At 73.6% G+C, this 57,671-nt stretch carries 45 protein-coding genes and 1 riboswitch (2 of these 46 running past the window's edge); of the genes, 15 read left to right on the top strand and 30 right to left on the bottom strand.

The genetic code is table 11. The features are described from left to right. Positions 1-14: riboswitch (cyclic di-AMP (ydaO/yuaA leader) on the top strand; it begins 128 nt to the left of the window's first position. A gap of 235 nt (positions 15-249) precedes the next feature. Then, complete coding sequence (locus ACIQG9_RS17270) at positions 250-1,098, top strand: C39 family peptidase (RefSeq protein WP_400403234.1); 849 nt, start codon at positions 250-252, stop codon at positions 1,096-1,098. A 74-nt stretch (positions 1,099-1,172) separates the two neighbouring features. On the opposite strand, the gene ACIQG9_RS17265 is transcribed toward ACIQG9_RS17270, so the two are convergent. The 5 genes from ACIQG9_RS17265 to ACIQG9_RS17245 all read right to left on the bottom strand — a co-directional run bounded on the left by ACIQG9_RS17265 (position 1,173) and on the right by ACIQG9_RS17245 (position 7,506). After that, a complete protein-coding gene (locus tag ACIQG9_RS17265; protein WP_400403122.1) occupies positions 1,173-2,180 on the bottom strand; it encodes a hypothetical protein in 1,008 nt (335 codons plus the stop codon). Between the two features lie 225 nt (positions 2,181-2,405). Next, positions 2,406-4,118 carry a CDP-glycerol glycerophosphotransferase family protein gene (locus ACIQG9_RS17260; protein WP_400403120.1) on the bottom strand — a complete coding sequence of 571 codons (1,713 nt, stop codon included), beginning with the start codon at positions 4,116-4,118 and terminating at the stop codon, positions 2,406-2,408. Positions 4,119-4,143: 25 nt separating this feature from the next. Further along, positions 4,144-5,655: a D-ribitol-5-phosphate cytidylyltransferase gene (locus ACIQG9_RS17255; RefSeq protein WP_400403118.1), complete on the bottom strand. Its 1,512-nt coding sequence runs from the start codon at positions 5,653-5,655 to the stop codon at positions 4,144-4,146. Between the two features lie 146 nt (positions 5,656-5,801). Next, positions 5,802-6,620, bottom strand: a complete 819-nt coding sequence (locus ACIQG9_RS17250; protein ID WP_400403116.1) for an ABC transporter ATP-binding protein — start codon at positions 6,618-6,620, stop codon at positions 5,802-5,804. Further along, positions 6,613-7,506, bottom strand: a complete 894-nt coding sequence (locus ACIQG9_RS17245) for an ABC transporter permease (RefSeq protein ID WP_400403113.1) — start codon at positions 7,504-7,506, stop codon at positions 6,613-6,615. Before ACIQG9_RS17245 ends, ACIQG9_RS17250 begins: the two co-directional genes overlap by 8 nt. Positions 7,507-7,684: 178 nt before the next feature. On the opposite strand from ACIQG9_RS17245, the gene ACIQG9_RS17240 reads away from it, so the two are divergent. The 3 genes from ACIQG9_RS17240 to ACIQG9_RS17230 all read left to right on the top strand — a co-directional run bounded on the left by ACIQG9_RS17240 (position 7,685) and on the right by ACIQG9_RS17230 (position 12,550). Next, complete coding sequence (locus ACIQG9_RS17240) at positions 7,685-8,323, top strand: TetR/AcrR family transcriptional regulator (protein ID WP_400403110.1); 639 nt, start codon at positions 7,685-7,687, stop codon at positions 8,321-8,323. Between the two features lie 179 nt (positions 8,324-8,502). Further along, entirely contained in the window at positions 8,503-10,575 is a 2,073-nt protein-coding gene (locus ACIQG9_RS17235) for a DUF6077 domain-containing protein (protein ID WP_400403107.1), read from the top strand. Between the two features lie 217 nt (positions 10,576-10,792). Further along, on the top strand, positions 10,793-12,550 hold the full coding sequence (locus ACIQG9_RS17230; RefSeq protein ID WP_400403105.1) for a CDP-glycerol glycerophosphotransferase family protein: 1,758 nt from the start codon (positions 10,793-10,795) through the stop codon (positions 12,548-12,550). A gap of 66 nt (positions 12,551-12,616) precedes the next feature. On the opposite strand, the gene ACIQG9_RS17225 is transcribed toward ACIQG9_RS17230, so the two are convergent. After that, positions 12,617-12,955: a DUF952 domain-containing protein gene (locus tag ACIQG9_RS17225; protein ID WP_400403103.1), complete on the bottom strand. Its 339-nt coding sequence runs from the start codon at positions 12,953-12,955 to the stop codon at positions 12,617-12,619. Between the two features lie 101 nt (positions 12,956-13,056). Here ACIQG9_RS17225 and ACIQG9_RS17220 point away from each other — a divergent pair, with 101 nt between their 5' ends. Next, the gene (locus ACIQG9_RS17220) at positions 13,057-13,713 is read left to right on the top strand and encodes a response regulator transcription factor (protein WP_400403101.1); all 657 of its coding nucleotides are present in this window, start codon (positions 13,057-13,059) and stop codon (positions 13,711-13,713) included. Between the two features lie 10 nt (positions 13,714-13,723). Continuing rightward, a complete protein-coding gene (locus ACIQG9_RS17215) occupies positions 13,724-15,229 on the top strand; it encodes an ATP-binding protein (RefSeq protein ID WP_400403099.1) in 1,506 nt (501 codons plus the stop codon). Between the two features lie 4 nt (positions 15,230-15,233). On the opposite strand, the gene ACIQG9_RS17210 is transcribed toward ACIQG9_RS17215, so the two are convergent. From ACIQG9_RS17210 to ACIQG9_RS17195, 4 genes are all read right to left on the bottom strand, one after another. Then, complete coding sequence (locus ACIQG9_RS17210) at positions 15,234-16,193, bottom strand: TAXI family TRAP transporter solute-binding subunit (protein ID WP_400403097.1); 960 nt, start codon at positions 16,191-16,193, stop codon at positions 15,234-15,236. 137 nt (positions 16,194-16,330) lie between these two features. Then, positions 16,331-17,008, bottom strand: a complete 678-nt coding sequence (locus tag ACIQG9_RS17205; RefSeq protein ID WP_400403095.1) for a hypothetical protein — start codon at positions 17,006-17,008, stop codon at positions 16,331-16,333. Between the two features lie 98 nt (positions 17,009-17,106). After that, positions 17,107-17,898 carry a peroxide stress protein YaaA gene (gene yaaA, locus ACIQG9_RS17200; RefSeq protein WP_400403094.1) on the bottom strand — a complete coding sequence of 264 codons (792 nt, stop codon included), beginning with the start codon at positions 17,896-17,898 and terminating at the stop codon, positions 17,107-17,109. 22 nt (positions 17,899-17,920) lie between these two features. Next, positions 17,921-19,528 (bottom strand): hypothetical protein, encoded by a 1,608-nt coding sequence (locus ACIQG9_RS17195; RefSeq protein WP_400403092.1) that lies wholly within the window; start codon positions 19,526-19,528, stop codon positions 17,921-17,923. 122 nt (positions 19,529-19,650) lie between these two features. Between ACIQG9_RS17195 and ACIQG9_RS17190 the strand changes: the two genes are divergently transcribed. Further along, positions 19,651-20,688 (top strand): App1 family protein, encoded by a 1,038-nt coding sequence (locus ACIQG9_RS17190; protein ID WP_400403090.1) that lies wholly within the window; start codon positions 19,651-19,653, stop codon positions 20,686-20,688. 21 nt (positions 20,689-20,709) lie between these two features. Here the strand turns inward: ACIQG9_RS17190 and glgB are convergent, their stop codons facing one another. The 3 genes from glgB to glgA all read right to left on the bottom strand — a co-directional run bounded on the left by glgB (position 20,710) and on the right by glgA (position 26,234). Further along, positions 20,710-22,812: a 1,4-alpha-glucan branching protein GlgB gene (glgB, locus tag ACIQG9_RS17185; protein ID WP_400403088.1), complete on the bottom strand. Its 2,103-nt coding sequence runs from the start codon at positions 22,810-22,812 to the stop codon at positions 20,710-20,712. Next, positions 22,800-24,893: a maltotransferase domain-containing protein gene (locus ACIQG9_RS17180; RefSeq protein ID WP_400403086.1), complete on the bottom strand. Its 2,094-nt coding sequence runs from the start codon at positions 24,891-24,893 to the stop codon at positions 22,800-22,802. The genes glgB and ACIQG9_RS17180 overlap by 13 nt, the downstream gene beginning before the upstream one ends. Positions 24,894-25,031: 138 nt before the next feature. Beyond that, positions 25,032-26,234, bottom strand: coding sequence for a glycogen synthase (gene glgA / locus ACIQG9_RS17175; RefSeq protein WP_400403084.1), 1,203 nt, complete (start codon positions 26,232-26,234; stop codon positions 25,032-25,034). A gap of 71 nt (positions 26,235-26,305) precedes the next feature. Between glgA and glgC the strand changes: the two genes are divergently transcribed. Together glgC and pgm are read left to right on the top strand one after the other, a co-directional pair. Next, the gene (gene glgC / locus ACIQG9_RS17170; protein ID WP_400403082.1) at positions 26,306-27,538 is read left to right on the top strand and encodes a glucose-1-phosphate adenylyltransferase; all 1,233 of its coding nucleotides are present in this window, start codon (positions 26,306-26,308) and stop codon (positions 27,536-27,538) included. Positions 27,539-27,602: 64 nt separating this feature from the next. Further along, positions 27,603-29,246 (top strand): phosphoglucomutase (alpha-D-glucose-1,6-bisphosphate-dependent), encoded by a 1,644-nt coding sequence (pgm, locus tag ACIQG9_RS17165; protein ID WP_400403080.1) that lies wholly within the window; start codon positions 27,603-27,605, stop codon positions 29,244-29,246. A 61-nt stretch (positions 29,247-29,307) separates the two neighbouring features. Here the strand turns inward: pgm and ACIQG9_RS17160 are convergent, their stop codons facing one another. Beyond that, positions 29,308-30,237 (bottom strand): NAD(+)/NADH kinase, encoded by a 930-nt coding sequence (locus ACIQG9_RS17160; RefSeq protein ID WP_400403078.1) that lies wholly within the window; start codon positions 30,235-30,237, stop codon positions 29,308-29,310. 89 nt (positions 30,238-30,326) lie between these two features. After that, the gene (locus ACIQG9_RS17155; protein ID WP_400403076.1) at positions 30,327-33,437 is read right to left on the bottom strand and encodes a M14 family zinc carboxypeptidase; all 3,111 of its coding nucleotides are present in this window, start codon (positions 33,435-33,437) and stop codon (positions 30,327-30,329) included. Between the two features lie 215 nt (positions 33,438-33,652). On the opposite strand from ACIQG9_RS17155, the gene ACIQG9_RS17150 reads away from it, so the two are divergent. After that, positions 33,653-35,020 (top strand): hypothetical protein, encoded by a 1,368-nt coding sequence (locus ACIQG9_RS17150; RefSeq protein WP_400403074.1) that lies wholly within the window; start codon positions 33,653-33,655, stop codon positions 35,018-35,020. Then, positions 35,017-36,288 (top strand): hypothetical protein, encoded by a 1,272-nt coding sequence (locus ACIQG9_RS17145; protein ID WP_400403071.1) that lies wholly within the window; start codon positions 35,017-35,019, stop codon positions 36,286-36,288. The genes ACIQG9_RS17150 and ACIQG9_RS17145 overlap by 4 nt, the downstream gene beginning before the upstream one ends. A 42-nt stretch (positions 36,289-36,330) precedes the next feature. Here ACIQG9_RS17145 and ACIQG9_RS17140 read toward each other — a convergent pair whose 3' ends face one another. The 3 genes from ACIQG9_RS17140 to gmd are packed head-to-tail and all read right to left on the bottom strand — an operon-like array spanning position 36,331 to position 39,682. Further along, on the bottom strand, positions 36,331-37,476 hold the full coding sequence (locus ACIQG9_RS17140; protein WP_400403068.1) for a DegT/DnrJ/EryC1/StrS family aminotransferase: 1,146 nt from the start codon (positions 37,474-37,476) through the stop codon (positions 36,331-36,333). After that, positions 37,473-38,672 (bottom strand): glycosyltransferase, encoded by a 1,200-nt coding sequence (locus ACIQG9_RS17135; protein ID WP_400403066.1) that lies wholly within the window; start codon positions 38,670-38,672, stop codon positions 37,473-37,475. The genes ACIQG9_RS17140 and ACIQG9_RS17135 overlap by 4 nt, the downstream gene beginning before the upstream one ends. Then, entirely contained in the window at positions 38,669-39,682 is a 1,014-nt protein-coding gene (gene gmd, locus ACIQG9_RS17130; RefSeq protein ID WP_400403063.1) for a GDP-mannose 4,6-dehydratase, read from the bottom strand. The genes ACIQG9_RS17135 and gmd overlap by 4 nt, the downstream gene beginning before the upstream one ends. Before the next feature lie 241 nt (positions 39,683-39,923). On the opposite strand from gmd, the gene ACIQG9_RS17125 reads away from it, so the two are divergent. Then, positions 39,924-41,156: a glycosyltransferase gene (locus ACIQG9_RS17125; RefSeq protein WP_400403061.1), complete on the top strand. Its 1,233-nt coding sequence runs from the start codon at positions 39,924-39,926 to the stop codon at positions 41,154-41,156. Between the two features lie 49 nt (positions 41,157-41,205). Here ACIQG9_RS17125 and ACIQG9_RS17120 read toward each other — a convergent pair whose 3' ends face one another. The 3 genes from ACIQG9_RS17120 to ACIQG9_RS17110 are packed head-to-tail and all read right to left on the bottom strand — an operon-like array spanning position 41,206 to position 44,452. Then, the gene (locus ACIQG9_RS17120; RefSeq protein ID WP_400403059.1) at positions 41,206-42,120 is read right to left on the bottom strand and encodes a dTDP-4-dehydrorhamnose reductase family protein; all 915 of its coding nucleotides are present in this window, start codon (positions 42,118-42,120) and stop codon (positions 41,206-41,208) included. Further along, entirely contained in the window at positions 42,117-43,421 is a 1,305-nt protein-coding gene (locus tag ACIQG9_RS17115) for a glycosyltransferase family 4 protein (protein WP_400403057.1), read from the bottom strand. Before ACIQG9_RS17115 ends, ACIQG9_RS17120 begins: the two co-directional genes overlap by 4 nt. After that, on the bottom strand, positions 43,418-44,452 hold the full coding sequence (locus ACIQG9_RS17110; protein ID WP_400403055.1) for an SDR family NAD(P)-dependent oxidoreductase: 1,035 nt from the start codon (positions 44,450-44,452) through the stop codon (positions 43,418-43,420). The genes ACIQG9_RS17115 and ACIQG9_RS17110 overlap by 4 nt, the downstream gene beginning before the upstream one ends. Before the next feature lie 268 nt (positions 44,453-44,720). Between ACIQG9_RS17110 and wecB the strand changes: the two genes are divergently transcribed. After that, complete coding sequence (gene wecB / locus ACIQG9_RS17105; RefSeq protein ID WP_400403052.1) at positions 44,721-45,845, top strand: non-hydrolyzing UDP-N-acetylglucosamine 2-epimerase; 1,125 nt, start codon at positions 44,721-44,723, stop codon at positions 45,843-45,845. A gap of 27 nt (positions 45,846-45,872) precedes the next feature. On the opposite strand, the gene ACIQG9_RS17100 is transcribed toward wecB, so the two are convergent. Genes ACIQG9_RS17100 through ACIQG9_RS17085 form a run of 4 tightly spaced genes read right to left on the bottom strand, consistent with a single transcriptional unit; the run spans position 45,873 to position 49,006 of the window. Continuing rightward, positions 45,873-46,544, bottom strand: a complete 672-nt coding sequence (locus tag ACIQG9_RS17100) for a NeuD/PglB/VioB family sugar acetyltransferase (RefSeq protein WP_400403050.1) — start codon at positions 46,542-46,544, stop codon at positions 45,873-45,875. Continuing rightward, entirely contained in the window at positions 46,541-47,179 is a 639-nt protein-coding gene (locus ACIQG9_RS17095) for an acetyltransferase (protein WP_400403048.1), read from the bottom strand. The genes ACIQG9_RS17100 and ACIQG9_RS17095 overlap by 4 nt, the downstream gene beginning before the upstream one ends. A gap of 1 nt (position 47,180) precedes the next feature. Continuing rightward, positions 47,181-47,870, bottom strand: a complete 690-nt coding sequence (locus ACIQG9_RS17090) for a sugar transferase (RefSeq protein ID WP_400403046.1) — start codon at positions 47,868-47,870, stop codon at positions 47,181-47,183. After that, positions 47,867-49,006: a DegT/DnrJ/EryC1/StrS family aminotransferase gene (locus tag ACIQG9_RS17085; protein WP_400403043.1), complete on the bottom strand. Its 1,140-nt coding sequence runs from the start codon at positions 49,004-49,006 to the stop codon at positions 47,867-47,869. Before ACIQG9_RS17085 ends, ACIQG9_RS17090 begins: the two co-directional genes overlap by 4 nt. A 221-nt stretch (positions 49,007-49,227) precedes the next feature. Between ACIQG9_RS17085 and ACIQG9_RS17080 the strand changes: the two genes are divergently transcribed. Then, positions 49,228-50,205 carry a DUF389 domain-containing protein gene (locus ACIQG9_RS17080; RefSeq protein WP_400403040.1) on the top strand — a complete coding sequence of 326 codons (978 nt, stop codon included), beginning with the start codon at positions 49,228-49,230 and terminating at the stop codon, positions 50,203-50,205. Here the strand turns inward: ACIQG9_RS17080 and ACIQG9_RS17075 are convergent. Continuing rightward, positions 50,192-50,614, bottom strand: a complete 423-nt coding sequence (locus ACIQG9_RS17075) for a hypothetical protein (RefSeq protein ID WP_400403037.1) — start codon at positions 50,612-50,614, stop codon at positions 50,192-50,194. The genes ACIQG9_RS17080 and ACIQG9_RS17075 overlap by 14 nt on opposite strands. 193 nt (positions 50,615-50,807) lie before the next feature. Next, positions 50,808-53,306, bottom strand: coding sequence for a Tex family protein (locus tag ACIQG9_RS17070; protein WP_400403034.1), 2,499 nt, complete (start codon positions 53,304-53,306; stop codon positions 50,808-50,810). Between the two features lie 140 nt (positions 53,307-53,446). On the opposite strand from ACIQG9_RS17070, the gene ACIQG9_RS17065 reads away from it, so the two are divergent. Next, positions 53,447-54,958 (top strand): deoxyguanosinetriphosphate triphosphohydrolase family protein, encoded by a 1,512-nt coding sequence (locus ACIQG9_RS17065; RefSeq protein ID WP_400403030.1) that lies wholly within the window; start codon positions 53,447-53,449, stop codon positions 54,956-54,958. Between the two features lie 80 nt (positions 54,959-55,038). On the opposite strand, the gene ACIQG9_RS17060 is transcribed toward ACIQG9_RS17065, so the two are convergent. The 3 genes from ACIQG9_RS17060 to ACIQG9_RS17050 all read right to left on the bottom strand — a co-directional run. Next, positions 55,039-56,124: an MBL fold metallo-hydrolase gene (locus tag ACIQG9_RS17060; protein ID WP_400403231.1), complete on the bottom strand. Its 1,086-nt coding sequence runs from the start codon at positions 56,122-56,124 to the stop codon at positions 55,039-55,041. Between the two features lie 167 nt (positions 56,125-56,291). Further along, complete coding sequence (locus ACIQG9_RS17055) at positions 56,292-57,311, bottom strand: serine hydrolase (protein WP_400403029.1); 1,020 nt, start codon at positions 57,309-57,311, stop codon at positions 56,292-56,294. 122 nt (positions 57,312-57,433) lie between these two features. After that, positions 57,434-57,671, bottom strand: the 3' portion of a protein-coding gene (locus ACIQG9_RS17050) for a succinate dehydrogenase/fumarate reductase iron-sulfur subunit (protein WP_400403026.1). The gene runs 524 nt beyond the window's last position; 238 of the gene's 762 nt are visible here — the last part of the coding sequence; its start codon lies beyond the right edge, outside the window; the stop codon is at positions 57,434-57,436.

Genomic DNA, 57,671 nt, shown 5'->3' with positions numbered 1-57,671 from the left:
CGTCGGAAGGAGTTCCATCCTCGTGCAGCACGATCCCACCCCCCGGTCGTTCCCCCACCTCGGTGCCGGGTGCCGACGCCGGACCGTCGCGTCCTGACGCGCTGATCCCGGCCAACCGCCCCGCCGCCCGGTCCTCGTCCGGGCGGTCACTCGCCGAGCGGGCCCGCTGAACACCCCGATCCGCGGATGGCGTACCGCCATCTGCTGGCCCGGCGTGCCCGCCCCGCCCCCGTCCCGTGGAGGAACACCGTGAAGCACCACCTGAAGCGGCAGCTACGACGCCTGACCACCGAGCGTCGGTACCAGTTCGTCGCCGGCTCGGCCGCGGCCCTCGTCCTGGCGACCGGTGTCGCCGCCCTGGTCGACGGCTCCGACGACCGCCCGGCCCGGCAGACCCCGACCGCGGTGGCCGAGGCGGCCCCCCGGCTCGACGACGTGGCCACCCGCGCCCAGGCCCGGCTCGCCGCCACCCCGCCGGCCAGCCCGTCGGCCAGCCCTTCCGTGAGCCCGTCGGCGAGCCCGTCGCCGAGCGCCAGCAAGGCCAAGGCCACGGCAAACCCGGACCTGACCCGCCAGGCGGCGCCGAAGCCGCCGTCGTCGAAGGTCCTCAGCTACGACTACCAGGCCCAGACCACCTACTACTACTGCGGCCCGGCGGCGGTGCGCAACGCGCTCAGCGCGGCCGGCATCGACCGCACCCAGGATGCCCTCGCCGCTCAGCTCGGCACCACCGAGATGGGCACCAACTCGGCCGAGGACACCACCCGGGTGCTCAACGCGGTGGTGAAGGGCGACCCGTACCGGACCCGGATGTTCGCCGGCATGCCGAGTTCCGCGCAGATCGACCGGCTCCAGGCCGACGTGGTCGCGGCGGTCACCGACAAGCGGGCCGTGGTCGCGAACGTGGCCGGTGACGCCACCGACGTCGACGGCGGCTGGCACTCCTTCCCCGGCGGCCACTACATCGCCGTCGTGGGCTACCGGAACGACGGGCGTACCGTCCGGATCGCCGACTCGGCCGACCCGTCGCTGCCGGGGTACTGGGTCAGCACGGTCGACCTGGCGAACTGGATCGCCACCCGGGGCTACTCCGCCTGATCCTGCTCCGTACGCCACGGGCGTCGGTCCCCCTCGGGGACCGACGCCCGTGGCGTCTACCGGCGCGATGCGTCTCAGTAGTCGATGAAGCCGTACAGGGCCAGGTGGTTCGACTTCGTCCCGCTCACCGTGTGGCCGACGGGCGAGGGCCGCACGCCACCCCGGACGAAGAGATAGTCGATCTTACTTGAACCGCTGGTCGCCGCGGTGCCGTAGCCGGTCATGCCGAAGCCGCTCAGCGTGCTCGACGCGATGCCGGTGCGGTTGGCGTCGATCCCCACGATCCGGATCGTCGATGCGTTCAGCAGGCTGGTGGCGTCCGCGCCGAGGTGGATGCCGGTGTTCGCGATTCCGGTGTCGCCGTCGCCCGCGCAGGCGTTCTGCCGGTTCTCCTGTGGCAGGTGCATGGTGGCGGCGAACACGGAGGTGCCGGTCTCCTTGACGGTGAACCTGGCCGCGATGGCGCTCGTCCGCTTCCACTTGTAGTAGTCGGTGGTGTCCGGGTCACTGTTCGGCGGCTTGTAGAGGGTGCACCCGGCGCCGTTGTTGTAGGCCGTGCCCGGCTTCAGCCAGCCGGCGCTCCAGTACTTGGAGATGTCGCCGACGGCGAGGCTGAGGGTCCTGGTGTTCCAGATGATCGCATTGGTCTGCTTCTTCTTGAGATCGCCGAGCGCCTGCGAACTGCACTTGTGGGTGCTGCCCCAGGGCTCCGGGTCACTCCAGGCCACGATCGCCCCGTAGCTGCCGGCCGGGTAGCCGAACTTGGCCGAGAGCTGGTCGGCGTACGCCTCGGCCTGGCCGGTGCCGCGCACCTGTTGCACGATCAGGATGTCGGGTGCCACCACGCCGGCGGTGCCGGTCGCGCCGTTGTCGTCCACCAGCATCGAGGTGAGGTGGTCCGGCCCGGAGATGCGGGTGCACGACCCGTCGGAGTTGTTGACCACGAGGTTCTCGATGTTGTTGTTGTAGACCCGCAGGACCCGGTCGGCCGCCGCGACGGTGGTCTCGCCCGCCTCGGTCGAACGGGCCGACGCGGGTGCCCCCAGCAGCGGGGTGAGTGCGACGATCAGGAAAGCTGCCATCGGTGCCGACCAGTGCCTCGAACGCAAGAAACCGCTCCCATCCTGGCTGGTGCGATGGGCTGCTCCACCCATCCAGGCATCGAACTCTAGCGTGATCATCGTCGGTCGGATGTCCCTGCGCGCCCGGTCACCGCCCCCGAACCGGGCCCGCGGGACGAGCCCGCATTCCGCAGGGCGGCCGGTGGCTCGACCCGTACCGCTGACCGGCCGGGGCGCGGTGGACGGTCAGCCGCGGGAGGGGACGGCCCCGTCCCACGCGGCGGTGCCGGCGGTACGCGGGGCCGGCGGGTTCCAGCCCGGCTCCAGCTCCCGCCGGGCGGCATCGAGGAAGCCGTCGGCGTACGAGTCGGCCGGGAAGTCGCCCAGGTAGCGGCGGCGGGTCTCCCACCGGGCCGCCGCCAGCGGGTCGGTGTCCAGCAGGCCGGCCAGCACGTCGTCCACGTTGGACATGTCCCGGCGCAGCACGTAGCCGGAGCCGGCCAGCGGGAACCGCGCGACGAAGTCGTCCCCGTCCACCCCCAGGTCGGTCACCGCGTACGGCTTGCCGGAGTAGAGGTAGTCGGAGATGACCCCGGAGACGTCGGAGACCAGCGCGTCGGAGCGGTTGACGCAGTCGGTGAGGCTCAGCTCGCGGCTGGCCGCCGCACCCCACACGTGCTGCCGGCCGGTGCGCGCCCGGTCCGCGGCCAGCAGCTCGGTGAGTCGGGCGAGCTGCCGGGCCGAGGTCGGGTTCTGGCCGGTGTACGGGTGGGCCCGCAGGATCACCGTGGCCCCCCGGTCGAGCAGGCGGCGCAGCAGCGTCTCGGCCACCGGCAGCGAGCAGTAGTTGGCGTCGGCGTGGTGCCCGGTCCAGGTCGGGGTGTAGAGCACCGTCGGGTGCGGCCGGCCGGTGACCGCCCCGGTGCGTACCTCGATGGCCTCGACCTGCGGGCGGCCCACCACGACGAACTTCTCGGCGGGGATCTCCACGCCGGCCCGGGCGTACCGCTCGATCGCGGCCGGACCGGCCACGAAGATCTTGTCGAAGATGGCCGAGACCGGGTTGGCGCTGGGCGCCTTGTCGCTGTCGCCGTGGTGCAACTGGACGTGGGTGAGCTGGGTGAACCGGATGCAGTGGCTGTTCTTCGCCCCGTGGTTGACGTAGAACGCCACCCGCAGGCTGGGCGCCAGCACCTCGTCCATCGCCTTGAGGGTGGGGCAGTAGACCACCGGGGCGCGGGTCGCGGCGGCGATCGTGGCCAGGAACTCCGGCTCGCGCAGCATGACCACGAACGGCCGGCCGAGCCGCTCCAGGTACGGCAGCCACATGGTGACCTGGTACTCGGAGCCCGGCGGGGCGGAGAAGTGGAGCAGGAACTCCGGCTGGTGCGCCCGCAGGGCCCGGGCCACCGGGCCGCCCCCGGCCGACGGACGGAACCGTCGCCGGGCCAGGTCCAGGCCGACCGCGCCGCAGGCGGCGGCCACCAGCAGGGCGGCGGCCAGCGCCACCACGGCGGGCAGGGCCAGCACGGCGGCCACCGCGACGACGGCGAGCAGCCCCAGCAGTACGCCGCCGAGCTGGGCGGCGAGCAGCGGGGTCCACGCCCGTACCGGCAGGTTCGCCGCCCGGATCTCCAGGTTGCCGGCGTCGCGCAGCGGCCCGACCAGCAGCACCAGGCCGAGCAGCACCAGCGCGGTCAGCGCCAGGGCCGGGTCGAACCCGGCGTCGAGCCGGCGGGCGTAGCCGACCAGGATGCCGGCGGCGAGCAGCACCGTCTCGGCGACGATGTCGGCACCGGGGCGGACCCGGCGCTCGGCGGCGGCGGCGACCAGCGCGGCCACCGCCAGGGCCAGGCCCCAGCCGGTGGCGCCGGTGAGCGCCACCACCAGGAAGGCGACCCCGGCCAGGCCGGTGGTCAGGCATCGTGCGATCAGTTTCCTGACCAGGTCACCACGCATGTCGCATCGTCTCCGCGAGGTGGGTTCAGCCGGCGTCGACGCCGCTGGGCAGCCGGTCCTGGTCGGCCGCCGTCGGCTGCGCCGGCACCGCGGCCGGCTCGCCCGGGGCCCGGCGTACGTCGATCACCTGGCCGGTGAGGTCGGAGATCAGCACGTCGAGCGAGGACTGGGCGACCGTCTCGGCGGCGAGCAGGGTGTGCTCCGGCTCCTCGCCGAACGCCTTGGTGCGCATCGGGGTGGCGGTGCGCTCCGGGTTGATGCAGTTGACCCGTACGCCGAACTCGGCCCACTCGTCGGAGAGCGCCTGGGTCAGGTTGACCAGCGCGGCCTTGGTGGAGGAGTAGAGGGCGTACTGGGCCCGCCCCCGGGTGTACGAGCTGGAGGTGTAGAGCAGCAACTGGCCCTTGGTCTGCTGGAGGTACGGCAGGGACTGCCGGGCGGCGATGACCGGCCCGACGAAGTTGACCTGGAGCACCCGGTCCATGGTCTCCTCGTCCATCTCGGCCAGCGCGCCCTTCTCCAGGATGCCGGCGGTGACCACCACGTGGTCGATCCGGCCGGTGGCCTCGAAGGCGGTCTTCAGCGCGGCCTCGACGTCGCCGACCTGCTCGACGTGGGTGCCGGTGCTGGAGCGGCTGAACGGGAAGACCTGGGCGCCGTAGCGGCGGGCCAGCTCGGCCAGGTCGTGGCCGATGCCGTAGCTGCCGCCGAAGATGACGATCGTCCGGCCGGCCAGCTCCTCGGTGTAGCTGCGGTGGTCGGTCAGCCGGGGGGCCTGGGCGGCGGCGAGCTGGAAGAGCTTGTCGGCCAGGTGCACGTCGACCGGGTGGGTGACCTTGATGTTCTCGTCCGAGCCGTCGATCACCTTGATCGGCGTGCCGGGCAGGTAGCGCAGGACCACGCCGCAGTCGTCGGTGGCGGCGAAGTTCGGGTCGCCCTCGGCCCGCCGGTACGCCTCGCGGATGGTGCCCGACCGGAACGCCTGCGGGGTCTGGCCACGGCGCAGGCGGGACCGGACCGGGATGTCGGTGATGCACTCGTCCTCGTCGACCTGGATGATCGTGTCGGCCGAGGGGATGGCCACGTCGACCGCCGAGTAGCTCCAGAGCGCGTTCACGCACTCGCGCACGATCCGGGCGCTGACCAGCGGGCGCACCGCGTCGTGGAAGAGGATGTTGACGTCGCCCTCGCCGACCGCGTCCAGGGCGATCCGGGTGGTGGCGTTGCGGGTGTCCCCGCCCTCGATCACCTTGCTGACCTTGCGGAGGCCGGCCTTGTCGACGATCTGCTGGGCGTCGGCGACGTGCCCGGTGGCCATCAGCACGATGATCTCGTCGATCTCGGGCGCGGCCTCGAAGACGGCCAGGGTGTGCTCGATGATCGGCTTACCGGCGATCTTGAGGAGCTGCTTGGGGATGCCCAGGCCCAGCCGGGTCCCGGTGCCACCGGCCAGCACCACCGCCACCGTCCGCGAGGGCCGCCACGGTGCCGGGGTCTCCGGTGTGGCGTCCGGGCCAGTGGTGTGGTCCTGCGTCATTGCCGATCCTCACTCTCGGGACTGCCTGAACGAAAGATTGCGCCAGCCTGGCGACGGGATGAACCTTAACGCGCGAACCGCGCCGTCCCAACGGGCCGACGCGGTCCGGCGGGCACCGGGTCGGTGCCGTACGTTCGTCCGGAATACTACTTGCCGTTCGCGAATGCCTCGTACGCCCGGATCACCTCGTCGGTCGGCCCGTCCATCCGCAACACGCCCGATTCCAGCCAGATCGTCCGTTCGCAGGTGTCCCGGACCGACGAGAGCTGGTGGCTGACCAGGAAGACCGTGCCGGCACCCTCCCGCAGCTCCCGCACCCGCTGTTCGCTGCGCTTGCGGAAGCCCTTGTCGCCGGTGGCGAGCGCCTCGTCGATCAGCAGCACGTCGTGCTTCTTGGCGGCGGCGATGGAGAACCGCAGCCGGGCCGCCATGCCCGAGGAGTACGTCCGCATCGGCAGGCTGGCGAAGTCGCCCCGCTGGTTGATCCCGGAGAACTCGATGATCTCCGGCGTCATCCGGGCCACGTCGTCCGGTTGCATCCCCATCGCCAGGCAGCCCAGCGTGACGTTCCGCTCACCGGACAGGTCGTTGAGCAGGGCGGCGTTCACCCCGAGCAGCGACGGCTGCCCCTGGGTGTAGACCGCGCCCCGGTTCACCGGGAGCAGCCCGGCGATGGTCCGCAGCAGGGTGGACTTGCCGGAGCCGTTGCTGCCGATCAGGCCGATCGCCTCACCCCGGTACGCGGTGAAGGAGACCCCCTTGACCGCGTGCACCTCCTGGATGTTCGGCGCGGAGCTGCGCTTGACCAGCCGGCGCAGCGCCGCCACCGGGGTGGTGCCGCCACCGGCGCCCTTGTGCACCCGGTAGATCACGTGCGCGTCGTCCACCACCACGGTGGGGATCCGCTCGGAGATCCGGGGAAGGGTCACGGTGACGTCGTTGGACGTCTCGTAGTGGTCAACCACGGCCGTACTCCTGTTCGCCGCGCCAGAAGTAGATGAACCCCGCGACCCCGCCCAGCAGGGCCCAGCCGGCCGCCACCAGCCAGAGCTGGGTCAGCGACTCGTTGAGCAGCGGCGCCTGCTCCAGCAGGGCGTAGCGGGCCAGCTCGATGTAGACCAGGATCGGGTTGAACTGGATGATCGTCGAGGCCCACTCCGGCAGCCGGTCGAAGAGCTTGACGCTGTAGAGCACCCCGGAGCCGTACATCCAGGTGCGCAGGATGAACGGCATGACCTGCTTGAGGTCGCTGGCCTTGGAGCCCATCCGGGCGACCACCATCACGATCCCGGCGTTGAAGGCCGCCTGGAGCAGCAGCGCCGGAGCCAGCATCAGCCAGCCGAGGGTGAGTGGCTCGCCGGTCGCCAGCACGATGCCGACCAGCACGATCATCGAGGCCAGCAGTTGCTGGAACTGGGTCAGCGTGGCGGCCAGCGGCAGGCACGCCCGGGGGAAGTGCAGCGCCCGGATCAGCCCCAGGTTGCCGCTGATCGACTGGGTGCCGGCCAGCACCGCGCTCTGGGTGAAGTTGAAGATGAACAACCCGGTGGTCAGGTACGCGATGAAGTTCGGGATGGTGTTCTGCCCCAGCACCACGCCGAAGATCAGGTAGTAGACCGCGGCGTTGGTCAGCGGGGTGAGCACCTGCCAGATCTGGCCCAGCTTGGCGTTGCTGTACGAGGCGACCAGTTTGGCGTTGGCGTACGCGGCGATGAAGTGCCGGTAGGCCCACAGTCGGCGGCTGTACTCGGTGAGGGAGGGGCGCTCGCCGGCGACCCGTAGCCCGTGCCGAGCGGCCAGCTGCGCCTGGGTCAGGCCCGTTTCGGGGTCGACCAGCGCGGTGGTGGCCATGGGAAGGGCGCTCCGATCTTTCGTGCCAACGGGATGCGCGCGACGATGGAATCTGTGGGATGGCTGAGTGCCAGAGGCCGCCTCGTCGCTGCGTGGACGGTAGTCCAAAACACGTCGGGACGCAACCGTACCGTCGTTGCGCTACATTGGCCCACGTGACAGGTGCGGAGAGTCCCCGATGACCAGCGAGAAACGGCGTACGCCGGCCGGCGCCGCGGTGCTGAGGGGCGACATCACCAGGGCCATCCGGCGCGCGCTGATGCAGGAACTCGCCGCGGTCGGCTACGGGCGGCTCTCCATCGAGGCGGTGGCCCGGCGGGCCGGGGTGAGCAAGACCGCGATCTACCGGCGGTGGAGCTCGAAGCTCGACCTCGTGCTGGAGACCGTGGTCGCCGCCGCCGGCAGCAAACTGCCCGCGCTGGACACCGGCAGCCTGCGCGGCGACCTGACCCTGCTGTTCCAGGTGGTCGCCCACGCGCTCAGCCACCCGCTGGCCTCGCAGATCATCCCCGACCTGCTCGCCGAGGCGGCCCGCAACCCGACCATCGACGAGACCCTCCAGCGGTTGCTGCGCGCCAAGCAGCAGGAGATCGGCGGCCGGCTGATCGTCCGGGCGATGGAGCGTGGCGAACTGCCCGCCGGCACCGACCCGGACGCGGCGGTCGACCTCATCGTCGGCCCGCTCTACTGGCGCCTGGCCATCGCCCGCACCCCGCTCACCCCTACCTACCTGGACCTGTTGGTCGAGTCGGTGGCCACCGGGCTCGCCGTGGACGGCCCGGTGCCCCGGCAGCGGGAGGCGCCGGTGTCCGGGTGACCGACGCCGTACCCCGCCAGTTCAGCGTCGGGACACCGCCACGCCGCCCGCCGGCCATCTTCGCCCGGTGGTTCCGGTTACCCTGCTCCTCGGACCGGAGTCGGGCGGCCGTCGCGCACCGCCGCCCACCCGCCGCACGCCTCTCGTGCACCTTGCCCGTACGACGACAAGGACGACCCGTGCCGAACGCCGACCCCGTTGCCGTCGCGTCACCGCCCGTCGCGCCGGCCCCGGCCGCCGAGCGCCCGCAGCCCCCGCACCGGCTGCGTGCCCTGATCGCGGCGGCCCCGGCCGTCATCACCGACGCCGGCGTGCTGGGCTTCGCGCTGTGGACGGTGCTCTACCACGCGGCCTTCCTCTTCGGCCTCCGCCCGTCGGTGACGTTCCTGGTCTGGGTGGTCGGCTGCGTCCTGCTCGCCGGTGCGGCGGTGGTCCGCGCCGCGCGCCGGGTCCGCGCCGCCGCGCCGTCCATCGCCACCGCCCCGTCCGGCCCCGGAGTCTGGCCGCGCCGCTGGCTGGTGCCGGTGGTCGCCGCCGGGGTGGTCGCGGCCGTCACGGCCGGCCTCGCCGGCACCCCGGCCGGCGACGTCCTCTCCTGGTGGATCCCGGCCGCCGCTGGCGCCGTCGCGGGCGTCGGGACGATGCTGCTCAGCCGGCTGGCCTGGCGGGACGGCGACGCGACCGCGACCGCGCCCGCCCCCACCGCGCTCCAGTCCGGGTACGCGCTGCTCGTGTCGATCGGCGTGGCGATCTCCTCGCTCTATATCGCCCGGAACACCCCGGACGACGTCTACTACGTCGGCAGGTCGGTCTGGGTGGCCGAGCGCGACCTCGTGCCGCTCAACGACTTCCTGTTCACCGAGAACGTCGCCCCGGCGATGGGTTCGCTGCCGCCGACCCCGTCGATCGAGGTGTTCGACGGGGCGCTCGCGCACGTGCTCGGCATCCACGGCGCGTCGGCCACCTGGTACCTGATGCTGCCGGCGATGGCGGTGCTGGCCGTCCTGGCGCTGTGGCGGCTCACCCACCGGTGGGCCCCGCGCCGGCCGGTGCTCGCGTTCAGCGTCGCGGTCGCCTACCTGTACCTGGTGGCCGGCTCGGACGCCGCGCTCGGCACCTTCCACCTGCCCCGCCTCTACGAGGGCAAGGGGATGTTCGTCTCGGCGGTCATCCCGCTGATGTGGCTCTACCTCACCGAGTGGTTCGACACCCGGTCCCGCCGCTCGCTGCTGCTCGTCTTCGCGCTCTCGGTCAGCGCGGCCGGGCTCACCACCACCTCGGCGATCATCCTGCCGATGCTGGTCGGGGCGGCCGGGCTGGCCATGCTGCTGGTCGGCCGGTGGAAGGACGCGCTGATCGGCGGGATCGTCGCCGTGGCGTACCCGGTGGGGGCGATCGTGGTGTCCCGGCTCGTGCTGGGCGGGATGAACGCGGCCGGCGCGGACGACGCCTTCTTCGACGCCGAGTACACCTACCGGCGGACGCTGCTGGTCGGGATCGTCGGCGTGATCAGTGGGCTGGCCCTGTGGTGTGGTCCGCTGCTGGCCCGGCGCCGTACCCCGGCGTTGCTGGCCGCCGGTGCCGCCCTGGTGATGAGCGTGCTGCTGGTCCCGGGCGTGCTGGAGACGCTCGGCGCGCTCACCGGCATCTCGGTGGTGCTCTGGCGGGTGCCGTGGCTGCTCGCCCTGCCGACGCTGATCGGCCTGCTCTGCACGGTGTCCGTGCCGTCGCCGTCGCGGCTGCTGCGTGGCGCGGTCGGCGGGGTGGTCGCCGCGGCGATGGTCGCCTCGTTCGCGATCTGGGCCACCCCGATGTGGTCGCCGGAGAGTTGGGTGGAGACCCATACCCGCCCCACCTGGAAGCTGCCCCAGCAGCGGCAGGAGATCGCCTTCTGGATCGCCGGGCAGGACCGGCCGGCGGGCCTGGTGCTCGCCCCGTCGGTGATCATGCGGACCTCGCTGATCGTCACCAGCCGGGTCCGGGTCGTCCTGCCCCGCGACTTCTACCTGGTGGAGTACGACCTGAACTCCGACTTCGCCAAGGACCGGCTGCTGCTGGCCCACTTCGCCGACGGGCGCGAGAAGCCCACCCGGGAGCAGGTTGCTACCGCCGTCGAGCGGGTCGGAGTAGGCACCATCTGCGTCTACAACGGCAACCGGTACGCCCGCGACATGGCCGTGGAACTCGGCTTCCGGCAGGTGGCCACCCGCCCGGGACCAGGGGCGACGACCTGCTACGGCAAGGCCGGCTGAGCGGTCGGCACCCGACGTCGTACGAGAGGTATTGTCAGGTCTGACCGTTATGGACCCCGATACCCGGGCGACGCCGAGACGTCCACTCGCGTTAAGGTCGCAGTCACCCGCAGGCCGGCTTCGCCCGTCGCGGTGCTGCTGCTGCCGCGCGCGTCGTACGGCGACGTCGACGACCCGCCGGGCCCGCCCGTCATCGATCTCGTAGGGAGCCTTCTCGTTGTTCGGCACGTTGATGGAACGCACCGGCATCGCCGCCCGAGGCGCGCTGCTGGTGCTGTCCTACCTGGTCATGCTCGCCGCGGGCGCCTTCGGATGGGTGGTCCTGTTCGCCGTGGCCGGGCTGGCCGCCGTCGTCGGTGAATTCGCCGTCACCCGCTGGTCGCCGCCCTCGGACACGCTGCTGGAGAAGGTCGGCCTCAACCGGGGCTACCGCCAGCTCAGCCGCGACCTGGCGACCGTCCTGCTGGTCGCCGCCACCGTCCCGCTCACCGGGGTCGAGTTGACCTGGCTGCTGCTGCTCCCGGCGGCGGTCTGGGTGATCGCGGTCTTCGCCGGCGCCCTGAACACCATGATCGACCGGCGGAACCCGGTCTCCGCGCTGGTCCGCAACATCGAGCTGGGTCCGGTCCGCTCGGCGCCCCGCCCGCCGGAGTGGATCTCCAACCTGGCCGGCGTCCAGCTCGCGGTGCTCAACGTGCTGCTGATCCCGGCCGCGGTGGTGGCGGCGGTCCGCGCCGAGCCCGCCCCGATCCTGGCGGTCGCCGCGCTGGCGGCCGGGCTCGCCGCGCTGGTCGGCGTCGTCGTCGCGCTGACCTGGCTGCGCGGCCGGGGCACCGGCAACAGCCCGCTGCTGCCCGTGCTCCAGCGCTGGCTGGACAGCTACCGGCCCGAGGTGGCGCTCTACTTCGCCGGCCCGGCCAAGGACGTCTACCAGGCCAACATGTGGCTGGCCCCGACCGAGGCGGTCGACCAGCGGGCGGTCGTGCTGCTGCGCAGCAAGGAGGCATTCTTCGAGCTGGCCGACACCCGCCTGCCGGTGGTCTGCGTGCCGACCGGGCCGGACTTCATGAACCTCGAACTGGGCACCGTGCGGGCCGCGCTCTACGCGGCGAACGTCGGCGCGAACATCCACATGCTCCGTGAGCCGGGCATGAAGCACGTCTTCGTCGGCCACGGCGACAGCGACAAGCAGGCCAGCGTCAACCCCTACAGCAAGGTGTACGACGAGGTCTGGGTCGCCGGCCTGGCCGGTCGGGAGCGCTACGCCCGGGCCGGGGTCGGCGTGCGGGACGAGGACATCGTCGAGATCGGACGCCCGCAGCTCGCCGGCGTGCACACCTTCGGCGCGGAGGCGGCCGACCGCCCCTTCACCGTCCTGTACGCCCCCACCTGGGAGGGCTGGCTGGACGACGACCCGTACCACACCTCGCTGGTGCTGATGGGCGAGCGGATCGTCAAGGGACTGCTGGCCACCTCGCCGAAGGTCCGGCTGATCTACAAGCCGCACCCGCTGACCGGCTCCCGGTCCAAAGAGGCCAAGGCGGCGCACGAGCGGGTGGTCGCCCGGATCCGGGCGGCCGGCGGCGACACCGACGCCCGTTCGCTGGACGGCCCGGGGCACCGGGTGGTCACCGGCCGGGTGCCGGCGCTGTTCGACTGCTTCAACCAGACCGACCTGCTGATCAGCGACATCTCCAGCGTGGTCTCCGACTTCGTGCAGAGCCAGCGGCCGTACGTGGTGGCGAACCCGAGCGGGCTGCCGGAGGACGAGTTCCGCCGGGCCTTCCCCACCTCCCGGGGGGCGTACCTGCTCTCGGTGGACTGCGGTGAGCTGGAGAAGGTCCTCGCGCTGACCCGGGCCGGCGACGACCCGATGACCGACGCCCGGCGGGACCTGAAGACGTACCTGCTCGGCCCGGCCGAGGCGAACCCGATGGACCGGTTCCAGGAGGAGATCGGCCGGCTCTGCCGCTGACCTTCGCCGGACGGGCCCGGGACGACGTGATCGTCCCGGGCCCGTCGTCGTGGTCGGAGCGGCGGGTCAGGGCAGCAGGGCGGCGACCGCCTCGGCGGCCGGCAGGTCCGCCGGCAGCGGCCGGGCGGCGGTGACCGCCGAGGTGGGCAGCGGCCCGTACAGGTGCGGGAAGAGGGCTCCGGCGCGGGACGGTTCCCAGCGCAGGTCGTCGCCGAGCGCCGCCGGGTCGACGGTGAGCAGGGTGAGCCCGGTGGCGCCGGCGTAGTGCCGCCGGGCGGTCTCCACCACCTGGTCGGCCGCCGACAGGTGCCGGAAGCCGTCCTGCCGGTCGAGCGCCGAGGCGGGGACCTGACCGGTGCGTCGCGCCTGCTCCCACTCGCTGGTCGGCAGCAGTTTGTAGATCATTGCGGCAGCCTACGGCCCCGCGCCGGGTTCCCGCCGTTTCCCCCGGCCCGGTGCTTCTGCCACCATTCGCTGGTCATCCGTACGACGGAAGGGGGTCAGCGGTGCGCATCCTGCTGGTCGAGGACGACCGACGGGTCGCCGCCGCCCTGGCGTCGGCGCTGACCCGACGCGGGTACGAGGTCGAGCACGCCGCCACCGTCGCCGCCGCCCTCTCCGCCGCCCCCTGCGACCTGGTCCTGCTCGACCTCACCCTGCCCGACGGGGACGGCACCGAGGTGTGCCGGGAGCTGCGCCGACGCAGCAGCCAACTCGGCATCATCGCGGTCACCGCCCGGGGTGAGGAGCGGGACCGGGTGCTCGGCCTGCGGCTCGGCGCCGACGACTACGTGGTGAAGCCGTTCTCGATGGTCGAGTTGCAGGCCCGGATCGAGGCGGTGCTGCGGCGGGCCGCCAACGCCGTGCCGGCCCGGGACCTGATCGAGGCCGGTACGGTCCGCATCGACGTGTCCGCCCGGACGGTCACCGTCGACGGCCGGCCGGTGGGGCTGACCCGCAAGGAGTTCGACATCCTGCTCTCGCTGGCCCGGCAGCCCGGGGTGGCCGTGCCCCGGGACCGGATCCTGCTCGACGTGTGGGGCACCACCTGGGCGGATCGGCACACCGTCGAGGTGCACGTCGGCTCGCTGCGGGGCAAGCTCGGCGATCCCCGGCTGGTGGAGACCGTACGCGGGGTCGGTTACCGGCTCCGCGGCGAGTGAGGGGCACCCGGTGCGTCGTCGACTGGTGATCAGCTACCTGCTGCTGATGGTGCTGGTCCTGATGGCCCTGGAGACGCCGCTCGCGGCCACGCTGGCCTCCCGGGAGACCGACCGGGTCCGCGCCGACCGGCTCGCCGACGCGACCCGGTTCGCTTCCCTGGCCGGCCCGGCGTTGCGCAGCGGCGGCGCCGGGTCGCTCATCGGCGAACTCGGCAGCTACGACCAGCTCTACGGCATCGGCGCCGTGGTGGTCGACCGGGACCGCCGGACGGTACTGGTGTCGACGAGCTGGACTCCGGGCCGGGACACCCAGGCCGCGGTGGACGTCGCGCTCGCCGGGCAGCAGTTCAACGGGCCGGACTCGGTGTGGCCGTGGGTGGACGGCCCGCTGGTGGTGGCGGTGCCGATCAACGACGGCGGCGAGGTGCTGGGCGCGGTGGTGACCGCCACGCCGGTGGCGAAGGTGCGTCGTACCGTCACCGCCTGGTGGCTGGTGCTCGCCGGGATCGGGCTGCTCGCCGTGCTGGCCTGCGTCTCCACCGCGTTCGGGCTGGCCGGCTGGGTGCTGCGCCCGGTGACCGAGCTGGACGCGGTGACCCACGAGATCGCCGAGGGCGACCGGGGCGCGCGGGTGCAGGACCGGTGGGGTCCGCCCGAGCTGCGCCGGCTGGCGGCCAGCTTCAACCACATGGCCGACGTGGTCTCCGACGTGATGGACCGCCAACGTGCCTTCGTCGCGCACGCGAGCCATCAGCTCCGCAACCCGCTGACCGCGCTGCGGCTGCGGGTGGAGGAGCTGGGGCCGAGCCTGACCGACCAGGACGGCCGGGCCGAGCACCGGCTGGCGTTGGAGGAGACCGACCGGCTGGCGCTGGTGCTCGACGGCCTGCTCACCCTGGCCCGTGCGGAGCGCGAGGAGAACCAGCGGGTCAGCGTGGACGCGGGGGAGGTGGCCGCGTCCCGGGTCGCCGCGTGGCAGCCGCTGGCCCGGCACCGGTCGGTCACCCTCCGGCTCGCCACCGCCGGTCCGGCGTACGCGCTGACCGTGCCGACCGCCGTCGACCAGGCGCTGGACGCGCTGATCGACAACGCGATCAAGTTCAGTGGGGCCGGTGGGGAGGTGACCGTGGCCGTCCGGCCCGCCGACGGGGGCACCAGCCTCCAGGTGCGGGACACCGGCCCCGGCATGACCTCCGGCCAGCTCGACCAGGCCACCGAGCGGTTCTGGCGGGCCCCGGACGCGCAGAACATCGACGGCGCCGGCCTCGGCCTGACCATCGTGGCGGTGCTGGTGGACGCCTCGGACGGCCGGCTCACCATGCGGCCGGGGGAGCCGCGCGGCCTGGTCGCCGACCTGTGGTTCCCCGCCCCGCCGGCCGCCCCGAGCGCGCACCCGCCGCGCCCCGGGGACCGCGAACCGGCCGTCGCCGTGCCGGCCCCACGCGAACCGGAACACCGGCCGGCGCCGGGTGGCGGCGCTCCCACCGACCCGGACGACGAGGCGCGGCTGGGCTGACCGGTCAGGGTTTGACCGACCGGTACCAGCCGGCCGCGCCGGGATGCAGCGGCAACGGCGTGGTGGCGATCGCCGAGCGGGGACTCATCCGGCCGGCGGCTGGGTGCGCGGCGGCCAACTCGGCCCGGCGGTCCATCAGCAGCCGGGTCACCTCCCGTACCAGCGACTCCGGCAGGTCGGCCCGGACGATCAGGTAGTTCGGGTTCGCCACCGTGGTGACCGGGTCCATCCCGTACACCGAGCGGGGGATGTCCCGGGACACGTACACCTCGCGGTAGCTGCGGCGCAGCGGCTCGGTCCACTCGCCCAGGTCGACGATCCGGGTCGCCGAGGCGTCGGCCAGCTCCTCCACCCCGCGCACCGGCAACCCGCCGGAGAAGAAGAAGGCGTCGATCCGGCCGTCCCGTAGCGCGGCCACCGAGGCGTCCAGGCCGAGGTGTTGCTGGCGGACCCGCTCGCCGCCGAGCCGGGCGACCTCCAACAGCCGGGTCGCGGTGATCTCGGTGCCGGAGCCGGCGGCGCCCACCGAGACCCGCCGGCCGCGCAGGTCGGCCAGGCTGCGCACCGGGCCGCCGGCGGCGGTGACCAGGTGCAGCAGGTCGTCGTAGACCCGGGCCACCGCGAGCACCTTCGGGGTGGCCGAGCCGGTGTCGAGCACGTCGGCCTGGGTGAAGCCCAGCTCGGCGGCGCCGGAGCCGACCAGCCGGACGTTCTCGGCGGAGGCGGCGGTGACCACCACGCTGGCCCGCACCCCGGGCAGCTCGCGGTTGAGGATGGTCGCCAGCGACTGGCCGAAGGCATGGTAGACGGCGGTCGGACTGCCGGTGGCGATCCGGATCCGCACCGGCTCGTCGGTGTCGTCCCGGCAGCCGCCGAGCCCGCCGGCCGCGACGACCAGCAGCATCAGCAGCGCCGCACCGGCGGCGGCGGGCCGTCGGCCACGCATGGACCAGCAACGGCTCACCCGGTGCACTCTGCGCCGTGCACCGCCCTCGGCGCAAGCTCGGGGCGTCCGGTCCGGCCGCCGGTGCCCCGCCGGCCCGGGTCGGTTCGCGCCGGCAGGCGACGGACGTCGTACCTGCCCGCCGGGCGCGGGTCAGCTCATCCGCCGATCATGCCCCCGGTGAGCAGTCGGGCGGGACCCAGCGCCGCCCGTTCCATGATCCGCAGCCGGTCCGGGCCGTCCGCGACGCTCACCACCAGACAGCCGGCCCCCGGTTGGAGCAGCGCCCGGACGTCCAGCAGGGACGCCGAGCGGATCAGCACGGCCGCCAGTTCCCGGTCGGCCAGCCGGATGCCGAGGATGTGCCGGCGGACGTGCCGGCCGCCGGCCAGCAGCGCCGAACGCCAGGCCGCCGCCGCGAGCCGGGACCGCCCGGCGGCCCGGGAGGCCGAAGCGCCCGGGGTCGGCCTGAGCAGCTCCCGGCGGCCCCGCCGCCAGCCCGCCTCGCGCAGCGCCGCGTACCCGGTGCGGTGCGCCGGCGGCACGTGCAGCCGGTGCAGCTCGTACCGGCGGCGCAGGCCACCGCTGACCACCTCGTGCTCCACCGGCACGTCGAGCCGGATCAGCAGCTGCCGCATCCGCAGCGCGGCGTCCTTCCGGTTGAACTCCACCACCCCTCGGTACGGCGGCTGCGGCTCGTGCGCGGCGACCGTCGGCGGTGGCGTGCAGCGCACCAGGCAGGCCAGCTCGAACGCGTCGGCCAGGGTGAGCCAGTCCAGCGGCGGCGGGGAGGAGGGGAGGTGGGGCCGGTCGAGCAGGCGGGGTTCGGAGGCCATCGGACCGCTCCTCTCGGCGTCGGGGTTCCCCTACCGTCGCCCGCCGCTCCGTCCGGCTCCACCCATCGGCGCGGGAATTGAGGAAATCTTGCGGTCGCCTACAACTCGGTGACGACGACGTCGACCTGCCGGGGCCGGCCGGCCGCCGTCACCGGCTGTTCCTCGACCGTGTACCTCAGCTCGCGCAGGGCGCTGACCAGCGCCGTGGCGCTGCGTGGCCGGGCACCGGCGACCAACAGGTCACGCACCAGCCGGCCCTTGGTCGCCTTGTTGAAGTGGCTCACCACCGTCCGTACGCCCGGCTGTCGCTCGTGCAGCACCCGTACGGTGACCGTCCGCCCGGCCAGCTCCGCCGGGGGCGTCCAGGTCGCGGCGTACGCGGCGGAGCGCAGGTCCAGCACCGGGCCGGCGCCGGCCGCCGCCGTCATCGCCGGTGGCAGCACCCGCCGCCAGTACGCCGACAGCGCCCCCACCCCCGGCAGCCGCGCCCCGATCGGGCAGCGGTACGGCGGGATCCGGTCGGTGAGCCGTACCGCCCCCCACAGGCCCGAGCTGACCAGCACCGACCGGCGGGCCGTCCGCAGCGCGTCCGGCGGCAGCGAGGCCAGGTCCAGCGCCTCGTAGAGGACGCCGGTGTAGACCTGCCCGGCCGGTGCGGTGGCGGCCCGGTCCAGCCGGGCGTTGCGGACCAGCTCACCGCGTTGGCCGGCGCTCAACCCGAGGGCGGCCAGGGCGGCCTCCTCGTCGTCGGACCTGCCGAGCGTGGTGAGCGCGGCCAGCACCGCCTCCCGGGCCGGGGTCAGCTCGGGCAGGGAGAGCCGGGACAGGTCGAGGCGTCGGCCGGTGCCGGCGTCGGCCTTGCCCTCGGAGGGCGGCAGCAGGATGAGCACCCGGGAAGCGTACGGGCCGGGGTCAGCGCCACGGCCGGACGGCGCTCGGCGGGTGGTACACGCGATACCCGGCCACCTCGACCAGCCGGGCGGCGTCCGCGCGGTCGCCGAGCAGCCGGCGCAGCCGCCGCTCCGCCGGGGAGCCGACCGGCAGCACGTACCCGGGCCGGTCGGCCCGCGCCACCTGCCGCCAGTACGGCGGATACCGGTTCTGCCCCGGGGCGAGGTTGCCGTCGAGCACCGCGCAGACCACCCGCTCGCCGGTGTCGAAGGTCAGCCGGTTGCAGGTCCAGTAGTCCCCGTACACCTCGCGCAGGCCGGTGCGGCGTACCGCGTCGGCCAGTTCGCGGGCCCGCCGCTGGTCGGCCCGGGGCGCGTCCAGGGCGAGCACGAACAGGCCGGTGGACACCAGGGCGGTGGCGGTCAGCCCGGCCAGCACCGCGGTGGCGGTCGCCCCGACGAGCCGGCCGGCCGCCCCCACCGTGCCCCGCCAGCAGGCCACCGCCGCCCGCCAGAGCGGCCAGAGCACCGCCGGCAGGGAGACCTGCAACACCGCCAGGTAGCGGGCGTTGGCCAGCGGGTCGGTCGCGGCGAGCGGGCTGCGGACGTACGCCAGCAGGGTGAGCGCCGCACCGGCGACCAGGGCGAGCTGGGCGACCGGCCGGACCCGGACGGCCGTCGGTCGGCCGGCGCTGCGGCGGTACCCGAGCAGGGCGAGCCCGGCGGCGGCGGCCAGCAGCACCGGGTAGAGCAGCCCGAACCACTCCTGCCAGCGGGCGCAGCCGGTGACCGGGCAGAGGCCGGTGGCCAGCGGCACCCCCGTCAACAGCCCACCATCCAGCCGGTCCGCGAGCGGCGGCACCGGGCCGGTGCCGGCGCTGATCTGGCGCAGCACCGACAGCGAGTCCGCCCCCGGCGGGGCGACCAGGTTGTCCCACCCCATCGGCGCCACCCCGACCGCGAAGCCGACCACCAGCAGCACCCCCGACCAGCCCAGCAGCTCCCGGCGGACGGCGTAGACCAGGAGCAGGCCGGCCACCGCCAGGTAGGGCACGATCAGCCAGTCCGACCAGAGGGCGGCCCCGGCGAGCAGCCCGGCCAGGCCGGCCGCCGCCCGCCGCCAGCGGATCCGCCGCCGGGCCAGGCCCACCGCGATCAGCAGCACCGCCAGCACCGCCGGTTTCACCTCGGGCCGCCCGCCGACCACGGTCAACTGGTCGCGTACCACCCGTTCGGTGCCGAGCACCAGCAGGCCGACGGTGAAGGTGGCGAACCAGGGTGTGTAGAGCCGCCGGGTCAGCCGGTACGACAGCCAGAGGAAGACCGCGTACAGCGCCACCATCGGCAGCCGTAGCACCGGCCAGCCCGGCCCGGCCAGCGCCACCAGCGGCGCGGCCAGGTACGACTCGACCATGCCCATGTAGTGCTGCCCGTACAGGAAGACCGGGTGTTCCCGACCGGCGGCGATGTGGATCGCGGCCAGCCCGAAGGTCGCCTCGTCGCTGTTCGCGGCGGGGACGGTCAGTAGGGTCAGGGCCAGCCGGTAGCCCACCCCGGCCATCCCGAGCAGCAGCGCGACCAGCGCCGGCCGGTCGAGCCGCCCGCGGTCCCGAGGTACTGGTGTCGACACGACCAACGCCCCCGTCGTCGTCCCGACCGGAGTGTGTCACGCCCGCCGGTGGCCCCGGGGCGGATCCGGGCAGCCGGGCCGCTCGCCTGGCCGCTGCGGTGCTCCTGTGGCAGGGTTGCACCGTGCCACCCACTCCCGCAGGCCAGCTTGCCGTGCCCACCCTGCACCGGGCCGCGCGGATCGAGGACGCCGTGCACCAGTTGGTGGAGCGCCGGCTGCGGCGCACCGGGTGGCAGACGAACATCGTCGCGTACGCCGGTTACGGCGCCCCCGGCTGGGCGCGGGTGCTCTGCCGGGTGCTGCTCGGCCGCCCCGACCGGCGGCAGGGCCGGCTGGAGAAGGTCCGGGGCTGGCGCAGCTTCGCCACCCTGCCGGCCAAGCACGTCGAGGTCACCATCGAGGCGGGTGGGACCACCCACACCGCCCGGGCCGACCGCAGCGGCTTCGTCGACACCGTCGTCAAGGCCGACTTCGTCCCCGGCTGGGCCTCGGTGCGGCTGCGTGTCGCCGACGCCGAGCCGGTCGAGGCGCTGGTCCGGGTGATCGACCCGGAGGTGCGCTTCGGCATCCTCTCCGACATCGACGACACGGTGATGGTGACCGCGCTGCCCCGGCCGCTGCTGGCCGCCTGGAACACCTTCGTCCTCGACGAGCACGCCCGGGCGGCGGTGCCCGGCATGGCGGTGCTCTACGAGCGCCTGGTCACCGCGCACCCCGGCGCGCCGGTCTTCTACCTGTCCACCGGGGCGTGGAACGTCGCCCCCACGCTGACCCGGTTCCTCTCCCGGCACCTCTATCCGGCCGGCCCGCTGCTGCTCACCGACTGGGGGCCGACCGCCGACCGCTGGTTCCGCAGCGGCCGGGAGCACAAGCGGGCCACCCTGGCCCGGCTGGCCGCCGAGTTCCCGGACGTCCGTTGGCTGCTGATCGGCGACGACGGGCAGCACGACCAGGAGATCTACCGGGAGTTCGCCGCCGCCCACCCGGAGAACGTGGCCGGGGTGGCGATCCGTCGGCTCTCCCCGACCCAGTCGGTGCTCGCCGGCAGCCTGCCCGTGCCGCCGGACCGCCCGTCGTCGGGGCCGGTGGGGCAGAAGTGGCTTTCCGCGCCCGACGGCGCGGGGCTGTGGAAGCTGCTGCGCGACGCCGGCCTGGTCTGAGGGGTCTGGACGCGGGCCGGGTCAGTCCCGGCGCAGCCAGAGCACGCCCAGCGGCGGCACCCGCAGTGCCACCGAGGCCGGCAGCCCGTGCCAGGGGACGTCCTGCGCGTGCACCGCGCCGAGGTTGCCCACCCCGGAGCCCCCGTAGTGGTGGGCGTCCGTGTTGATCACCTCGGTCCAGGTGCCGCCGGCGGGCAGGCCGATCCGGTAGTCCTCCAGCGGACGCGCGGAGAAGTTCGCCACGCACACCAGGGTCGCCCCGTCCGGGGCGATCCGGACGAAGGAGACGGTGTTGTTGGCGACGTCGTCCCCGGCGATCCAGCGGAACCCGGCCGGGTCGGTGTCCTGCGCCCACAACGCCGGGGTGTCCCGGTAGGCGGCGTTGAGGTCGGCGACCAGCCGCTGCACCCCGGCCCGGGCCGGGTCGTGCAGCAGGTACCAGTCGAGCCCGCGCTCCTCGCTCCACTCCCGGTCGTCACCCAGTTCGCAGCCCATGAAGAGCAACTGCTTGCCCGGGTGCGCCCACATGTACGCCAGCAGCGCCCGCACGTTCGCCAGCCGCTGCCAGGTGTCGCCGGGCATCTTGCCGGCCAGCGAGCCCTTGCCGTGCACCACCTCGTCGTGGCTGATCGGCAGCACGTAGTTCTCGCTCCAGGCGTACGCCAGGGAGAAGGTGAGCTGGTGGTGGTGATGCTGCCGGTAGACCGGGTCCTTCGAGGTGTAGAGCAGGGTGTCGTGCATCCAGCCCATGTTCCACTTGAACCCGAAGCCGAGCCCGCCGTCGGCGGTGGGCCGGGTCACCCCCGGCCAGGCGGTGGACTCCTCGGCGATCATCACCACCCCGGCGTGGTGCTTGTAGACGGTGGCGTTGACCTCCTGGAGGAACGCGATCGCCTCCAGGTTCTCCCGGCCGCCGTGCTGGTTGGGCAGCCACTGCCCCTCCGGCCGGGAGTAGTCCAGGTAGAGCATCGAGGCGACCGCGTCCACCCGCAGGCCGTCGACGTGGAACTCCTCGCACCAGTAGAGCGCGTTGGCGACCAGGAAGTTGCGCACCTCGGGGCGGCCGAAGTCGAACACGTACGTGCCCCAGTCGGGGTGCTCGCCCCGGCGCGGGTCGGGGTGCTCGTAGAGCGGGGTGCCGTCGAAGCGGGCCAGCGCCCACTCGTCCTTGGGGAAGTGCGCGGGCACCCAGTCGAGGAGCACCCCGACACCGGCGGCGTGCAGCCGGTCCACCAGGTGCCGGAAGGCGTCCGGGTCGCCGAACCGGGAGCTGGGCGCGTAGTAGCCGGTGACCTGGTAGCCCCAGGAACCGCCGAACGGATGCTCCATCACCGGCAGGAACTCCACGTGGGTGAAGCCCAGCTCGGTGACGTACGTGGTGAGCTGCTCGGCCAGCTCCCGGTAGCCGAGGCCGGGCCGCCAGGAGCCGAGGTGCACCTCGTAGACGCTCATCGGCTCCCGGTGCGGCTGCCGGCGGGCCCGCCGCTCCAGCCAGAGCGCGTCGGACCACTCGTACGTCGAGTGGTGCACCACCGAGGCGGTGGCCGGCGGCACCTCCGCGTACCCGGCGAGCGGGTCGGCCTTGTCCCGCCAGTGCCCGTCCGCGCCGAGGATCCGGTACTTGTAGCGGGCGCCTACCGGCGCACCCGGCACGAACACCTCCCACACCCCGCTGCCGCCCAGCGAGCGCATCGGCCAGCCGTCGTCCGGCCCCCAGCCGGTGAAGTCGCCGACCACCCGCACCCCGCGCGCGTTGGGCGCCCAGACCGAGAAGGCCACCCCCGCGTCGAGGACCCGCGCGCCGAGCGCCTCCCAGAGCCGTTCGTGCCGGCCCTCGCCGATCAGGTGCAGGTCCAGCTCACCGACGGTGGGCGGGTGCCGGTACGGGTCGTCGGTGACCCGGCCGTCGGCGTCGATCCGGTAGTCGAGCACGGTGCCGTCCAGCACGGCCTCGAAGACGCCCACGTCGTGCACCCGCTTCATCGGGTGCCGCTCGTCGCCGACCAGCAGGGTCACCTCGGCGGCCCCCCGACGCATCGCGCGGATCGTGGTTTGCCCGTCGGCGGGGTGCGCGCCGAGCAGGGCGTGCGGGTCGTGGGTCGCGCCGGAGATCAGCTTGTCCATCGGGCGTCCTTCGGGGCGGTGGCGGTCGGGGCGGTGCCGCCCGAGATGTCGGCGGGTACGTCCTCGACGGTCAGCTCGGCCGGCACCGTGCCGGCGGGTGCCGCCGGTTCGGGCGCGGCCGGGCGACGGACCGTCAGCACGTGCGCGGGTTGAAGGTACGGGTCGAGCCGGACCGCGTTGCGCTGCCCCCACTCGTAGCTCGCCCCGGTCAGCTCGTCGTGCACGGTGAACCGCTCGTGCCAGTCGAAGCCCAGCGCCGGCAGGTCCAGCGTGGTGTTGCCCCACTGCACGGTGTGCGAGTCGAACGAGCAGACCACGAGGACCGTGTCGCCGGTGTCCGGGTCGCGCTTGGACCAGCAGAGCAGCGCCGGGTTGTCGATCTCGTGGAAGTGCAGGTTGCGCAGCCGGTGCAGGGCCGGGTGCTCCCGGCGGACCCGGTTGAGGGTGGCGACGAACGGGGCGAGCGAGCGGCCGTGCGCCTGCGCGCCGGCCCAGTCCCGGGGGCGCAACTCGTACTTCTCGTTGTCCAGGTACTCCTCGGCGCCGGGGCGGGCGACGTGCTCGAACAGCTCGTAGCCGGCGTACATGCCCCAGGAGGGGGAGAGCAGCGCGGCCAGCACCGCCCGGATCTTGAACATCGGCGGCCCGCCGTGCTGCAACGAATCGTGCAGGATGTCGGGGGTGTTGGGCCAGAAGTTCGGTCGCATGTAGTCGGCGGCGGCGACCAGCTCCTCGCAGTACTCGCGCATCTCGGCCGCCGTCGTGCGCCAGGTGAAGTAGGTGTACGACTGGGTGAAGCCGATCTTGCCGAGCCCGTGCATGATCGCCGGCCGGGTGAACGCCTCGGCGAGGAAGAGCACGTCCGGGTCGACCTTCCTGACCTCGGCGATCAGCCAGTGCCAGAAGTCGAACGGCTTGGTGTGCGGGTTGTCCACCCGGAAGATCCGGATGCCCTCGCCGATCCAGTGCCGGACCACCCGCAGCACCTCGGCCCGGATGCCCTCGGGGTCGTTGTCGAAGTTCAGCGGGTAGATGTCCTGGTACTTCTTCGGCGGGTTCTCCGCGTACGCGATGCTGCCGTCGGCCCGGGTGGTGAACCACTCGGGGTGCTCGGTCACCCACGGGTGGTCGGGGGCGCACTGCAACGCCAGATCCAGCGCCACCTCCAGGCCCTGCTCGGCGGCGGCGGCGACGAAGTCGCGGAACTCGGCCGGCGTACCCAGGTCGGGGTGGATGGCGTCGTGGCCGCCCTCGGCGGCGCCGATCGCCCACGGCGAGCCCACGTCGTCGGGGCCGGCGGTGAGCGCGTTGTTGGGGCCCTTGCGGTTGACCCGCCCGATCGGGTGGATCGGCGGCAGGTACAGCACGTCGAAGCCCATCGCGGCGACCCCGGGCAGCCGGTCCTTCGCGGTGGCGAAGGTGCCCGAGCGGGCCGGCGTGTCGGCGGTGGCCGGGACCGCGCCCTCGGACCGGGGGAAGAACTCGTACCAGGCGGAGAAGAGCGCCCGGGGGCGGTCCACCCAGAGCCGGTGCTCCGCGCCGGTGGTGACCAGCTCCCGCACCGGGTACGCCCAGAGCAGGTCGGCCAGGCCCAGCGCCGGGGCGATCCGCCGGGGCAGGTCGGCCGTCGCGTCGCGCAGCGCGGCCACCGCGGCCCGGATCCGCCGCACCTCGGCGGCGGGCACCAGCTCCAGCGCCGCCTCCAGCACCCGGACGCCCTCGGCCAGGTCGTTGGCCAGCTCGGCCGGCCCCTGCCCGGCGGCGATCTTCTTGGTCGCCGCGTTCTGCCAGGTCAGGTACGGGTCCTGGAACGCCTCCACGGCGAAGGTCCAGGCGCCGACCGCGTCCGGGCGGATGCTGGCGTGCCAGCGGTCCTGCCCCGGTTCACCCGGCCGCATCCGGGTGAACGGGCGGGCCGCGCCGTCCGGGCCGCGCCAGACGACGTTGCAGCCCAACGCGTCGTGCCCCTCCCGGTAGGCGCGGGCCGACACCGGCACCAGCTCGTCGACCACCGCCTTGGCCGGGTAGCGACCGCAGGCGACGACGGGGGAGACGTCTTCGATCGGGAACCGTCCGCTCACCCCGTCAACCTACTGTGCGAGATCGCCTCGCGCTCGGCCAAGCACCCCAGGTGTCTGCGGAAGACCCTGGCCGGTTCCGGCCCCTCCCGGGGCCGTTCGCCGCCAGGATCCGCTGTCGACCGGGTGGTGCCCGACGCGCTACCGCAGCAGCGAGCGGTACACCTCCAGGGTGCGGGCGGCGACGGCGTCCCAGGAGAAGTGCGCCACGGCGCGCCGCCGGCCGGCGAGGCCGAACGCCCCGGTGCGCTCCGGGTCGGCCAGCAGCGCGTTGATCGTCGCGCCGAGGTCGGCGACGAAGCGGTCCGGGTCCAGCGGCCGTCCGCTGCCGTCCTCGGCCTGCTCGATCGGCACCAGCAGCCCGGTGTCGCCGTCGGCGACCACCTCGGGGATGCCGCCGGTGGCGGTGGCCACCACCGCCGTCTCGCAGGCCATCGCCTCCAGGTTGACGATGCCCATCGGCTCGTACACCGACGGGCAGACGAAGATCGTGGCGTGGGTGAGCACCTGGATCACCTCGTGCTTGGGCAGCATCTCGGCCACCCAGACCACGCCGGAGCGGTTCGCCCGCAGCTCGGCCACCAGCTCCTCCACCTCGGCGGCGATCTCCGGGGTGTCGGGGGCGCCGGCGAGCAGCACGAGCTGGGTGTCGGCGGGCAGTTCCCGGGCCGCCCGCAGCAGGTACGGCAGGCCCTTCTGCCGGGTGATCCGGCCGACGTACACGACGCTCGGGCGGGCCGGGTCGACGCCCAGCCGGTCGACCACGTCCGTGCCGTGGTCCGGGGCGTACTGCGCGGTGTCGATGCCGTTGTAGACCACCCGGACCCGGTCCGGGTCCACCGCCGGGTAGGCGGCCAGCACGTCCCGCCGCATCCCCGCGCTGACCGCGACGACCGCGTCGGCGGACTCCACCGCCGTGCGCTCGCACCAGGACGACAGCGCGTACCCGCCGCCGAGCTGCTCGGCCTTCCACGGCCGCAGCGGCTCCAGGCTGTGCGCGGTCACCACGTGCGGCACCCCGTGCAGCAGCTTTGCGGTGTGCCCGGCCAGGTTGGCGTACCAGGTGTGGCTGTGCACCAGGTCGGTGCCGGCGCAGCCGGCCGCCATCTCCAGGTCCACGCCCATCGTCCGCAGCGCGGCGTTCGCGCCGGCCAGGCCGGCCGGCTCGGGGTACGCGGTGACGCCCGGCTCGGTACGCGGCGCGCCGAAGCAGTGCACCCGTACGTCGGCGAGTCGGCGCAGCTCCCGGGCCAGGTACTCGACGTGCACACCGGCGCCGCCGTACACCTCCGGCGGGTACTCCCGGGTGAGCAGGTCGACGCGCAGCGCGGCGGAGTCCGTCATGCCCGGCACCCTAGTGCAGAACTGTTCCCGTACGAGTGGTGAAGTCGCAGCCGGATCGATAGCGTCTGGTCATGGCTGCCAAGGTGCTCGCGATCGTCCTGGCCGGCGGAGAGGGCAAGCGCCTCATGCCGCTCACCACGGACCGGGCCAAGCCGGCCGTCCCGTTCGGCGGGATGTACCGCATGGTCGATTTCGTCCTGTCCAACCTGGCGAACGCCGGCTTTCTGAAGATCGTCGTGCTGACCCAGTACAAGTCCCACTCACTGGACCGGCACATCACCCAGACCTGGCGGATGTCGACGATGCTCGGCAACTACGTCACGCCCGTGCCGGCCCAGCAGCGCCGTGGCCCGTGGTGGTTCGCCGGCTCCGCCGACGCGATCTACCAGAGCTTCAACCTGATCAACGACGAGCAGCCGGACTACGTGATCGTCTTCGGCGCCGACCACATCTACCGGATGGACCCCCGGCAGATGGTGGACGACCACATCGCCTCCGGGGCCGAGGTCACCGTCGCCGGCATCCGGCAGCCGTTGTCGAGCGCCGACCAGTTCGGCGTGATCGAGGTCGGCGCGGACGGCCGGCGGATCCGGGCGTTCCGCGAGAAGCCCACCGACGCGGTGGGCCTGCCCGACGCCCCCGAGCAGATCTACGCCTCGATGGGCAACTACGTCTTCACCACCCGGGCGCTCTGCGAGGCGGTCGAGCGGGACGCGGAGGACAAGACCAGCAAGCACGACATGGGCGGCAGCATCATCCCGATGCTGGTCGAGCGGGGCGAGGCCAACGTCTACGACTTCAAGGACAACGAGGTGCCCGGCAGCACCGACCGGGACCGCGGCTACTGGCGGGACGTGGGGACGCTGGACTCCTTCTACGACGCCCACATGGATCTGATCAACGTGCACCCGGTGTTCAACCTCTACAACTTCGACTGGCCGATCTACAGCAACCAGCCGCCGTACCCGCCGGCGAAGTTCGTCCACCAGTGGGGGGAGCGGGTCGGCCGGGCGGTCGGCTCGATGGTCTCGCCCGGCGCGGTGGTGTCGGGCTCGCTGGTGGAGAACTCGATCGTCTCGCCGAAGGTCAAGGTCCACTCCTGGGCGCACGTCGACGGCGCGGTGCTGATGGAGGGCGTCGAGGTCGGCCGGCACGCGGTGGTCCGCCGGGCCATCCTCGACAAGAACGTCTTCGTGCCCGAGGGCGCCGAGATCGGCGTCGACCTGGAGAAGGACCGGCAGCGCTACACCGTCTCCGACAACGGCATCGTCGTGGTCGGCAAGGGCCAGCGCGTCGAGCCCTGAACCGCGTGACCCGGCGGGTGCCGGGAAACCGTGAGCGCCCATCCGTACCCGAGGAGGTTCCGCAGTGGCCCACCCCCGTGCCGGACAGCCGGCCGAGCCCGCCGACCTGGTCGACGTGCCCCGGCTGGTGACCGCCTACTACGCCGAGCACCCGGACCCGGACGACCCGGCGCAGCAGGTCTCCTTCGGCACCTCCGGGCACCGGGGCTCCTCGTTGCGTAACGCGTTCAACGAGGACCACATCCTCGCCGTCACCCAGGCGCTCTGCGACTACCGCCGGGAACAGCGCCTCTCCGGCCCGCTCTTCCTCGCCCGGGACAGCCACGCGCTCTCCGCGCCGGCCGAGGTCAGCGCGTTGGAGGTGCTCGCCGCCAACGACGTCACCGTGCTGCGGGACAGCCGGGACGGCTACACCCCCACCCCGGCGCTGTCGCACGCGGTGCTCACCCACAACCGGGGTCGCACCAGCGGGCTCGCCGACGGCATCGTGATCACCCCCTCGCACAACCCGCCCGACGACGGCGGGTTCAAGTACAACCCGACCAACGGCGGGCCCGCCGACACTGACGTCACGAAGTGGATCCAGGACCGGGCCAACGCGATCCTCGCCGCCGGCCTCAAGGAGGTGAAGCGGATCCCGTACGCGCGGGCGCGGGCCGCCGACACCACCGGCGGGTACGACTTCCTCGCCGGCTACGTCGACGACCTGCCCGCGGTGCTCGACATCGACGCGATCCGGGACGCCGGGGTGCGGATCGGCGCCGACCCGCTCGGCGGGGCCAGCGTCGCCTACTGGGGCGAGATCGCCGAGCGGCACCGGCTCGACCTCACCGTGATCAACCCGCTGGTCGACCCGACCTGGCGGTTCATGACCCTGGACGGCGACGGCAAGATCCGGATGGACTGCTCGTCGCCGAACGCGATGGCGTCGCTGATCGCCGCCCGGACCGCCTACCAGGTCTCCACCGGCAACGACGCCGACGCCGACCGGCACGGCATCGTCACCCCCGACGGCGGCCTGATGAACCCCAACCACTACCTGGCGGTGGCGATCGGCCACCTGTTCCGGACCCGGACGCAGTGGGGCCCGGCGGCGGCCGTGGGCAAGACGCTGGTCTCCTCCTCGATGATCGACCGGATCGCCGCCGACCTGGGCCGGCCGCTGCTGGAGGTGCCGGTCGGCTTCAAGTGGTTCGTCCCCGGGCTGCTCGACGGCACCGTCGGCTTCGGCGGCGAGGAGAGCGCCGGCGCGTCCTTCCTGCGCCGCGACGGCAGCACCTGGACCACCGACAAGGACGGCATCCTGCTCTGCCTGCTGGCCGCCGAGATCATCGCCCTGACCGGCCGGACCCCGAGCCAGCACTACACCGAGCTGGCCGAACGCTTCGGCGCCCCGGCGTACGCCCGGATCGACGCCCCGGCCAGCCGGGAGCAGAAGGCGGTGCTCGGCAAGCTCTCCCCGGAGCAGGTCACCGCCACCGAGCTGGCCGGCGAGCCGATCACCGCCACGCTCACCACCGCGCCCGGCAACGGCGCGGCGATCGGCGGGCTGAAGGTGACCACGGCCTCGGGCTGGTTCGCCGCCCGGCCGTCCGGCACCGAGGACGTCTACAAGATCTACGCGGAGTCGTTCCAGGGGCCGGAGCACCTGGCCCGGATCCAGGAGGAGGCGAAGACGCTGGTCGACGGGGTGCTCGCGGCGGCCTGACCGACCGGCCCGGACGCCCACGGTCGACCGGCTCGGACGCCCGCCCGACGGTCCGGCCCGGTCAGCGCGGCGGGGGCAGCTCGCGGCGGTTGAGCTGCTCGCGCAGCCCCTCCGGGAGCAGCTCCCGGAGCTGCTCGGGCAGCAGCGGCAGGTCCAGCAGGGACAGCTTGAGCGCGTTGCGTTCCTGGTAGCGGCGCGGATCGAGACGGACCACCAGGCCGGCGTCGCGCTGGTACCGCACGCGCAGGGTGCCCTCGGTGGACGCGTCCCGGATCACCAGGCCGTCCATCTCCACGGCCACCGGAGCCGAGTCCGGGCGCAGCTCCAACTGGATGCTCTCGTCCGGGGACAGCACCACCGAGCGGGAGATGCCGGCCATCGGGGCGGACGGCGTCACCACCACCGCCTGGGTGGCCGGCGACACCAGCGGCCCACCCGCCGCGTAGCTGTACGCGGTCGAGCCGGTCGGGGTGCTCAGCACCAACGCGTCACAGCGGTAGTAGCCGTACCGCTGGCCGTCGACGGCGAGGGTGGCGGCGACGAAGCCGGACCCGGGGTGGCGGACCAGCGCCACGTCGTTGAACGCCACCACGTCGTCCCCGCAGACGTCGCAGGCGAGGCAGGCGTGCGACTCGACGGTGAAGTCGCGGGACACCAGCCGGTCCAGCGCGGTGGGCAGCTCCGGCGGCTCGACCTCCACCAGGAACCCCAACCGGCCCAGGTGCACCCCCAGCACCGGCTTCGGGGCCCGTACCGCCGCGCGCAGCGCCCCCAGCATCGTGCCGTCCCCGCCGATGCTGATCAGCGCGTCCGACCGGACGGCCAGCTCCGCCGCCGGGACCGGCTCCACGTCGGCGGGCACCCGGTGCCGGTCCTCGACGCGGACGGCCAGGTTCTTGCCGTGCCGGGCCGCCCACCGGTGGATGATCTCGACAACCTCGGTGACGTCCCGGGTGGGATGCAGAACCAGGCCGAACAGGTACCCCGCCACCGGTACAGCTCACCACACCGGCGGGGTACCCGGCGGGCGTACCGGCAGGTGCGCCGGCGGTGCGTGGACCGCCGGCGCACCTCGCCGCGTTACCGGCGGGCCGGCCCGGTCAGGTGGGCCAGCGACCGGGCGACCAGGTCGTCCCGGGCCGCCGGGGCCAGCCCCTCCAGGCCGAAGCCGAGGTAGACCGTGTCGTCGGTGACCACCGCCGCGCCCTCGGAGAACGCCTGCTCACTGCGGGCCCAGTCGTTCGCCGCGCCGGTCGAGCCGGGCGGTGGCCCGAGCACGGTCCAGCCGCCCAGGTCGGGCGTCTCGAAGGAGGTCTCCGAGACCAGCGCCCCGTCGGCGTACACCCGCGCGTCGTCCAGGAAGACCCCCAGGCCCTGGGTGCCCCAGTCGGAGACGTACGAGATGCTGACCTCCACCTTCTTCCCGGCGTACGCCGACAGGTCGACGGCGAACTCCCGCCAACCGCCGGACGACCCGGTGGCCGCGTGCCAGGCCCCGGTGCTGCCCGTCGACGAGCAGTCCGCGCCCTGGTAGTGGGCGAGGAACGGGTGCAACTCGTCCGCCCAGCCGGCGGCGCAGCTCTCCCCGGTCCCGGTGCTGGTCCGCCCGTTGGCGTCGGGCAGCGTGGTCCAGGCGTCGCTGCCCACCTCGTGCGCCTCGACGAGCATGAAGTCCCAGTTCTCCTCGATGTCGTACGAGGTGAAGAAGCGCAGCTCACCGCTGCTCCTGCCGGTCAGGTCGACGGTCCGGGCGAGCCGCTTGTACGACTCGTCGGCCCGCCCGCTGTACAGGTACCAGTCCCCGGTGCGCGGGTCGAACGGCGCACTGCCCGGCCGGGCCCAGTCCACCGCCGCCGAGCTGGCGAACTGCGGGAACGCCTCCGGGGCGAGGAAGCTCGACGTGGTGAGGAACGAGGCGGTGTGGTCCTGGTTCCCGGCCGACCCGGCCGCGTTGAGCCGGCCGTCGAAGCCGGTGAACGCCCCGGCGGACCCGCGCACCGGGTACGTCGTGCCGTCCGGCGCGGTCCCGCCGTCGCCGACATAGGTGTACGCCCCCAGGTAGTACTGCTGGAAGTCGTTCAGCAGCGGCAGGCAGCCGGCGTCGTCCGGGTCGGTGCACTCGGCCGGCCCGGTCGGCTGGTAGCGGTAGGTGCCGTTCGCGGCCTGGGCGAACAGCGCGTACTTGCCGCTGACCAGCAGCTTGCCGCCCTCGTTGAGGTAGTCCCGGACGGCCAGTTCGGTGTCCAGCGCCGCCCGGGCCGTGGTGCCGCCGACCTGGCCGGGAGACCGCAGGATGACGTCGTCGCCGGTCTCCCAGACCACCGCCCGGTAGTGCGACAGCACGCCCAGCGGGTGCGGCGCCTTCCGGCCGACCGCGTCGAAGTCGTACACGTCGCTGCTGCGGCCCGCCTTCGCCAGCGAGGCGGCGATCTCGTCGGCGTACTTCGCGGCGCCGCCGGTCTGCGCCGGGCTGAGCCCGGTCACGTCCTCCACCGCCAGGACCAGCACGTCGCCGCCGATGTCCTGGTGCACCCGGTAGGTGAAGTGCTCGCTGGCGACCACGCCGGTACGCGGTTTCCGCCCGGTGAACCAGACCTCGACCCGGTCGCCCGGCCGGGTGCCGGTGACCGTGCCCCGCAGTTCGGCGTAGTAGTCGTTGTTGGTGTCGCCGTACCGCTCACCGCCGCGCCACTCGCGCACCGGGGCGGTTCTCGGCCGGCCGCCGTTGACCACGTAGTGCATCCGGACGTCCCGCAACGCCCGCCGGGTGATCGAGGCGACCTGCTGGGTCCGCCCGTACGAGGTGTCGAACCGGTCGACCACGAAGTCCGGGGTGCTCCGGCCGACCACCGACACCGGGTCGTCCGGGTCGGCCGCCGACCTCGCCACGGCCAGGGCGAACGGCAGGTTCTTCGCCACCTCCGCAGCGATCAGCCGCTCGTCGTCGGGGAAGACGAAGCCGCTGACGCAGTCCTCCGGCCGCCATTGGTCGTCCGGGTCGGACGCGGCGGCGGTCTCGCAGGTGGACATCTCCGGGGTGAAGCCGAGCGTGCCGTAGCGGACCTGCGCGTGGGCGTCGGTGTCGCCGTTGGTGGTGTACAGCTCGGCGGAGATGTCCGGGTCGTAGCCGGGCACCGCCGGGTGCGCGTCGTCCCCAGCCATCGCCTGGTAGACCACGTCGTCGGGGGTCGGGGTGCTGACCTGCCAGCCGACGCCGTAGAGCAGCAGTTGGGCGGCCGAGTGGTAGTTGACGAAGAACTCGAAGCCGACCCGCCGGAACAGCCCGTCCAACGCCTTCGTCTCCGGCTCCGAGTTCGGACCGGCGCCACGGTAGGTGTCGCTGTTCGGCTCCGGCGACGAGCCCTCGTCGTCGTACCCCCACTGGTAGCCGAAGTTGCGGTTGAGGTCGACGCCGTCGGCGGAGGTGATCCGCCCGTCGCCGTCGTTGTCCCGCAGGTTCTTGCGCCACAGCCGGTTGCCGGGGGTGAAGGTGTGGTCGTAGCCGTCCGGGTTGGCCACCGGCAGGAACCACAGCTCGGTGGTGTCGACCAGCCGGGTGATCTCCGGGTCGGCGCCGTAGCCGTCCAGCACGTGGTGCAGCAGCCGGCGGGTCATCTCCGGCGTGATCCACTCCCGGGCGTGCTGGGTGCTGGCGTAGAGCACCGCCGGGCGTCTGCCGTCCGGCACGGTCCGCGCGTTCTTGGTGACCTTGACGGCCAGGATCGGCTGGCCCTGCACCGTACGGCCGATGGTCTCCAGCTTCGCCAGCCGGGGGAAGCGGGCCGCGGTCGCGGTGAGTTCGTCCTTGATGCCGCCCGGCTCGCGGTACGACCGGAACGCCTGCCAACCGGCCGCCGCCTGCTCGCGCAGTGCCTGCGAGGCCGCCCTGCCGCCGACCTTCTTGACGTCGAGCGGTACGCCCTGGTCGGCCAGGCGGGCCGCCTCCCGCCGGGTCAGCACCGTCTCGACCCGGGTCTCGCCGGCGGAGTCGGTGCCCCGCCGGTCGTGGCCCAGGTCGACGCCGCTGGCCCGCAGCCGGTCGAGCTGGGCCGCGTCGAGCGTGCCGACGTACACCTCCAAGCTGTCGCGCCCGCCCGGGTCGGACGGCGGTCGCGCGCTCGCGGGTGCGGTCAGTGTGAGCGCGCCGACCAGGGTGAACACTCCGGCGATCGCCATCCGTGTCGGTCTCATTCGCATCCCCTCCGGTGGACGGACCTGTAGCGGCGAGCCTGCGGGCAGTGCCGATCGATGTCAATGGATGACGATCCGACACCTGGGACCCGCAGGCGAACGAGGGGCCGTCCGGGCGACCGTCGCCGGGTCGGACCCGCGCCGCCGCCGGTCCGGTCGGATCACGGCCCGCCACGTGTCCGCCGGTTGACCTGATCGTTGCTCAGAAGGTGAAGGTGGATGCCAGCGTCTGGAGCCGGACCAGCCCGACTGGTGATCGGGGTGCTGCCGCCGTCGCACCCCCGGCACCGCCGGACGCCGCCGAGGGCGGTCCCGGACTCCGCGCGGCGCGGCTGCCCCCGGAGCCCCGACGCAGAGCGGCCCGGGTGCTCCGGTGCTATCCCGTCAGCCTGGTCCTGCTGGCGCCCTACCTGCTGCTGATCATTCCGACGGCGGTCTGGAACGACAACCCGCAGACCGGCTTCATCCTGCGGCTGGTCGGGCTGGCGCTGCTCGGCAGCGTGGGGGTGGAGACGCTCGGCCTGCTGCTCGGCCGACCCACGTACGAGTGGCGTCGCGGGCTCCAGCAGGCCAACGCCCAGTACCCCCGGATCTACCAGGTCGCCTGCCTCGTCGCGGTGACCAGCATCCTGGCCGGCCTGCTCGGGGCCTACGCCGGTCGGGGGACGATCGTCGCGCAGGTGACCGGGGAACTGCCCGACTCGCAGCTCGCGACCCTGACCGCGCTCTTCTCCGGCTGGGGCGCGCTGGCCTTCGCGTTGCTGGTCGCCAGCCACGTCGGCGGTCAGGTGTCGACCCGTCGCCTGCTCGGCTGGCTGGCTGCCCTCACCCTGACGCAGGTGGTGCTCGCCGCCATCACGGCCATCTCGGCACCGCTGCTCGGTTTCACCTTCTTCGTCGCCGCCGCCGGTGCCGTCTGCGGGGTGTTCCGGCTGCGGTACCTCCTGGTGGGCGTGGCCCTGCTGCTCCTCGTCTGGCCGGCGATGTTCCAGTACCGCAACGGCGTCCGGCAGGACCACGGGATCGTGGTGTCCCAGGAGGTGACCGCCGTCGACCGGCTACGGCTGGACCGCCAACTCGCCACCGTCGCCCAGTTCGACGTGCCGGTCGACCTCGACCAGCCCGACGTGCGGAACTTCATCCGCTACGGCGTGCTGCCCCGGGCGATCGACCCGGACCGCCCGCCGCTGACCACCGGGCAGGACATCAACCAGTACCTGGGCGGCAACGCCACCTCCGCCTACACCTTCCTGGTGCTGGGCAACGTCTACTTCTTCGCCGGCCCGGTCGGCGTCGTCGTCTACTACGCGAGCTGGGCCGCCGTCGTGGTGGCCCTGCTGCGCTGGCGGGGCGCGCCCGGTCCGGTGCGACTGAGCCTGTTCTGCTTCGTGCTGGCCGATCCGCTGCTGTGGTCGAGCACCTACCCCGACTCGGCGATCAGCTTCGTCCAGCACTCCGTCTCGGCGCTGCCCGTGTTCGCCATGCTCTGGCTGACCCGCCGCCGGCCGGACCCGGCCCCGGGGCGGTACGCCGACGGGCCACCCCCGGTCACCGCCGACGGGCGGGTCGGCCCGCGCCGATGACGACTGCCGTCCGTGCGCGGCACCGGGCCCAGCGCAACCCCTCGCTGGCTGCCCGGCTCGCCAACGGCCGCGCGCCCCAGGCGCTACTGGTCGGCGGTGTGTCCAGCGCCGGCAACTTCCTGCTCGCGCTGACCGTCACCCGGCTGGAGACCGTCGACGGGGTGGGCCGGTTCGCCGTCGCGTTCTCCTACTACGTCCTGGTGTCGGGTCTGGCGCGGGCGATGGTCACCGACTCCGTTCTGGCCTCGGGAGCCGACGCTGCCGCGTCCGCCGGCGCGTCCCGGCGGGTCGTCTCGGTCGCCGTGCTGGCCGGGATCGGCGTGGCGACCTGCGGCCTGCTGACCGGCTCCGGCTACCTGCTGGTGGTCGGTGTGGCCCTGCCCGGCCTGGTGCTGTACGACTTCACCAAGGCGATCAGCCTGGGCGTCGGCAGGCCCCGGCTCGCCGCCGTCCAGGAGACCTGCTGGGCGGTGGCGACCGTGGTGGCGGCGGTGCCGGGCCTGCTGGGTCTGGTCAGTCCGCTGGTGGTCTTCGCGGGCTGGGCCGCCGGCGGCGCGCTGTTCGGGTTGGTCGTCGCGCGACGGCGCGGTCACCGGGTCACGCCGGGCTGGCCGGCGGACCGCACCGAGAGCCGGCTCGCCGCCGGCTTCGGGGTGCAGTTCCTGGTCACCACCGGCTCGGCGCAGCTCGCGCTGACCGCGGTCGCCGGGCTGGCGGGCACGGCGGTGGTCGGCGCGCTGAGCGCCGGCCGCACCATACTCGGTCCGGTGAACCTGGTGGTGGCAACCGCGTCCACGCTGCTGCTGCCGTACCTGGCCCGGACCCGGGCGGCCACCAGGGCGGTCCGGACCCGCGCCGCGATCCGGCTCACCGGGCTCGTCGCGGCGGGGGCCGCCCCGCTGGCGCTGGCGGTGGCGCTGCTGCCCGACCGGGTCGGCGGTGCGCTGCTCGGCGCGAACTGGGCGGTGGCCCGGGTGCTGCTGCCGGCGTTGGCGGTGGAGAGCCTGCTGGCGATCCCCGCCGCGGTGGGCTACGCCGGTCTGCGGATCGAGGGGGCCAGCGGACGGGCGGTGCTCGCCGGGGGGCTGCTCGGCGTGCTGCGGGTGCCGGTGGTGGTCGCCGGCGCCGTCTTCCTCGGCGCCGCCGGGGCGGCCGGTGCCCTGGTGGCGATGGCGCTGCTCAGCGCCGTTGTCTGGGGGCGCAGCTACCACCTGCTGCTGCGGCGGCACGACCCCGGCCGGACGACCCTCGCGGCCCGGCCCGCCTGATCCGGGTGGAAGCAGGCGGGCCGGGAGCGCGAGCGGTGCGGGTCAGCCGGCGGGCGGGAACCCCCCGGCGGGCAGGGACGCCACGGCGGCCCGGATCCGTTCCACGATCACCTTGACGTCGGTGTCGGTGAGGTCGGCGTAGGTGGGCAGGTTGATGCCCCGCCGGGCCAGGTCGGTGGTCACCGGGCAGTCCGCCCGCTGGCCCTGGTAGGCGGGTAGCTGGGGGATCGGCACGAAGAACGGTCGGGTGTCCACCCCGGCCCGGTCCAGTTCCCGGGCCAGCCGGTCCCGCCCCGAGGCATGTCCGGGCGGCCCGACCAGGAAGGACGCCATCCACGGCGCCCGCCGCACGCCCGGCGCGACGGGCTGCGGGCGCAGCACCGGCACGTCGGACAGTTGCTGCTCGTACCCGCTGAGCACCTTGTCCCGACGGGTGAGGATGTCGTCGGCACGCGCCAACTGCGCGCAGAGCAACGCCGCCGCCAGGTTGGTCAACCGGTAGTTGAAGCCGACCACCGGGAAGTAGTACCGCCGGTCGGGATCCATTCCCTGGTTGCGCAGCAGTCGCATCCGGTCGGCCAGGGTGGCGTCGTCGGTCGTCACGCAGCCACCCTCCCCGGCGGTGATGACCTTGTTGCCGAAGAACGAGAAGGTGGTGGCGTCCGCCAGCGAGCCGGCCGGCCGACCGTCCAGGGTCGCCCCGAACGACTCCGCCGCGTCGGCCACCAGCAGCAGGCTGTGCCGGTCGCACAGCCGGCGGAGCGCCGGGTAGTCGGCGGGATGCCCGTACAGGTCGACGGCGAGCACCGCCCGGGTACGCGGGCCGATCGCCGCCCGGACCCCCTCGGGGTCGACGCACCAGGTATCGGGCAGCACGTCCACGCAGACCGGGGTCGCGCCGCAGTACGTCACCGCGTTCGCCGTGGCCACGTAGGTCAGCGCCGGCACGATCACCTCGTCGCCGGGGCCGATCCCCGCCGCGGCGAGGACGAGGTGCAGGGCCACGGTGCCGTTGCTGGTGGCCACCGTGGTGCCCGCCGCCACCCGCTCGGCGAACTCCGCCTCGAACCGGCGCAGGTACGGTCCCTGGGAGGAGACCCAGCCGCTGCGTACCGCGTCGAGCAGGTAGCGCTCCTCCAACTCGGACAGGCTCGGCCTGGCCACCGGGAACCGGTCGTCGCCGATCACCGGGCCTCCCCCGCGAGGCTCGCGGCGAAGGGCGACCGGGGCATCCGCCCGGTCCGTCCGCCGGCCACCCACTCCAGGATCGCGGCGTAGTCCCGTCCGGTGTCGGTCCAGGTCCGGGCCGCCAGCCGGGCGTCGGCCCGGCGGGACGCGTCGGCGTAGCGTCGCCGGTCGGCCAGCAGCCGGCGTACGGCCGCCGCACAGGACTCCGGGTTCAACGCCTCGAACACCGCCGCCTCCGCGCCGGTGAACTCCAACTGGGCGCGCAGCGGCTCGGCGTCGCCGCAGGCCACCGGGAGACCCCAGCTGAACGCCTCCAGCATCGCTCCGCTGGCGGCCTCCCACAGCGAGGGCACCACCACGGCGTCGGCCCGGGCGTACAGCCGGTTCAGTTCGTCGAGGGTGACGAAGCCGGGGAAGGAGACCCGGCCGGCGAGGTCGGGGCGGGCGGCCCGGGCCAGCAGCCGGCCCGCCTCCGGCTCGACCAGCGGGCCGGGGCAGATCAGCCGGCACTCCGGCAGCAGGCTCATCGCCTCCAGCAGCGTCGCGTGGTTCTTGTGGTTGGCCGTCGACGACGGGTAGAGCAGCAGGCCCGGTTCCGACCGGGCGAGTGCCCGCCGTGGGGCGGGCTGGAAGGTCGGTGGCGGGACGAGCGCGATGCGGTCCGCCGCCTCGGGGAAGGTGGCCAACGCCTCGCGGTACGGGTGCGGCCAGGACACCACGACGGCGTCGGCGCGGGCGACGTTCTCCCGGATCACCGCCTCGAAGCCGGGGGAGCGGAACGCCGCGTGCAGGTGCCGCAGGTCGTGCAGCACCAGCACCGAGGCCCGCGCCCGGGCCGGCGCGCAGTGGAACGGGAAGAGCACCGCGTCGGTGTCCTCGTGGCGGACGGCGGCCCGCTGGCGTACCGCGTTGAGGGCGCGTCGCACCGCCAGCGACTCCCGTACCCGGTCGGGGGTCCAGCGTCGCAGAACCTGGCCGTAGCGGGTGTCGGCGAGCAGCGGCAGGCTCACCTCCCGCCAGGAGAACCGGTCGTCGGGCATCGTCGCCCGCCAGTCGTCCAGGGTGCCGCGCAGGACGTTGACCAGGTAGTCGTGGTCGGTGCCGGTCAGCAGGCCGTGGAGCAGGCCGTAGGTGAATGCCTCCAGCCCGGCCGCGTGGCCGGGCCGGATGGGGGACGCCTCGACGGTGAACCTCATCGGTCCACCCGCACCAGCCGGCCCATCCGCTCGTCCTCGAGCAGTTGCCGGTCGGCGTCCACCATCACCCGGACCAGGTCGGCGAAGTGCGTCTTCGGCGCCCAGCCGAGGGCGCGTCGGGCCTTGCCGGAGTCCCCGATGAGGGCGTCCACCTCGGCCGGGCGGAAGTACACCGGGTCGGTGACCACGTACTGCCGCCAGTCGAGTCCGACGTGCGCGAAGGCGGTCTCGACGAACTCCTGGACGGTGTGGCCCTCGCCGGTGGCCACCACGTAGTCGTCGGCCTGCTCCTGCTGGAGGGAGAGCCACATCGCCTCGACGTACTCCGGGGCGTAGCCCCAGTCCCGGACGGGGTCCAGGTTGCCCAGGTACAGCTTGTCCTGGATGCCGGCCTCGATCCGGGCCACCGCCCGGGTGACCTTCCGGGTGACGAAGTTCTCGCCGCGGCGCGGGCTCTCGTGGTTGAACAGGATGCCGTTGGCGCAGTACATGCCCCAGGACTCGCGGTAGTTCACCGCCGTCCAGTAGGCGTACACCTTGGCGCAGGCGTACGGGCTGCGCGGGTGGAACGGGGTGTCCTCCCGCTGCGGTGGTGGGGTGGAGCCGAACATCTCCGAGGAGGACGCCTGGTAGAAGCGGCAACCGATGTCGGCGGCCCGGGCGGCCTCCAGCATCCGCAGCGCGCCGAGGCCGGTGACGTCGGCGGTGTAGCCGGGTACGTCGAACGACACCCGCACGTGGCTCTGCGCGCCGAGGTTGTAGATCTCGTCGGGCCGGATGTCGCGGATCAGGCTGGACAGCGAGGCCGGATCCGAAAGGTCGCTGTAGTGCAGGAACAGCCGGGCGTCCTCCTGTCGCGGGTGGACGTCGAGCTGGTCGATCCGCTCGGTGTTGAAGGTCGACGATCTTCTTTTCAGCCCATGCACCGTGTAGCCCTTGTTGAGCAGGAGTTCCGACAGGTAACTGCCGTCCTGCCCGGTGATTCCGGAAATGAGCGCAACTCGCGACATGCGTCCCTCTCATGGTCTCGACCACAGCGGTGCGGATCGCACCGGCGGCCCGAACCGGCTGCCGTGTTCCGGGGGCGGAACGGAACAGGGGTTCAATTTCTTATACCGAACAAAAATTGAATGCCGGGCAGTTTCATGATTTTGCGGGCTGTGTCCTGGTAAGCGAATAAATAACGTCACCCGCCAGCGCGGCGGCTCGTTGGACCCCGAGGGTGTCCGGCGAGATGGCGAGGAGCGCGTGATGGCCTGCGAGGTGGAAGCCGGTCCGGTCCCGGGCGACGACCCGGGAGCCACCGGTGGGGACCGGTTCCGGGTGCTGGTCACGGCCGGCTACTTCGAACCGGGGTGGCGAGCCGGCGGGCCGGTCCGTTCGCTCGCCGAGATGCTGGACGCCGCCGGGCCGGAGGTCGAGGTCACGCTGATCACCCGGGACCACGACCTCGGTGACCCGGTGCCGTACCCCGGCCTGTCCGGCCGGTTCGTGCCGCGCGGCCGGCACCGCGTCTTCTACCTGGCCCCCCGGCGCCTCGCGCACTGGCGGACGCTGCGACGTGGTCTGCGTGGCGTCCGGTACGACCTGCTCTACGTCAACAGCGTCTGGTCGCCGCTGTCGATCCTCGCCGTGGTGGCCGCCCGACTGCGGCTGGTGCGGGCGGGTCACCTCCTGCTCACCCCGCGCGGCGAGCTGGGGGCCGGCGCGCTGGGCCTCAAGCGGACCCGCAAGCGGCTGTTCTGGGCCGTCTGGCGGCAGGCCCTGCGGGGCCGACGGACGATCTGGCACGCCACCACCCCGCTGGAGGCGGCCGACATCCGTCGGGCCCTGCCCGGGGCCCGGGTCGCCGTCGTCGCCGAGAACGACGGGCCCGCACCGACCGATCCGCCCGCCGGGCCGGGGCCGGCCGGTCCGGCCCGGCTGGTCTTCATCGGACGGATCTCGGCGATGAAGAACGTCGACCTGATCCTGCGGGCGTTGGCCCTGGTCGGTGGCGAGGTCGAGTTCGACCTCTACGGTCCGTGCGAGAACGCCGGCTACTGGGAGAGGTGCCGGAACCTGTTGACGGAGCTCCCGGCCAACGTGGTCGCCGTCCACCGTGGCGCGCTGCCGCCCGAGCGGGTGCGCGGGGTCTTCGCCCGCTACGACGCCTTCGTGCTGCCGACCCGGGGGGAGAACTTCGGCCACGTGATCGCCGAGAGCCTCTCCGTGGCCTGCCCGGTGATCTGCTCGGACCGCACCCCGTGGACCGAGGTGCTGCGCGGCGGTGGCGGCGCCGTACTGCCGGACCTCACGCCGCAGGCGCTCGCCGAGCTGATCGACCGGGTCGCCGCGGCCTCGCCGGCCCAGCGGCACCAGGCCCGGCTGGCTGCGGCGGCGGCGTACCGCCGGTGGCGTGACCACGTCGTCGATCAGGCGAGCGTGCTCGACCAGGCCCGCGCCGTGGTGCGGACGGTCCCGACGGTGCCTGCGGCGCGGTGATCCGCCCGGCCGGCCCGGCGGCGTACCGGACCGCCGCCGGGCCGCCCGGTCAGGAACCGGTGACCGCCACCCGTGGCCGGGACGCCGGCAGGCCCCACTCGGCCGCGGCGCGGTGCAACCGCAGCACCATCTCCGGCCAGCCCGGCGCGCGGTAGCCGGTCTCGGCCTGGAACGCCGCCGCGGACAGCGAGCGGTCACAGCGGAACGTGTCCGACGGCGTGAGCCGGCCCGGCCAGCCGTATACCTCGGCGACGATCCGGAGCAGCTCGTACTTGGCGATCGGCGTCGACGCGACGTGGTAGAGACCGGCCAGGTCGGGCCGGGGCAGGACGGTGGTCCGCAGCATCGCGGCGAACTCGGTGGTGGTGAGTCCGCTGTAGATGGCTCGGGTGTAGCCCTCGACCGTGCCGTCCCGGGAGAGGAACCAGTCCACCAGGGACCGCGCGGTCCCGATCTCGTGCCCCACGATCGACGTGCGCAGGGTCAGCGCCGGCGGGCTGGTCGTCTCGCCCAGCAGCTTGGCCCGGCCGTACAGGTCGTACGGGTCGGGCACGTCCGACTCGGTGTACCCGCCCCGGTGCCCGGAGAAGACGCAGTCCGTGCTGATCTGGACCAGCCGCGCGCCGAGAGTGGCGCACTCCCGGGCGAGCAGGTGCGGGAAGAGGGCGTTCACCGCGACGGTGTTGGCCGCGTCCGCCGCGTCCGACCGCTGCTTGATCACACCGACACAGTTAACCACCACGTCGGGGGCCAGCGCGACGAGCAGCCGGCGAAGCGCCTGGTGCTCCGTGACGTCCACCCCCGTGGTGACCCGGGCGGCCAACGGCTCGGGGAACACGGCGCGGACGACGTCGGCGTCCCGGGCGCAGCCGTACACCTGGAGTTCCTCGGCCCGGCCCAGCTCCCGCAGCAGGGTGTGTCCCAGCATCCCGGTCACCCCGAGGATCAGCACGCGTTGCCTCACCGGGCACCGCCCGACCGGGTACGGCGGTGGCCGGCGGCCCGTCGCACCAGTTCGGCGAGTCGACCCGCGTTGACCTCCTCGCCCAGTTCGGCCAGGTAGTACGTCCGGCCGGCCTCGCCCATCTCGCGGAGCCGGGCCCGGGGCAGCGCCGCCGCCTGCCGGATCGCGCCGGCCAGCGCCACCGGGTCGTCCGGCGGCACGCCGAACCCGGCGCCGGCCGCCCGGACGACCCGGGCGGAGTCGCCCGGTGCGCAGGTCAGCACGGGTTGACCGCACGCCATGATGGACTGCACCTTGCTCGGCAGGGTGAACCGGAACAGCTCCTGGTCGGCCAGGGAGACCAGGTGCAGGTCCGCCGCCGCCATCACCGCCGGCATCCGCTCCAGCGCGACGGGATCCAGGAAGTGCACCGTACGCAGCCCGAGCTCGGTGGCGAGGGCGCGGAGCGCCGGCTTGTCGATGCCGTCGCCGACCAGGACGAGGTGCGCGTCCGGCAGGTCCCGCAGTTCGTGCATCGCCCGGATCGCCACGCCGAGGTTCTGTGCCGCGCCGTGGTTGCCCCCGTACATCAGCACGAACTCGTCGGTCAGGCCCAACCGGGCGCGCAGCGTCGGATCGGGCTCACTGGGCCGCATCACCTTCTCGTCGGTCCAGTTGTGCACCACCGACACCCGTTCCGCCGGCACGCCCCGGGAGACCAGGGCGTCGCGCATGCCGGCGGAGGTGGCGGTCACGTGGTCGGCCCAGCGGTACGTCTGACGGGTGAACCAGGCCAGCGGGGGCTCCGCCACCCGCCGGGCGAGCCCGTCGGTGAGAAAGCCGGTGGCGAACACCGAGTCCGGCCAGACGTCCATCACCATCAGCACGTACGGCACGCCCCAGCGCAGCCGGGCCGCCATGCCGGCGGCGGCGGCCGTGGCCGGGGTGGCGTACACCAGGGCCACGTCGGCCGACCGCAGCAGCGGGGCGCCGAAGGCCGCCGAGGAGGCGGCCCAGCTCGCGTAGTTGGCGATCCGGCGGAGCGCCGAGTGGTCGTGGCTGGGGAACAGCGGGGTGCGGTGCACCCGCAGGCCCTCGTGCCGTTCGGTGCGCCGCCGCCAGGCGGAGTAGCCCGGGTGGACCCGTCCGGTCGGGTAGTTCGGCACCCCGGTCAGCACTTCCGGGCGCAGCCCCCGGCGGGCCAACGAGCGGGCCACCCAGACCGGGGTGCTGGTCGGCTCCGGCGCGTACCACTGGGTGACGAACGCGACGCGGGGCTCCGGGTGGCCCGTGGTCCGGACGTCGACCTCCGCGGCGTTCACCGGGGTCCCACCACGGACGGGTCCGGCTCGTGGTCCAGGTGTCGGCGCACCTCGGGGAGGGTGAGCAGCAACGACATGACCTCCGGCACGGTGAGCCGGGTGGTGTTGTCGGAGTTGTAGTCGGCGCGGTGGTCGCTGCTGGTGTTCCCCTCCTCGAAGTAGAGGGAGTAGTTGAGGTCCCGGCTGTCGATCCGGACCCGCAGGAAGTCGCCGAAGTCCTGGGCCCGGGCCAGCTCCTCGTGGCTGGCCAGCGTCTCGTACATCTTCTCGCCGTGCCGCAGGCCCAGTACGTCGAACTTGGCGGGCACCTCGAACAGGTTGCACAGGGCGGTCGCGAGGTCGCCGATGGTGCAGGCGGGGGCCTTGCGGATGAACACGTCCCCGGGCTGGCCGTGCTGGAAGGCGTGTTCGACCAGTTCCACCGAGTCGGCCAGGGACATCAGGAACCGGGTCATCGTCGGCTCGGTCACGGTCAGCGGGACGCTGTTGCGGATCTGGTCGATGAACAGGGGGATCACCGAGCCGCGTGAGCACATCACGTTGCCGTAGCGCACCGCGCAGACGCGGGTCCGGGCCCCGGGGTTGTTGCGCACGTGGGCCTGGGCGACCTTCTCCATCAGGGCCTTGCTCATCCCCATCGCGTTGACCGGGTAGACCGCCTTGTCGGTGCTGAGGAAGACCAGCGAGGCCACGCCGTTGCGCTCGCAGGCGTCCACCACGTTGGCGCTGCCCAGCACGTTGGTCCGGACCGCCTCCAGGGGAAAGAACTCGCAGGACGGCACCTGCTTGAGCGCGGCGGCGTGGAAGACGTACTCCACGCCCCGGGTCGCCTTGGTGACGGTGTCCAGGTCCCGGACGTCGCCGACGTAGAACCGGACCCGGTCGTCGCGCAGCCGGATCCGCATGGCCTCCTGCTTGGCCTCGTCCCGGCTGAGCACCCGTACTTCCGTGGCGCCCGCCGCGAGCAGTCGCGCCACCATCGTCTGGCCGAAGGAACCGGTCCCACCGGTGATCAGAACGCGTCGGTCCACGAGTGAGGACGACACATCTCCTCCTGTCTGTTCCGCCGGGACGGCGGGAGGTAAGGGACGGTGATCAGAGAGTGACGATAGACCGGCAAATAGGCCGTCATGCCGAAAACAGCCACCAAAACGCCACAGAATTGTCAGGGGCGGCTCAATCTGAAATGTCTGCTGAAACGCGTCACGGGGCCTCAGATCAGTCGTTGGTACGCCCGAGAACGTCGTGCCGCCCCGCGTCCACGACGTCCGCAACCGCCGTCGTGGGAAAGGGCGCTGCATGACCCGGGTGATGACCGTCGTCGGTACCCGTCCGGAGATCATCCGGCTGTCACGGGTGATCGAGAGACTCGACCGGACCGTCGACCACGTGCTCGTGCACACCGGGCAGAACTGGGACCCGGCCCTGTCCGACGTCTTCTTCACCGAACTACGGGTGCGTCGCCCGGACCGTTTCCTGCGCGTCGACACCAGCTCGCTGGGCCGCGTCCTGGCCGCCGTGCTGGTCGGCACCGAACAGGCCATCGCGGAGACGCGGCCCGACGCCCTGCTGGTGCTCGGCGACACCAACAGCGCCATCGCCGCGCTGATGGCCCGCCGGATGCGGGTGCCGGTCTACCACATGGAGGCCGGCAACCGGTGCTTCGACCTCAACGTGCCGGAGGAGACCAACCGGCGACTGGTCGACCACGTGGCCGACTTCAACCTGGTCTACTCCGCGCACGCCCGACGCAACCTGCTCGCCGAGGGGCTGCACCCCCGGCGGATCCTGCACACCGGGTCGCCGATGCGGGAGGTCCTCGACCACTACCGGGCCGACATCGACCGGTCCACCGTGCTCGATCAGCTCGAACTCGAACCGGGCGGCTACTTCGTGGTCAGTGCCCACCGGGAGGAGAACGTGGACCGTCCGGAGCGGCTGGGTCGGCTGCTGGACTGCCTGCGGGCGGTCCGGGACGAGTGGCGGCTGCCGCTGCTCGTCTCCACCCACCCACGGACCCGCAAGCGGCTCGAAGCGCTCGCCGTCGACGACGCCAACCTCGACGGCATCGCCTTCCACGAGCCGTTCGGCCTGTTCGACTACATCACCCTCCAGCGGCACGCCCGGTGCACCCTCTCCGACAGCGGCACGGTGAGCGAGGAGTCGGCGATCCTCGGCTTCCCCGCGGTGACCCTGCGCGAGTCCATCGAACGGCCGGAGGCGTTGGACGTCGGCGCCATCATCATGACCGGCCTCGACCCCGAGGGCGTGGTGGAGGCGATCCGGGTCACAATCGACCAGGCCGCCGGTGGCCCGGTGCCGTGCCCGGACGACTACCAGGTGCCGGACACCTCCCGGCGGGTGGTCGACCTCATCCTGTCCACCGTGCGACGGCACCACGACTGGGCGGGCATCCGGCGGTGACCAGAGCGGGTGCCGACCGGCGGTCGCTCAGCGGGCCGGCACTCCCTTGACCACCGCGCCGGCCGGGACGTCCCGGGTCACGCAGGCGCCCGCGCCGACCACGGCGTCCCGCTCGACGGTCAGCCGGGGGAGCACGGCGGCCGTGGTGCCGACCAGCACGCCCTCGGCCAGGCGGCAGTAGCCGGAGACGGCGGCGAGCGGGTTGACCGACACGTAGTCGCCCAGCCGGCTGTCGTGGCCCACCGTGCAGTTCTGGTTGAGGTGCACGTGCCGACCCAGCACCACGTTGGTGGTGACCCGGGCGCCCCCGGCCGCCACCAGGCCCTCGGCGAAGACGCAGTCCGGGCCGATCTCCGCGTTCGGGTGCACGATGGTGGCGGCCGGCAGGCCGTACCCCCGGATGGCCCGGTCGGTCTCGCGGCGTCGCAGCGGCTCGCCGACGCCCAGCGCGACGTGCAGGTCCGGCGACCGGTCGGCCAGCCATCGGCTCGGGCCGAGGAACGGCACCCCCAGCCGGTGGACCAGCTTGACGTTGCTGTCCGTCGGGTAGTCGTCCACGAAGCCGAGCACCCGCCAGGCCGGACCGTCCGCCGCCCGGGTGTTGATCGCCCGGATCATGCCGAAGATCTCCCGACCCATGCCGCCCGCGCCCACGATCACCACGTCGACCGGGTGGTGGGTTCCGTCCTGCCCTGTCACCGCGCCGGCACCCCCTTCACCACCGCGCCGGCCGGGACGTCCCGGGTCACGCAGGCACCCGCGCCGACGGTGGCGTCCGTGCCGACCCGTAGCCCCTGCAACACCGCCGCCGTCGTCCCGACCAGGACACCCGACTCCAGCCGGCAGTCCCCGGACACCGCGGCGAGCGGATTGACCTGGACGTGGTCGGCCAGCACGCTGTCGTGGCCCACGGTGCAGTTCTGGTTGAGGTGCACGTGCCGGCCGAGCACCACGTTGGTGGTCACCCGGGCGCCGGCGAACATCACCAGCCCCTCGCCGGAGACGGTGTCCGGTCCGAGGGTGGCGGCCGGGTGGACCACACTGGCCGCCGGCAGCCCGAACTCGGCGACGCGGGCGTCCACCGACTGGCGTACCCGGGGATCGCCGATGCCGATCAGGTAGTGGGTGGACGGCGGCAGCTCCCGCAGGTGCCCCACCGGCCCGAGAAACGGCACGTCCAGTGCGCGCAGCCGCTTGAGGTTGACCTCCGAGGGATGGTCGTCGACGAACCCGACGACCTGCCAGCCGGGCTGCGGACAGGCGGCGGCGGCCGACCGGACGACACCCAGCACCTCACGGCCGTGACCGCCGCATCCGATGATCACCAGGTCCATCTCACACCGTCCGTTCCTCGGACCTGTCCCCGAGCATCCCCGCCGACCGCGAACCTGCCCCCACCGGTACGAACTCGTGGGCGGTCGCCACGTCCGGCGCGGCGATCCCGGTCCGGCGCAGCACCGTCGCGGCGGTCTCCACCAGGATCCGCAGATCGAGGGTGAGACTGCGGTGGTCGACGTACCAGACGTCGTAGCCGAACTTCTCCGGCCAGCCGAGGGCGTTGCGGCCCCGGACCTGGGCCAGGCCGGTGATCCCGGGCCGGACCTCGTGCCGACGGGCCTGGGTGGGCGTGTACCGCGGTAGGTACTGCGGCAGCAGGGGTCGCGGCCCGACCAGGCTCATGTCCCCGCGCAGCACGTTCCACAGCGTCGGCAGCTCGTCGAGGCTGGTGGCGCGCAGCCACGCGCCGAGCGGGGTCAGCCGGACGGCGTCGTCGCGGGGGTCCGCGCCCGGGTGGTCCGCCAGCCGCATGGTGCGGAACTTCACCAGGGTGAACAGTTCGGCCTGGCGTCCGGGCCGGACCTGGCGGAACAGCACCGGCCGACCGAGTCCGACCAGGACCACCACGGCGGTGAGGGCCAGGAGGGGCAGGGCCAGCAGCAGCAGCGTGCCGGCCGTGAGGACGTCGAGCAGCCGCTTGACCGCGTCGTATCCCCGCCGTCCGGGCCGCCGGTGGTCCCCGCTCACCGCCGGTGCTCCAGGAACCCGGCGATCGACTCGGTGATCCGGCCGATCTGCTCCTCGGTGAGCACCGAGCCGCTGGGGAGGGCGATGCCGCGGGCGAAGAGCTGGTCGGCGGCGCCGGTCAGATGGGCCTCGGCGTCGGCGAAGAGCCGTTGCCGGTGCATCGGCTTCCACACCGGCCGGGTCTCGATCCTCTCCCGGCTCAGGTGCGCGGCCAGGTCGGTGGCGTGCCACCCGGCGCGCCCCGGGTCGACCAGTACGACGGTGAGCCAGCAGTTGCTCCCCGGGTCGCTCTCGGCCAGCACCTCCACTCCGGGTGCCGCGGCGAACAGTTTCGCGTAGTGCTCCCGGAGCCGGCGTCGGCGGTCGAGCAGCTCGTCCAGTCGGCCGAGCTGGGCCCGGCCGAGGGCGGCCAGCACGTTGCTCAGCCGGTAGTTGTACCCCAGCTCGTGGTGCTCGTAATGGTCGGCCGGCTGGCGGGCCTGGGTGGAGAGGTGGCGGGCCCGGGCCACCAGTGCCGCGTCGTGCGACAACAGCATCCCCCCGCCGGAGGTGGTGATCATCTTGTTCCCGTTGAACGACAGCACCCCCGCGTTCCCGAACGCGCCCGCCGCCCGGCCCCGGTAGGTCGACCCCAGCGCCTCCGCCGCGTCCTCCAGCACCGGCACCTCGGCCGCCTGGCAGGCGGCGAGCAGCGGGTCGTAGTCGGCGCAGCTACCGAACAGGTCCACCGGCACCACCGCGGCCACCGGCGTGCCCGCCCGGCGGAACGAGCCGATCAGCTCGGTGGTGAGGGCGACGTCGATGTTGCCGGTGGCCGGCTCGCAGTCGACGAAGACCGGCCGCGCGCCGGTGTAGAGCACCGCGTTGGCGGTCGCGACGAAGGTCAGGGTCGGCACGAGGACCACCCGGCCGGGCCCGGCGCCCAGGGCGAGCAGAGCCAGGTGCAGTGCGGCGGTGCCCGAACTGAGCGCCAGCGCGTGCGGCACACCGACGCGGTCGGCGACCTCCCGCTCGAACGCGTCCACCTCGGGACCGAGCGGCGCCACCCACCCACTGCGCAGGGCGCGCAGCACGCCGGCCTCCTCGGCCGGCCCGACGTCGGGGGAGGACAGCAGGATGGTGTCGGACGCGGGCATCGGACTCCTCGCGGGGAAGTGGCGGGCTACAAGCGGTCAACGAGCGAGCCCAGCGGGCAGTTTCGCCACTTTCAGACCTGTCCGTGAGGATCGTGAGGGTTGTTCTCCACCGGCACGGCCGGCGCGGGCCGGTGGCCCGATGGACCGTCCGATGGCGGTACAGTGCTCGCCGGCGCGCCGGTCCCGGGTGCGTCCTTCCTTCTCCACCGCGGAGGCCGCCCGTGTTGCACCTGCGGGTGATCGCCCCGGCGGACCAGTCGGCGGCGGTGGCGGACCTGCTCGCCGACGACCCCGGGGTCACCCACCTGGTGGTGCTCCCCGGCGCCGCCCGGCAACCGCAGGGCGACCTGATCCTCTGCGACGTGGTGCGGGAGCGCGCCGACAACGTGCTGCACGGCCTTCAACAGCTCGGCGTGGAGACGCGCGGGGCGATCGCCGCCGACGACGTCGAACTCACCCTCTCCGCGGCGGCCGAGCGGGCCGCGCGGGAGGCACCCGGCAGCGGTGCGGACGCGGTGGTCTGGGACGAGGTGGCCGCCAAGACCGGTGAGCAGACCGAGCTGTCCGGGACCTACCTGGTGCTCATCGTGGTCGCCACCATGATCGCCGGCATCGGGGTGCTGCTCGACCAGCCGATCCTGATCGTCGGCGCGATGGTGGTCGGTCCCGAGTTCGGTCCGCTCGCCGCGCTCTGCGTCGGCCTGGCCCGCCGCAACGGACGTACCGTCGTGCGGTCGGTGCAGGCGCTGCTGGTCGGCTTTCTCGCCGCCATGCTGGTCACGGTGCTGAGCACCTGGGCGCTCACCGCCGCCGACCTGGTCAACCGGGACATGCTGCTGGCCGAGCGACCGCTGACCGACTTCATCTGGCGGCCCGACGCGTTGTCCTGGGTGGTCGGCCTGCTCGCCGGGGTGGCCGGCATGCTCTCCCTGACCTCGAAGAAGTCGGGCTCGCTGGTCGGCGTCCTGATCTCGGTGACCACCGTACCGGCCGCCGCGAACGTCGCGGTCGCGGCGTCGTACGGGGTGTGGCGCGAGGCGGGCGGCTCGGCGCTCCAGCTAATGATCAACCTGTGCGCCATCGTGCTGGCCGGCCTGGCCACCCTCGGCGTGCAGCAGGTGTGGTGGTGGTACGTGGGCCGGCAGGTCGACCGCGGTCGGCCGAACGCCACGGCCGACCGGCCGGTCAGCCCTCCGTGAGCCGACGGTCGAGCAGCGCGCGCAGCGGGATCGACTCGCCGTCCCGGCCGCCGGCACCGACCACCAGTGGGGCCGCCGCCGGCCGTGGCACCGCCCCGAACAGGCGGGCGCGCAGGCTCGGCGGCACGAGCAGCAGATAGAACCGGCCCTGCGGGTCCACCGCCCGGGTCTGGGCCCGGTCGACGTACCAGCCGGTGAGCCGGGTGCGGTACCGCCCGCGCCCGTGCTGGCCGTGGGCGACCAGCCGGGTCGTGGGCAGACCCCGGCGGTTCGCCTCGGCGGCGAACTCGGCGACCAGTCGGGCCGCCTCCGTCCGCTCGCCGGCCCGCTGCCGCTCGTCGGCCTCGGCGTGCGCCCGTACCGCTCGCTGCCGCCGCTCCCGCCAGTCCAGGCCGTCGTCCTCGCCCATGCCGCGACGGTACGCCCACCGCCCGGCCCGGACCCGCCAGGGCCCTGCCGTCCCACCGCCCCGGACCGGATCCGTTCCCGTCATCAGCTCCGTAGCGCCAGCGCGGCACCCTCGGGACGCGGGCCCGCCGCGCCGGGACGTGCCGGCGGCGGTCGACCCCGCCCGGCGGATCCGGGCGGGGTCGGGCCACCGCTCAGGCCAGGCCGGCCCGGCGCAGCGCCTCGGCCATCGCGTCGTTGACCGGCGCCGGACCGGCACCGCGCCCCTGCCGCTGCTGCGGACCGCCGCGCGAGCCGCCCCGGTCACCACGCTGGCCCTCCGCGCCGCCGCGCTGGCCGCCCGAGCCGCCGCGCTGGCTCCCCGATCCACCGCGCTGGCCGCCCGATCCGGGCTGGCCCCCCGAGCCGCCGCGCTGGCCGCCCGAGCCGCGCTGGCCGCTCTGGTCACCGCGCGCTCCACCACGCTCGCGCCGCCCAGCGTCGGCGGGCCGGTCGGCCTCGGCCGGGGTCTCGTCGTCCAGCCGCAGGGTCAGCGAGATCCGCTTGCGCGGCACGTCGACGTCGAGCACCTTGACCCGTACCACGTCGCCGGACTTCACCACGTCCCGCGGGTCCTTCACGAAGGTGTGCGACATCGCCGAGACGTGGACCAGCCCGTCCTGGTGCACGCCGACGTCGACGAACGCGCCGAACGCGGCCACGTTGGTGACCACACCCTCCAGCACCATCCCCGGGGTCAGGTCGCTGATCTTCTCGACGCCCTCGACGAAGGTGGCGGTCCGGAACTCCGGCCGGGGGTCCCGGCCCGGCTTCTCCAACTCGGCGAGGATGTCGGTGACGGTGGGCAGGCCGAACGTGTCGTCGACGAAGTCGGTGGCCCGCAGCCCGCGCAGGATCGCCGACCTGCCGATCAGGGCGCGCAGGTCCTGCCCGGTGCTGGCGAGGATCCGCCGTACCACCGGGTACGCCTCCGGGTGCACGCTGGACGAGTCGAGGGGGTCGTCGCCGCCGGGGATGCGCAGGAAGCCGGCGCACTGCTCGAACGCCTTCGGGCCGAGCCGGGCGACCTTGCGCAGCTCGGAGCGGGAGCGGAACGGGCCGTTGGCGTCCCGGTGCAGCACGATGTTCTCGGCCAGCCCGGCGCCGATGCCGGAGACCCGGGTCAGCAGCGGCGCGGAGGCGGTGTTGACGTCCACCCCGACCGCGTTGACGCAGTCCTCGACCACCGCGTCCAGCGAACGGGAGAGCTTCACCTCCGACAGGTCGTGCTGGTACTGCCCGACGCCGATCGAGCGCGGGTCGATCTTGACCAGCTCGGCGAGCGGGTCCTGGAGGCGGCGGGCGATGGAGACCGCGCCGCGCAGCGAGACGTCCATCCCGGGCAGCTCCTGGGAGGCGTACGCGGAGGCCGAGTAGACCGACGCGCCGGCCTCGGAGACCACCACCTTGGTGAGGTTGAGCTGCGGGTGCCGCTTGATCAGCTCACCGGCGAGCTTGTCGGTCTCCCGGCTGGCGGTGCCGTTGCCGATGGCGATCAGCTCCACCCCGTGCGCCCCGGCGAGCCGGGCCAGCGAGTCGATCGAGGCGTCCCACTGCCGGCGCGGCTCGTGCGGGTAGATGGTGTCGGTGGCGACCACCTTGCCGGTGGCGTCGACCACGGCCACCTTCACGCCGGTGCGCAGGCCCGGGTCGAGGCCCATGGTGGCCCGGGTGCCGGCCGGCGCGGCGAGCAGCAGGTCGCGCAGGTTGGTGGCGAAGACCCGGACGGCCTCCTCCTCGGCCGCCTGCCACAGCCGCGTCCGCAGGTCGGCGCCGAGGTGGATGAGGATCCGGGTACGCCAGGCCCAGCGCACCGTGTCGGTCAGCCACCGGTCGGCCGGGCGGCCCTGGTCGGTGACGCCGAACCGGCCGGCGATGGCCGCCTCGTACCGGGTCGGGCCGGTGGGCGCGGCGTCGGAGTCGCCGTCGGCCTCCGGGTCCATGGTCAGGTCGAGCACACCCTCCTTCTCGCCCCGGAGCAGGGCGAGAATCCGGTGCGAGGGCAGCTTCGGGTACGGCTCGGCGAAGTCGAAGTAGTCGGCGAACTTGGCGCCGGCGGCCTCCTGCCCCTCGCGTACCCGGGCGACCAGCCGGCCCCGCGACCACATCTGCTCGCGCAGCGTGCCGATCAGGTCGGCGTCCTCGGCGAACCGCTCGACGAGGATGGCCCGCGCGCCGTCCAGCGCGGCGGCGGCGTCCGCGACGCCCCGGTCGGCGTCGACGTAACCGGCGGCCGTCTCGCGGGGGTCCCGCGTCGGGTCGGCGAGCAACGTGTCGGCGAGCGGCTCCAGCCCGGCCTCCCGGGCGATCTGCGCCCGGGTCCGCCGCTTGGGCTTGTACGGCAGGTAGATGTCCTCCAGCCGGGACTTCGAGTCGGCCGCCATGAGCTGCGCTTCCAGCGCCTCGTCCAGCTTGCCCTGGCTCCGGATGGACTCCAGCACCGCGGCCCGCCGCTCGTCCAGCTCGCGCAGGTAACGCAGCCGCTCCTCCAGCGTGCGCAGTTGCGCGTCGTCTAGCAGGCCGGTGGCCTCCTTGCGGTAGCGGGCGATGAACGGCACGGTCGCGCCGCCGTCGAGCAGCTCCACGGCCGCCCGCACCTGGCGCTCGGCGACGCCGATCTCCTCGGCGATCCGCTGATGGACTGACTGGGTCACGATGTTGATCCGCCTTCGACTCGGGTTCCGTCCTGCATTCTGCCGGCCGCCCCCGACGGCGCTCGCCGCCCCCGCCCGGGGGCGTGGCGCGGCCGGTGCGGCCGTCGCCCCGGCCGGTACGCTGCGCTAGCGTGGCGATCATGGAACAACCTGCGGATCCGCGTGCCCGCCGGCTCTTCGGCGGCAGCGCCCGGGCGCTCGGCGACCTCGCCGCCAGCCCGTTCCGGGCCGACCGGGACCGGATCGTCGCCTCGCCGTTCTTCGCCCGGCTGGGCGGGGTGACCCAGGTGATCAGCCCGGTCGGCTCCGGCCTGCTGGTGCACAACCGGCTCACCCACAGTCTCAAGGTCGCCCAGGTGGCCCGGGCCATCGCCGAGCGGCTGACCGCCGACCCGGCGCACCGGGACCTGCTGGCGAAGCTGGGCGGCTGCGACCCGGACGTGGTGGAGGCCGCCGCGCTCGCCCACGACCTCGGCCACCCACCGTTCGGGCACCTGGGGGAGCGGGTGCTGGACCGGCTGGCCCGCCAGCGGCTCGGGCTCGCCGACGGGTTCGAGGGCAACGCCCAGTCGTACCGGATCGTCACCAGCACCGAGATCCGTGGCGCGGCCACCACCGGTCTCGACCTGACCGCCGCCGTCCGGGCGGCGATGCTGAAGTACCCGTGGACCCGGCTGGACCACCCCGACCCGCACCCCCGCCACCTCGTCCCCGCGCCCCGGGGTGCCGCCGCCCCGCCCGACGACCCGGAGAGCGGCTCGCTGAAGTTCGGCGCGTACCGCACCGAGCTGGCCGACCTGCGTCAGGCCCGGGAACCGTTCGCCGGGCGGATCGCCGACTGGCAGCAGACCGTGGAGGCGTCGGTGATGGACACCGCCGACGACATCGCGTACGCCATCCACGACGTGGAGGACTTCTACCGGGTGGGTGTGCTCCAGCAGGGTGCGGTCGCCGCCGAGCTGATGGCCTGGCAGCGCGAGGGCGGGCACCTGCGGGCCGTCACCGACGCGGCGCTGGCCGGCGCGGCCCGCCGGCCCGGCGCGGCGATCGAGCTGCTGCGCCGCCAGCTACACCGCAAGGACGCCTGGATCGCCGACGACGACGCCTTCGCCGCCGCCGTCGAGCACGTCCGTCAGGAACTGGTGGACGGCCTGCTGGCGCTGCCCTTCGACGGCTCGATCGAGGCCGAGCAGTACGTGGCCCGGTTCTCCGCCCGGTGGACCACCCGGTTCGTGGACGCGATCACCGTGGTCGACGAGCCGGACGTGCGCTCCGGGCACGTCCTGCTCGGCCGGGCCCAGTGGCACGAGGTGCAGGTGCTCAAGTTCGTCCACCACCGGTTCGTGCTGGCCCGGCCGGACCTGGCCCTGCACCAGCGCGGGCAGGCCCGGCTGCTCGGCACCCTGGTCGAGGCGCTGTGGGAGTGGCTGCTCGACCCCGAGGAGGAGTCCCGGCTGCCGCGCCGGCTGCACGACCTGGTCGAGTTGGCCGAGGCGGAGCTGCACCCGCGTACCCCGGACCGGATCGGTCGGGCCCGGGGCCGGGCCATCGTCGACTTCGTCGCCCAGCTCACCGACGGCCAGGCGGTGGCCATGCTGGACGCCCTCTCCGGCCGTTCCGGCGCCCTCTGGACCGACGCCTTCGTGCTCTGACCCGCGCTGCCCGGGGCCGGCCGGTCGGCGGCGTGGCGGAGCCGGGCCGCGCCCGCCGGGTCAGGCCACCGCCTGCCGGGTCAGGCCACCGCCTGCCACCAGCCGTCCACCGGCGGCGGGTCGTCCACCACCACCCGCTCGCCCGGCCGGGGCACCGCCAGCCGGACGCCCCGGCCCTTCGCCTCGGCCCAGAGCCGGTCGACCGGCTCGGACCAGTCGTGCAGGGCCAGGTTGAAAGTCGCCCAGTGCACCGGGACGAAGAGCCCGCCCCGCAGGTCGAGGTGGGCGGCGACGGCCTCCTCGGGGAACATGTGGATGTGCGGCCAGGCCCGGTCGTACGCGCCGATCTGCACCAGTGTCGCGTCGAACGGGCCGTGCGCGGCGCCGATCTCGGCGTACCCGTCGAAGTAGCCGGAGTCGCCGGTGTAGAAGACCCGCCGGTCCGCCCCGGCGATCACCCAGGAGCTCCAGAGCGTCCCGTCGCGGCGCAGGCCCCGCCCGGAGAAGTGCTGGGCGGCGGTGGCGGTGATCTCCAGCCCGCCCACCTTGTGGCTCTCCGACCAGTCCAGCTCGACGATCCGTCCGGCCGGTACGCCCCACCGGTCCAGGTGCGCGCCGACGCCCAGCGGCACCAGGAAGGGCGCGGACTGCCGCCGGGTCAGCTCCTGCACGGTGGCCATGTCGAGGTGGTCGTAGTGGTCGTGGGAGATCAGGACCGCGTCGACCGGGGGCAGTTCGTCGAGGCGGACCGGGGGTTCGTGCAGCCGCTTCGGCCCGACCGTGCCCGACGGGGAGCAGCGGTCGCTCCACACCGGGTCGATCAGCACCCGGTGCCCCTCGATCTCGACCAGGGCCGAGGCGTGGCCGTACCAGACGATGTTCAGCTCCGGCCCGGTGGCCCCGGGTGCCGGGGCCGGACGCAGCAGCGGCACCGGGGCGGTCGGACGTCGGCGCTGCTTGCCGAAGAGCAGCTCCCCGAGCAGGTTGCGGCCCGGCTCACCGGGGGTCATCATGCGGGTGGTGGCCCGGTTGTGGAAGGTGCCGTCGCGGAACTGCGGCGAACGGGCGGCCCGCTCCGCGCGGGCCCCGGTCAGCCGGCCGCCCAGCGCCGCCGGCACGTCCCGCGCCGCCCACGCCACACCGGCCAGCGCGGCCAGCCCCGCCATCCGCCACAGCCGCCCACCGAGTACCCGGTCCGCTGGTTCCCGCATGCTTCGTCCCCTCGCCGTGTCCCGCAGTACACGGTAGCCACCGGCGAGCCGTCCCGCCCGCGCTAGCCCCCTGGTCCGTCCGGCAACCCGGGGACGCCGGGCGGACCAGGGGGTGGACGCGATCAGCCGCCGTTGCTGGGCCGCTGCCGGGCGATCCGGTGACGGGGTGCGCCGGGGGCGCCGGTGAGCTGCGCGGTGGCGTCCAGGAAGAGCCGGCCGAGCCGGGCCCGGGCCTGGAGCACCGGGTGGGTGGCGCCGAAGTTGTCCGGGTCGGCCTGGCCGTCGGCGAAGAGCACGTACGTCATCAGCGGCGCCCCGGCGTCGTCGAAGACCACTCCGGCCTCGTGCCGGGCGTCGACGAACCAGCCCGCCTTGGTGGCCACCCGGGCCCGCTCCGCCGAGGACATGGTGCGCCGGATCCCGTCGGTGAACGCGACGGGGGAGCGGAGCAGCTTGAGCACGAAGGCGGTCGACGACGGCGACAGCAGCGTGCCGGCGACCAGGGCGCGCAGCAGCGCGTGCGTCTCCCGGGCGGTGCTGGTGCCGAGGAAGAACCGGTTCGGGTTGGCCACCGGCTCGACCTGGGTGTTGGGGAAGCCCTTGCCGACCAGGATCTGGTTGATCTCGGCGGCCGGGCAGACCAGGCCGCAGAGTCGCACGGCGGTGTCGTCGGAGACGGTGAGCAGGTTGGCCAGCACGTGACCCAGGGTGACCGAGCTGGGGTAGGCGGTGTCCAGGACGAAGATGCCGTCCCCGCCGGGCACCACGATCGAGGCGGTGACGTCGACCCGCTGGTCGAGGGTGAGCAGCCCCCGGTCGACCTTGTCCAGCACCGCGACGGCCACCGCGACCTTGTTGACGCTGTACGCCTCGACCCGGCGGTCGGCCGACTCGGAGACCGCCACCAGCGGGGTGGCCCCGTTCTCCAGGCTGATGTGGACCTGCCAGTCGCCGCCGGTCAGCGTCTTCTCCCGCTGGAACGCCGCGTTGATCTTGGGGCCGGCCAGCTCGGGGCTCGCGGCGGCCCGCGCCGAGCGGCCCGGTCGTGCGGCGGCCGACGCCGGTGCGGCGGTGGCGAGCACCGCCCCGGCCGTGGCGACCGTCCCGAGCCCCAGTGCGGTCCTGCGATTCACCTTGGTCACGTCTCTCCCCCGTCGGGTGGTGGTCCGGAGCCCACCACCCTAGGTGAGAAGATCGGTTCAGGTGATCCCGTGCCCGCCGCACCCCGGCGGGGTACGGCGGGATGGCGGGTGCCGCCGCCGGGTCAGGAACCCGGGGTGTCGCCGCGCCTGGCGGTCGCGGTGAGGTAGTCCCGGTTGAGCCGGCCGATGGTGTTCAGCGGGATGCCCTTGGGGCAGACCACGGTGCACTCGCCGGCGTTGGTGCAGCCACCGAAGCCGGCCTCGTCGTGCGCGTCGACCATGCCGATCACCCGGGTGTAGCGCTCCGGCTGGCCCTGCGGCAGCAGCGAGAGCTGGGTGACCTTGGCGGCGGTGAAGAGC

Source organism: Micromonospora sp. NPDC092111 (genome assembly GCF_044755745.1).
GTDB lineage: Bacteria > Actinomycetota > Actinomycetes > Mycobacteriales > Micromonosporaceae > Micromonospora.
Note: the sequence above shows the minus strand (reverse complement) of the source record. Positions and strands in the feature narration are given on the sequence as shown.

What these genes read in the sequence shown, in the direction of transcription:
- ACIQG9_RS17060 (WP_400403231.1), bottom strand. Translation starts at nt 56,124, where the DNA reads ATGGCGGGGCTGGCCGCGCTGGCCGGTGTGGCGTGGGCGGCGCGGGAC.
- ACIQG9_RS17205 (WP_400403095.1), bottom strand. Translation starts at nt 17,008, where the DNA reads ATGGCCTCCGAACCCCGCCTGCTCGACCGGCCCCACCTCCCCTCCTCC.
- ACIQG9_RS17245 (WP_400403113.1), bottom strand. Translation starts at nt 7,506, where the DNA reads ATGGCCACCACCGCGCTGGTCGACCCCGAAACGGGCCTGACCCAGGCG.
- ACIQG9_RS17265 (WP_400403122.1), bottom strand. Translation starts at nt 2,180, where the DNA reads ATGGCAGCTTTCCTGATCGTCGCACTCACCCCGCTGCTGGGGGCACCC.
- ACIQG9_RS17125 (WP_400403061.1), top strand. Translation starts at nt 39,924, where the DNA reads ATGGCCTGCGAGGTGGAAGCCGGTCCGGTCCCGGGCGACGACCCGGGA.
- glgB (WP_400403088.1), bottom strand. Translation starts at nt 22,812, where the DNA reads ATGGACAAGCTGATCTCCGGCGCGACCCACGACCCGCACGCCCTGCTC.
- glgA (WP_400403084.1), bottom strand. Translation starts at nt 26,234, where the DNA reads ATGACGGACTCCGCCGCGCTGCGCGTCGACCTGCTCACCCGGGAGTAC.
- glgC (WP_400403082.1), top strand. Translation starts at nt 26,306, where the DNA reads ATGGCTGCCAAGGTGCTCGCGATCGTCCTGGCCGGCGGAGAGGGCAAG.
- ACIQG9_RS17075 (WP_400403037.1), bottom strand. Translation starts at nt 50,614, where the DNA reads ATGGGCGAGGACGACGGCCTGGACTGGCGGGAGCGGCGGCAGCGAGCG.
- ACIQG9_RS17260 (WP_400403120.1), bottom strand. Translation starts at nt 4,118, where the DNA reads ATGCGTGGTGACCTGGTCAGGAAACTGATCGCACGATGCCTGACCACC.
- ACIQG9_RS17065 (WP_400403030.1), top strand. Translation starts at nt 53,447, where the DNA reads ATGGAACAACCTGCGGATCCGCGTGCCCGCCGGCTCTTCGGCGGCAGC.
- ACIQG9_RS17145 (WP_400403071.1), top strand. Translation starts at nt 35,017, where the DNA reads ATGACGACTGCCGTCCGTGCGCGGCACCGGGCCCAGCGCAACCCCTCG.
- ACIQG9_RS17135 (WP_400403066.1), bottom strand. Translation starts at nt 38,672, where the DNA reads ATGAGGTTCACCGTCGAGGCGTCCCCCATCCGGCCCGGCCACGCGGCC.
- ACIQG9_RS17225 (WP_400403103.1), bottom strand. Translation starts at nt 12,955, where the DNA reads ATGATCTACAAACTGCTGCCGACCAGCGAGTGGGAGCAGGCGCGACGC.
- ACIQG9_RS17095 (WP_400403048.1), bottom strand. Translation starts at nt 47,179, where the DNA reads ATGGACCTGGTGATCATCGGATGCGGCGGTCACGGCCGTGAGGTGCTG.
- ACIQG9_RS17155 (WP_400403076.1), bottom strand. Translation starts at nt 33,437, where the DNA reads ATGAGACCGACACGGATGGCGATCGCCGGAGTGTTCACCCTGGTCGGC.
- ACIQG9_RS17240 (WP_400403110.1), top strand. Translation starts at nt 7,685, where the DNA reads ATGACCAGCGAGAAACGGCGTACGCCGGCCGGCGCCGCGGTGCTGAGG.
- ACIQG9_RS17085 (WP_400403043.1), bottom strand. Translation starts at nt 49,006, where the DNA reads ATGCCCGCGTCCGACACCATCCTGCTGTCCTCCCCCGACGTCGGGCCG.
- ACIQG9_RS17255 (WP_400403118.1), bottom strand. Translation starts at nt 5,655, where the DNA reads ATGACGCAGGACCACACCACTGGCCCGGACGCCACACCGGAGACCCCG.
- wecB (WP_400403052.1), top strand. Translation starts at nt 44,721, where the DNA reads ATGACCCGGGTGATGACCGTCGTCGGTACCCGTCCGGAGATCATCCGG.
- gmd (WP_400403063.1), bottom strand. Translation starts at nt 39,682, where the DNA reads ATGTCGCGAGTTGCGCTCATTTCCGGAATCACCGGGCAGGACGGCAGT.